Here is a 57,671-nt window from a genome sequence, read left to right on the forward strand (position 1 = left end):
AATTCTTTGTAATTTCATAGACACGTAGAATAGAAAAACCCCGTTTTTTGGCACTTTGGCCAATTTTCGGGGTTTTGTTTCTCTAAATTACGGATTAATTCACTGAATTACAAATGTTTATTTAATTCTGAATGTACCTATCTATACCCTTACGGTATCGGGAACGAGCCCGGTGTAATCGCCTTTGTTTCGGATTACATCTCTCACAATCGAAGAACTGATATACGACTTTCCGGAAGAGGTGAGTAGAAATACGGTTTCTATTTCTGAGAGTTTCCGATTGGTATGGGCAATGGCTTTTTCAAATTCAAAATCAGCCGGGTTGCGCAGTCCTCTCAGAATGAATTTTGCATCAATCTTTTTGCAGAAATCCACGGTGAGCCCCTCATAGACCATGACCTTGATATTAGGAGCATCTTTAAAGGCTTCTTCGATAAAATGCTTGCGCTTCTCTAGAGAAAACATATACTTCTTTTCTGCATTGGTGCCTATGGCAATAATCAGTTCGTCAAACAAGGTCACTCCTCGGGAAATAATGTCGTAATGACCGAGTGTAATAGGATCAAAAGATCCGGGAAAAATAGCTCGTTTCATAGTTTTCAGTTCTTAGTTTGTCAGTTGGTATCAGTGTTGTTATTGGAGATTGCCGGGTGGCAAACTCCAAATACCGAGCTTCAAACTTAGAGCCCGTTATGCCTACTGAGATCTATCCCCCAGTATTTTATCTTTTTAAAGCTTCCTCTATCGCACTGTTAAAGAGCGCGGCTATCGGAATATCGGCAGCTGCGGCCTGACGCGGCAGTATACTCTCTGCGGTAAGCCCGGGAACGGTATTGATCTCAAGTAAGTGAGGAATATCGTTTACAATAATAAATTCACTTCGGGCAAATCCTTTTAACTTTAGGATGCTGTATATCCTATGTGCCATTTCCGAAATTTTTTCCGTCATTTCATCACTGATTCGAGCCGGAGTAATCTCTTGCGATTGACCTTCGTATTTGGCGTTGTAATCAAAAAAGTCATTTTCAGTGACAATTTCAGTTATTGGAAGTACTTTGATCGATCCTTTATAAGGGATTACTCCCACCGATACTTCAGTTCCGTCCAAGAAAGATTCAATAATGATTTCGTCGTCTTCCTCAAAGGAGTGCGCGATAGCCTGCCGGAGATCTTCCTCGCGATGTACTTTGGAAATACCAAAACTCGATCCGGCTTTATTGGCCTTTACAAAACAGGGCATACCAACTTTCTCTTTAATCTCTCCCGTCTTTATCTCGTCTCCCTTGTTTAGATAATAGGAGGTAGCACAGGGAATGCCATAAGCCTTCAACACTGAGAGACAGTCTCTCTTGTTGTAGGTGAGTGCAGCTTGATAAAAATTACAGGCCGTATGCGGTATGCCTAAAAGATCGAGATAAGCCTGTATATAACCGTCTTCTCCGGGAGAACCGTGAATGGTGATAAAGGCAGCGTCAAAGCGTATTTTTTCTCCTTGTTGTGTGATGCTGAAATCGTGACGGTCCACAGGAAATTCCTCCTCGTTGTCGTCTACGTAAACCCACTTGTCTTTGGAGATTTGAATGCGGAACAGCCTGTAGGTATTGCGGTCCATATTGCGGTATACCACCTCGCCGCTTTTTAGGGAGATTGCAGCTTCGCTGGTGTATCCTCCCATTAATATTGCAATATTTTTTTTCATCAGTTACACGAAATAGTTCTTAAAATTCGTTAAACCAAATGTATAATTAATAAATCAGAAGATAAAAGAACTTTCAGCAAAAGTTTGCAGACAATTGTCGCAGCCTGTTCCGAAAGGAAACAGTTTTATATCTTTGTCATCTTAACTATAGGATATGAGTATTTTGAAATTCCTGACCAGCAAGACATTTTTAATACAGATTGGCATTGCTATAGCCTTGGTGATTGCCTTAGTGTTTCTGACTCTTGGATGGCTTAAAACAACAACCAATCACGGAGAGTTTGTAACCGTTCCAGATCTGTCGAAGAAAACCCTCAACGAGGTGAAAGAAACCTTAGATGAACTCGACCTTCGCTTTGAAGTACTGGACTCGGCCAATTTTAATCCGTCTTACCCTAGGTATTCGGTTATCGAGCAAGAGCCTGTGGGGGGGAGTGCAGTTAAGGAAAACAGAAAAATATATCTGACTATCAACCCCTCCGGTTATCGAGAGGTAAGTGTTCCAAATATCATTCAGGTAACTCGCAGGAATGCAGAGTCTATGTTGCGTGCGGTAGGGCTTGACGTAGGGCGTATTGAGTATATCGATGAGATAGGAAAGGATATGGTGTATTACATAGAATACCAAGGAAAAAAAATAGCTCCCGGAGATCAGTTTCCAAAGACAACAAAGATAGATCTAGTCTGTGGTGATGGCGGACCGGAAGAGCGAAGGAAAAAGGCTGAAGCTGAAGCGGCTGCTGAGGCTGCCGATACGGAAGGCACAAATACAATGGGGAATGACGGAGTATAGCGGAATTGACGAGCAGGAAGACGAACTATACGAACACTACAGCTTTATGGCCGGTAAGGGGCAGGAGCCGTTGAGGGTAGATAAATTCCTGATGAACTTTGTAGAAAATGCCACGCGAAACAAAATACAACAGGCGGCCAAAAACGGTAATATCAGAGTCAATGGCGTTGTGGTTAAAGCCAATTATCGGGTGAAGGCAGAAGATGAGGTAAAGGTATTGTTTGAACATCCTCCCTACGAATATTTGCTCACCCCTGAAAACATTCCGCTGAATATCGTTTATGAAGACGACCAGTTGCTGGTGGTAAACAAGGAGGCAGGAATGGTAGTACATCCCGGACACGGCAATTACAGCGGTACATTGATCAATGCCTTGGTATATCATTTCGACCACCTTCCAAAAAACAGTAATGAAAGACCTGGATTGGTGCATCGTATCGATAAAGATACCAGCGGTTTATTGGTTGTGGCCAAAACAGAACAGGCTATGACCCATTTGTCAAAACAGTTTTTTGAAAAGACCAGCGAACGCGAATACGTGGCCTTGGTATGGGGAAATATAGAAGAAGATGAAGGTACCATAGAAGGACATATAGGACGACATCCCAAGAATCGCCTGCAAATGGCTGTTTTTGAAGATGGAGAGCAGGGTAAGGAAGCCGTGACTCACTATCGAGTATTAGAGCGTCTCGGATATGTAACTCTGGTATCCTGCCGTTTGGAGACGGGCAGAACCCACCAGATACGAGTCCATATGAAACACATTGGACACCCTTTGTTTAACGACGAACGCTACGGGGGAGACAAGATTCTCAAGGGCACTACCTTTACTAAATACAAACAATTTGTAGAGAATTGTTTTAAGGTATTACCCAGGCAAGCACTACACGCTAAGACTCTCGGATTTGAGCATCCACTTAGTGGAAAGTTTCTCCGCTTCGATTCCGAAATACCGGAAGATATGGATGCTTGTATAGAGCGATGGAGAAATTATTCCAAACATTCCAGTTTGTGAAGCTTGTCGTAATATTTTAATTTTTGCCCCCCATTTTTTATCTTTATGTTCTCCAAATAATCCACTTTCCATGAAAAAGATATCATTCTTGTGTTTTTTGGGGTTAGTGTTTGCCACAGCTTGTAAGCACAAAGAGCCCGTAGATATTATAGTTACCAATGCAAAAGTGTATACTGTAGATTCCGATTTTACTACTGCCGAAGCCTTTGCTATCAAAGATGGCAAATTTGTAGATGTAGGGAGTGTAGAAAGGATTGAAAACAATTATTCTGCAAGGGAAATTATCGATGTAAATAGCAAGGTAGTGATTCCCGGACTTATCGATGCACACTGTCATTTTTACGGATTGGGCTTAAACCTTCAGCAGGTAGATCTGACTGGAACAACGAGTTTTGAAGAAGTGCTCGACAGATTGAAAGTGGGAAGTGATAAGCAGACCACATTTATCTACGGTAGAGGATGGGATCAGAACGATTGGGAAGTAAAAGAGTTTCCGGACAAGGAAGAACTCGACAAGCTCTTTCCCGACCTTCCTGTGGTACTGGAGAGGATCGATGGACACGCTTATCTCGTAAATCAGAAGGTGTTGGATATGGCAGGCATTACAGGGGCTACTCATGTAGAAAACGGCGAGATTGTATTGAGAGACAGCCTGCCAACAGGGGTTTTGATCGACAGTCCTATGCGACTTGTAGATGCCGTACTTCCAGCCCCAGAAAGGGATAAGCAGATTGCCGCGCTTACCGAGGCTCAGCAAATATGTTTTTCTTATGGCTTAACTACCGTAAATGATGCAGGTTTGTCTAGAGAGGTTATCGAATTGATCGATAGTTTGCAACAAATGGGAAAACTGGATATCAGAATCTACGCCATGGTTGGAAACGACGAAAAGGATGTTATGTACTATTTGTCGAGGGGAATACAGAAGAGCGAAAAGCTCAATGTGAGATCGATAAAAGTATATGCCGACGGTGCTCTTGGATCTCGAGGTGCGGTGCTAAAAGAACCCTATTCCGATAGGCCGGAACACTATGGCGCTATGGTAACTCCGGTTAAAGATATTGAAAAATTGGCCCAGCGCATAGCTGCCTCCGATTATCAGATGAATACCCATGCTATAGGTGACTCGGCAAATGCAGTTGTTCTAAAGGCGTATACCAAGGCCTTGAGGGGGGAAAAAGATCGTCGCTGGAAGATAGAGCACGCACAGGTGATAAGTGACGAAGATTTCTATTTTTTTGAACAGGGAATTATTCCTTCGGTTCAACCCACTCATGCTACTAGTGATATGTACTGGGTAACCGACAGACTGGGTACAGAACGCAGTAAAGGAGCTTATGCATATCACAGCTTGTTAGACAAAGCCGGAATATTTGCGCTTGGTACCGATTTTCCCGTGGAAAAGGTAAGTCCCTTTCTCACTTTTTATGCTGCAGTGAGCCGTAAAGATACGGCCGGATATCCGGAGGGCGGATTTCAGATTGAAAATGCTTTAAGTAGGGAAGAAGCGCTGAAAGGAATGACTATTTGGGCGGCGTATTCCAACTTTGAGGAAGGAGAAAAAGGGAGTATAGAGCTGGGAAAAATGGCAGATTTTGTCATTCTGGACAGGGATATTATGGAGGTTGCTGAAGAAGAACTGCCCGGAGTGGAGGTAGAGGGAACTTTTATTGGAGGTAAAAAAGTGTATTGATGTCAGAAAAGAAAAAGCCCGGGAATAACGGCGTGCGCGCTATTTCCGGGCTTTTTGAAATGTATTTGTAGCCTAATTTATTTTGGGCTTACCGGTATTTTTACTCTTGTAGTAGACCATCCGAGATAGAGATCGGCACCTTTCTCATTGGGTTCAAAGCTAATAGAGAAAGCTTCCAAATCTTCTTCACCCGAACTTACTGCTACTTTGGTACGAGCGACGTCGTTTGCTTCTTTATACTCGTATGCACCCCAGACATCGGTATCACTGTTGAGAATGATGGTCCATTCTTTGGTTCCGGGAATGGTGTACAGGCTATAAGTACCCGCAGCAACTTCGGCATCGCCAAAAACTACATCCTTAAAGAAGGTGATTTCCGTGGCCTCGTTAGCCCCTGTACGCCATACCTTGTCAAAGGGCACCAAAGTGCCAAATACAGGTCTTCCCTTTTTTTGCGGCCTGCTGTAAATTACCTTGGCGATTGGAGGAGTTTTGCGATCGGTACGGTAATAGACAATGTCAGCTGGGCTCTTGTCTAGATCACTGAATTTTTGAGCGTGACTTTCCGTTACAAGCCCCATAGTAAAGGCCAGTATTAATACTGCAAAATAGTTTTTCATAGCGAGAGTGTTTATTTAATTTGTTCTACGAATACCGTTTAAAGTTAGAAAAACTTTTTAAATCGAGTGTGATTCCCTGGTAAATTATTAGCCAATAAGTTATTCAAGTCCCTCAATAACCCAGTAACCTAGTAACTCATTAACCCAATAACCAAACAACCCAACCTACCCCCTAAGCGCTTGATCGAGATCTGCGATAATATCGGCTACATTTTCAAGTCCCGCCGAAACCCTTACCAGTCCGTCAGTAATACTTACTTCCAGCCTGTCTTCCTCGCTGAGCCTGCCGTGTGTGGTCGAGGCCGGGTGGGTCACTATGGTGCGGGTGTCTCCGAGGTTGGCAGAGAGAGAACACATTTTAATGGTATTGAGAAATTTGCGTCCGGCGTCTACGCCACCCTTGATTTCGAAAGCGACTATACTTCCTCCGGCTTTCATCTGTTTTTTGGCTACTTCGTATTGAGGATGTGATTTTAGGGAAGGGTATTTTACCCAGTTGACCTGCGGATGACTTTCGAGGAATTCGGCGATTTTCAAGGCGTTCTCACAGTGGCGGTCCACTCTTACTGCTAGGGTTTCCAAACTTTTAGACAACACCCATGCGTTAAAAGGAGACAGTGCCGGCCCGGTATTGCGGGAGAATAAATAGATTTCCCTGATGAGTTCCTTTTTTCCTACGGTGATTCCTCCTAGTACACGCCCTTGCCCATCTATCAGTTTGGTAGCGGAATGTATGACCAGGTCGGCACCAAATTTAATGGGTTGTTGAAGGTATGGAGTGGCAAAACAATTGTCGATAACAAGGATGAGATTGTGCTTTTTTGCAATACTCCCCAAAAGCTCCAAATCGAGAATATCAACGGCTGGATTGGTCGGGGTTTCTGCAAAGAGTATTTTTGTCTGCGGAGTGATCAGCGATGTAATTTTATCTGTTTCGTCTACCTTAAAGTAGGAGGTACTGATATTCCACTTGGGTAAAAATTTGGTGAAAAGGGTATGAGTAGAACCGAATACCGATCTCGCAGCCACAATGTGATCGCCGCTGTTTAACAGGGCGGCAAAGGTAGAGAATACTGCAGCCATTCCTGTAGCAAAGGCATATCCGCTTTCGGCGCCTTCCATATGGCATATTTTCTCTACAAATTCTGAAGTGTTGGGATTGGTGAAACGACTGTAAATATTTCGCTCTTTTTCTTCCGCAAAAGAAGATCTCATATCTTCGGCATCTTCAAATATAAAACTCGATGTCAGGTATAGCGGACTGCTGTGCTCCAGGAATTCTGTCCGTTGTGTTTGCGTTCGAATGGCATCGGTTTCAAAATGTTGTTTTTTCATTGTCTGATTTAATGTTGTAGTGTTATTACCCAAGTTCCTTTTTTCAGGGTAATTTTTATTCTCCTTTATCTGCAAGTCTCAGTATATCTCCAAATACACCCCGTGCCGTTACCTGGGCTCCGGCTCCGGCTCCTTGTATTACCAAGGGTTGAGAACCGTAAGATTCGGTGTAGATCTCAAAAATAGAATCCGAGCCTTTTACCTGTCCGAGGGCACTTTGTTCAGGTACAGATACCAATTTTACTTCTAGTTGTCCCTTGTCGCCACTCAGATCGCCCGAAAGCTCACCTATATAACGCAAAACGTGACCGGGTTGCTGCGCGGCTTTAATCGCTGAGTATTCGCTGTCGAGCTCTTTCAGGCGTTTTAGGAAATCTGCAGCCTCTCCTTCCCGAAGTCCGGATGCTTCCGGAATCAGGTTTTGTATGCTGATATCCTCAAACTCGTTGTGTAAGTCTAATTCACGAGCGAGAATAAGCAGCTTGCGCCCCACGTCGTTTCCGGAGAGATCTTCTCTAGGGTCGGGTTCGGTAAATCCTTTATCGATAGCCTCTTGAAGCACTTCGCTAAACGGACGGTCTTCAACGGAGAAGGTGTTGAACAGATAGCTTAGAGAACCTGAAAATACGCCTTTAATTCCGGTGATGTTTTCTCCAGATAAATGCAGTAATTTTATGGTGTCGATAAGCGGTAACCCGGCTCCTACATTGGTTTCATACAAGTATTGTTTGTGATTTTTGTCGAGGGTATTTCGGAGTTCGCGGTAAAATTTATAGCTCAGGGTATTGGCTATTTTATTTGACGATACCAGATCGAAGCCGTTGTTGACGAGGTCGATGTAGTTTTCTACAAAATCAACACTGGCCGTATTGTCTATGGCAATTAGATTCTCCAGGTGATGTTGTCGGGCATAGTCTGATACCAAACTTACTTGTGAGGGCAGTTTGCTCTCTTTTAGGGCCGTTTTCCAGTTATTGTCTATTCCGTGTTTGTTTAAGAGGACGTTTCTCGAATTGGCAACAGCAAATATATTGAGACGTATGTTTTTTCGCTCCTCTATGGTGTCGGCCGAAGAGAGTATCTGCTCTATAAGAGTACCACCTACGAGTCCGTGTCCAAAAATAGCGATGTTTACTTTTTTAGAAATACCGAATATCTCGCCGTGAATTACGTTGAGTGCCTTGTGTAATTGTGCTTTTTTGACGACAAGGCTGACGTTCTTTCCGGTTACGGTATTGTTGAATAACAGAGGGACAACTTGATTTCTTATCAAGGCGTTGTAGGGCTTGTGGAAGGTGCTGAGATCCTGTCCTACTATAGAGATTACAGAAACGCCGTCTTCGGCAGATATCTTGTTGACGTCTTTGGAATAGAAATCTTTTTCAAATTCTCTTTCCAGTTCTACGATAGCCCTGGATGCGTTTTCTGCGTCTACTACCAGTCCGATTCCTCTTTCTGAAGAACCTTGCGAAATAATACTCACGCTTATATCGCTATCTCCCAAAGCCCTAAAAATACGAGCGTCGACTCCGGCCTTTCCGAGAAGTCCTCTCCCTTCCAGATTGAGCAAGGCAACATCTTCGAGCACCGAAAGTGATTTGATACCTTCCTTGTTGGGAGTAGAGGTAATCAATGTTCCCTTGTTGTCGTTGTTGAAGGTGTTGAGTATTCGAAGTGGAATATTCTTTTCAATCAGAGGGATAATGGTCTTGGCGTGAAGGATGGTCGTGCCAAAATTGGCCATTTCATTGGCTTCGTTATACGACAATTGCTCAATGCGCTGTGCCTCCGGAACCAGTTCGGGATTGGCGGTAAAAATACCGTCTACATGGGTGTAACTCTGCAATTCTGAAGCATCTAGGAAATTGGCGATAAGCGAAGCGGTGTAATTGCTTCCATTGCGTCCCAGCGTAGTGGTCTCGTCTTTGGTATTGGAAGCGATAAAACCAGTTGCGATATGTACGGTGTCGCCATTGTGTTTTTTAAAGTGTTCCAGAACGTTTTCTTTAGACAGTTTTTCCAATGGTTGAGCATTTCCAAATGCCTCGTCGGTCTTGATGAGTTTTCGGGTATCGGTAAACACGGCTTTAATGCCTTTGTGTTGAAGTATACCAGTGATGAGCTTTGCAGAAATAACTTCCCCTTTAGAAAGGATTTGATCTTTTATTTTCGAACTGTAATCCCCCAATAGGCGTATGCCTTCAAACAGTTTTTCCAGTTTGTCGAATTGAGGGGAGAGATCTACATAAGAGAAGTCGCCTTGCTGATAGGTTTTGAAGGTCTCAAAATCGCTTTTGTAATCTTCTCCTCGAGCTGCCTTTTCCAACAGGCTCTCCAATTCGTCGGTGGCATTCCCTCGTGCCGATACAACTACACAAATCTTTTCTCCATTTCTGATTTTACCTTCTATAATATTTAGCGCATTAGTGATGCCTTCTCCGTTGGCCAGTGATTTTCCGCCAAACTTCAGTACTTTCATTCTCTTGTTGTTTTTCCCTTTCTGAAAGATGCCCCCTATGAGTTTCTCCAGTTGTTCATATTCTATTAAAAAAGCGTCGTGCCCGTGTACGGAATGTATTTCTCCATAGGTAACCCGATCGTGAGCCTGTGCCAGTTGTTTGTGGGTTTCTCTATTCTCTTCGGCTGTAAAGAAGAGATCGGAGTCTACCCCTATAATGTGAATCTTGGCGTTGATCGACTCCAAAACATTAAAGTTTTCCTTGTGATGACGGGTCACATCGATAGTCTTGAGCAGTTGGTTCATCAGCTTGTAGGCTGCCAGTTGAAAACGCTCTTGTAACTTGTTGCCGTGATGTAGCAACCAACTCTCTACGTTAAATACCTTTAGCTCTTCGTTGGTCGTTCTGTTAAACCGGGTTTTGAACGATGCAGGTGTGCGATAGCAAAGCATGGCGTGCATACGGGCGTCGTGAACCGGATTTTTGGAGTTGACTAAGAACTGCTCTTGCACCTGGCAGTTGGCGATAAGCCAGTCGGTCGATTTCCAGTCGGATGCAATAGGGATAAGGTGTTCGGTAATATTTGGGTCCAGCACGGCCATTTCCCAAGCGATACCACCCCCCAGAGAACCTCCGATAAGGGCAAAGAGCTTATCTATTTTCAGTTGCTCCAGTCCGAGAAGAAATATCCGAGCCATATCGCGGGCTACAAAGTCTTTGTAGTTGTCGATTACAAAACCGTCGTAGCCGTTGCCGGGAACATTAAAGGCCAATATGGTGTATACGGAGGTATCTATACCTTTGCCTTCTCCGATAAGATCTTTCCACCATCCGTTTTTTCCGGCTACTTCCGAATTTCCCGTAAGGGCGTGATTTACCTGAATTACCGGAGCTTCACCCAAGGGCAAACCGAATACCTGATAAGAAAGGGGAATGCTTTCGATTTGTACCCCACTATCGGTAGTAAAATTCTTGATTTCTAACTGATGTAAATTGCTGTTCAATGTAACTTTTTTATATCTCTGTACTATCTAATGTTACAAGAAAAGCGTGTGCGGAAGTCGTTGCACCTAACCGTGTGAACTGTACACGGTGTTATCTTTCCCCTTTCGAGGTAGAATGTAGCACCTTCTCCGAGGGAGGGTTGCTAAGGCTTCAGCGGGTCTATTCCCTCTGCCTTTCTTGATAACATCTGTTATTTTTATGAACTTTTCTTTCCAATCCCACTGAGGACGGATAGAATCAAGTGGCAAAGTAATATAATTATAATGAGACTGACAATGTTTTTTTAATCAATTTCCGCAATCCGGTACCAGAGTATCTTTCTGTACGCAACGCTCCTATCTATAAATGTTCCACTATGAGATGGTTTATCCTTACTGCACAGCCTAGACGTCTGGGGGGTTACAGTGATAAAGCTATTTTTTCCACGGCACTGATAGTGAAATCCAAATCCGCATAACTCAATGCATCGTTGAGAAACCAGCTTTCGAAAGCACTGGGGGGGAGGTGGATACCTTCGTTCAGCATGCCGTGAAAGAATTTTTTAAACCTTTCGTTGTTACCCGTAGCAGCACTGCTAAAATCTCTTACTTTCTCATCGGTAAAATGAACAGATATCATAGACCCCATGCGGTTGATGTGATGAGGTATATTGCGCTCGCTCAACACTCGTGCTATCCCCTTGTGGAGATACAGTGTTTTTTCTTCAAGGCTTTTAAAAATTTCCGGATAGGCGTTCAGTTCAGAAAGCAGAGCCAGTCCGGCACTCATAGCTAGTGGATTGCCACTCAGTGTTCCCGCTTGGTATACCGGGCCCAAAGGAGCCAAGTGGTTCATAATTTCGTCTCGAGCAGCAAAAGCCCCTACGGGAAGTCCGCCGCCAATCACCTTGCCGAAGGTAACGATATCTGCCTTGATACCAAAGAGTTCCTGAGCTCCTCCTTTAGCGAGGCGAAATCCGGTCATTACCTCGTCAAAGATAAGCAGGCTGCCGTTGTCGTCACAGAGCGAACGAAGGCCTTGCAGGAAACCTTCTTCGGGCAGTATACATCCCATATTCCCGGCAACAGGTTCTATAATGATGGCGGCTATTTCACCTTTGTTGGCAGCAAATAATTCTTTTACTCCTTCAAGATCGTTGTATTTGGCCAATAAGGTGTCTTGTGCAGTCCCACGAGTAACTCCCGGGCTGTTGGGCGATCCGAAAGTCACCGCTCCACTTCCGGCCTGAATCAGGAAGGCGTCGGAATGCCCGTGGTAGCATCCGGCAAACTTGACAATCTTTTCTCTGCCGGTAAATCCTCTGGCAAGTCGCACAGCGCTCATACAGGCTTCGGTTCCGCTGTTTACAAAGCGAATCTTATCGATGTTTGGCACCATAGATATAGCCAGTTGGGCGATTTCGGTTTCCGTTTCAGTGGGCATGCCGAACGAAGTTCCCTTTTTTGCTTTTTCAGTAACAGCTGTGATTACCGGCTCATGAGCATGCCCAAGAATCATAGGTCCCCAGGAAGCGATATAGTCGATAAGCCTGTTGCCATCAGCATCGTACAGATAAGCTCCTTTAGCGCTTTCTATAAACACAGGGGTTCCTCCTACCGATTTAAAGGCTCGTACTGGAGAATTGACCCCTCCGGGGATATATTTTTCGGCTTCTGCAAATAATGCACTGCTTCTTTGATATTTCATCTTGGTATTTTTTTGTCAGGTGGATTTGTTAAGGGATGTTTAGGTTTTGTCCTATGGATATATTGTTGTTTTTCAGTCGATTTTCCCTTTTGAGGGCTTCTACTGTGGTGTTGTACCTTTTTGAAATGGAATACAGGGTGTCACCTCGGCGCACCACGTATATCTGTTTTCGATTTTTTTTCGATGAGCTGCGGGATGTTTTTGTTTTCGAATTGCGGAGTACCTCGTCGTCGTAGCGGTATAGTTCGTATCGCTCTATCAGGGCTATCAGTTTTTGGGGATATCTCGGATCTGTAGCGTATCCCGCTTTGCGGAGCCCTTTGGCCCAGCCCTTGTAGTCATTCTTTCTTAGGTCGAAGAGGGAGGCGTATCGGCTTCGGGAAGTCAGAAAAAGTGAATGATCCCTGTATGAGGTGTGTGGGTCGTCGTATTTGCGAAAACACTCTCCCTTTTCGTCGTCGTCGTGATATGCCGTACCACCTTTCCAGCCGGTGTGACATTTGATGCCGAAGTGGTTGTTGGTCTTCAGAGTGAGTTCACCTCTTCCCGAACCACTTTCGAGTATACCCTGAGCGAGGGTAATGCTTGCCGGGATACCAAATTCGCGCATTTCATCCTGTGCTACAGGAGCAAAGTAGCGAATGTATTCTTCAGTGGAGTTGACCACAATTGGTTTGAATTCTGAACTTTTTTCCTGTTCTTTATCCACTGTTTTTAAGGGGTCCGAACTATGTTTAACGCTTTGCTCTTTTTTTTGCTGATTTCTTTGAGCTACCTTTTTTTTAGAACCACAGGAAGAGACCGTCAGTCCCAGAATAATAAGTAAGGATATTATTTTTCGCATATTTTTTTCTGTTGTGATGTGCACCCCTTTGCCGGAAAATATTACTTTAATCAATGTCTATAAGTGGCAATCCTTTTTGTTTGAGCTTTTGGTTCATACCGTCTATACCCTGCAATCCACCTGTGTGAATGGCCAAAATGGAAGTTCCGCTTTTAAAATAGTCTTCTTCCACCAGCGCCATTACACCGTACATCATCTTTCCGGTGTATATCGGATCGAGAGGTATACCGGTCTGTTTTTTGAACTCATTGACAAAGCGAATAAGCGATTCATTTACTTTTGCATATCCACCAAAATGATAGTCTTCTACCAGTTGCCAGTTATCACTTTGGGCAAATTTACGAATATCCTTGTTTAAAAAGCTACCTTTAAGCGCGGGAAAACCTAAGACTTTCTGTTTGTCGGTGGCGCTGTTGATTATACCCGACAGTGTACCACCCGTGCCCACGGCACAACAGATGTAGTTGTAGGTCTTATCTTCTGCAGTGAGTATCTCTTCGCATCCCTTTACCGCAAACTCATTGGTTCCTCCTTCTGGAATTGTAAAAAAATGTCCGAATTCCTGCCGGAGTTTGGCGATAAAGCCTTCGTCCTGTTTTTTTCGGAAGTCCTCTCTAGAGACAAATTTGAGGCTCATACCTTGTTCTTGTGCAAACCGGAGTGTGGGGTTTTGGTCTTTGTAATCGCCGAGCTCATCACCTCTAATTATGCCGATGGTTTTAAAACCGTATTCACGACCCGCAGCGGCAGTAGCTGCAATGTGATTGGAATAGGCCCCTCCAAAGGTGAGCAGAGTGTCTGCCCCTTCGTCGCGGGCCTCGATAAGATTGTATTTTAGTTTTCTGAATTTATTACCCGAAATATGGGGGTGAAGCAAATCTTCCCGTTTTACGGTAAGCTTAATCCCCTTTTGCTGTAATAGGCCAATGTCAATGTCCTGATTCAAAACTGTACTGTTAAAAAGGGCAAAGGTAGGGGTTTAAAATCTTTATGTTTTCTGAAGCGATTTTCGGGCATCACCTTGTATAGAATCGACTCTGCGCATCATGTCTTCAAACATGCGGTGGTGTTCTTCCATACGCTTTATAAACAGGCTGTCGCCCACAAAAGGTGCAAAGAAAGCAGAATCAGACGAAAATGACTGGAAGAAATCGTCTCCAAAACCAGCCGGCATTCCCATGCCTGGTATTTGTCCGAAACTGTTCATAATACTGTCTATGGCAGCCGAAGACATATCTCGACCGTCTGAAGAAAAGGACCAAGTATAGGTGGAGTCCATTCGGATGATGTTACCGTTCTCATCCACTTCCTTGTTTACTTTCCAACTTTCCTTAGGACGTGGAATAGAATCCTGTTCTCCCTTGTTTTGTCCTGAAATGCCGCCATTAGATTTTTCCTGACCCAGGCAGCCGAATACCGCAAAAAATACAGTGAATAAAAGAGCTAAACGTTTCATTTTGTCAATGTTTTTTTGCGGAAAAGGCAGCAAAAAGAATGCCGAGCTGATGTTAAGAAGCGTTAAAAAAGTAGTGTGCAAACTGCCAGGGTTTTCTGGTTTTCAGATAGTGTGCATCCTGTTCGCAGGTGTAGGCTTCACGTTCAAAGCTGATCTGTCGGTAAGCAATGTGAAGGTCGCGGTATTTTAGCCATTTGTACAACCATTCCAAACCGTACAAAACATAGAAGGGAAGTATGAGCAACTCCAACTGTTGCTGTAGGTGTATTTTTTCGTGATTTAGCAGTACAGAGTCGTTTTTGAGTTCGGGTGATTTTAGGACAATGACCGGCCACAGAGTGAGTCCTATATATGGCTTCGGAATCAGGTGCTTTGAAATTAATATCATAAGTCGCTTCGGATAATGCTTTCAAAAAATTATCTTTGTAAAGATAACAAGAGGCAGGAAGTTGTCAAAGAGAAAATGTTTAATTCCTGATCTTTCGGGAAGTGATTTAAATGTCGGGCTAAAATTTTGAAAAGGAAAATTATCCCCATAGAAGAAGGAGACTATTACCTTTCGGAAAAAGGGTATAAGGTATTTACGGAACAATACCATCTGAAAAGGGGGTATTGTTGTGAGAGCGGATGCAGGCATTGCCCTTACGGATACGACCGTAAAACAGCTTTGAAGCGATGAGAACAAACAGCACATTCCGATACAAAATCAGAATTTTTGGTATCCATCACAGAGTGGATATCAGATATCCGTAGTGTAGTGTTGCTCCCTAACGGCGGTTTCTTTTACTGCTGTATTTACAGATTTTTTTACGATACAGGAAACAGCAGTTGCCAATATGCGGTAGATATGTACTGCTCGACAATTGCACAAAATTTTTTGACTATGACATTTCAAGAACAGTTGTTGGAAGGCATACCTGAAAAACTGCCTTCTCCCAAATCATACGATCCGACCGTAAACCACGCCCCAAAGAGAAAAGATATACTCAACGCCAAAGAAAAGAAGCTGGCACTCCGCAATGCGCTGCGCTATTTTAAGCCCGAACACCACGCGGAATTACTAACTGAATTTTCTCGTGAACTAGAAACATACGGTCGGATTTATATGTATCGCTTTAGACCGGATTACCCTATGTATGCCCGTCCTATTGAAGAATACCCGACCTCTTGTATGCAGGCGGCAGCCATTATGTTGATGATTCAGAACAATTTGGATCCGGCTGTAGCGCAGCACCCCCACGAACTCATTACCTACGGAGGCAATGGTGCGGTATTTCAGAACTGGGTGCAGTATCGCCTAGTGATGAAGTATCTCGCCGAGATGACCGACCAACAAACCCTGGTCATGTATTCCGGACATCCATTGGGGCTGTTCCCTTCTCATAAGGAAGCACCAAGAGTGGTGGTGACCAACGGTATGATGATTCCCAATTACTCCACTCCCGACGATTGGGAGCGCTTTAATGCCTTGGGGGTTACCCAATACGGACAGATGACCGCCGGAAGTTATATGTATATAGGTCCTCAGGGCATTGTTCACGGAACCACCATAACGGTGATGAATGCTTTGAGAAAGATAGGAAAACAACCGTCGGGTTCGGGAGAGAAGGGAACAGGAGCATTGTTTGTCACTTCAGGCCTCGGAGGGATGAGCGGCGCCCAACCCAAAGCAGGTAATATAGCAGGCTGTGTTACGGTTTGTGCAGAAGTAAACCCCAAGGCGGTACACACTCGTCATTCCCAGGGATGGGTAGAAGAGGTAATCGACGAGCTCGGAGAACTGGCCACACGTGTAAGGAAGGCGGTTGCCGAAAAGGAAATTATCTCCATTGCCTATCGGGGCAATGTCGTTGATGTATGGGAGTATTTCGATAGAGAGGGGATTCACATCGACCTCGGATCGGATCAGACTTCTTTGCACAATCCCTGGGCCGGGGGGTATTACCCGGCGGGAATGGATTTTGACGAAGCCAATCGCTTGATGGCTGAAGCTCCGGAAGTGTTTAAAGAAAAGGTACAGCAAAGTTTGAGAAGACATGCAGAGGCCGTTAACCGTCACACAGCAAAGGGAACCTATTTCTTCGACTACGGCAATGCCTTTCTCCTGGAAGCGTCTAGAGCCGGTGCCGATGTGTGGGCTCCCGGTGGTCGGGAGGCAGGTCCTGAAGAGCGGGAATTCCGCTATCCTTCCTATGTGCAGGATATTATGGGACCTATGTGTTTTGACTACGGTTTCGGACCTTTCCGCTGGGTGTGTACCAGTGGTAAGGAAGAAGATCTCAACCGTACCGATGCCTTGGTCTGTGAAGTACTCGAGGCACTTAAAAAAGAATCTCCTGAGGAGATCCGACAACAGATGGACGACAATATCCGCTGGATACAGGGTGCCAGAGCAAATAAATTGGTAGTGGGTTCCCAAGCGCGGATATTGTATGCCGACGCTGAAGGACGCATTGCCATAGCCAAGGCATTTAACGATGCTATAGCCAAGGGCGAAATAGGTCCGGTGGTATTGGGTAGAGATCATCACGACGTGTCGGGTACCGATTCGCCATATCGCGAGACCTCCAATATATACGACGGTTCGCGATATACCGCCGATATGGCCATACAGAATGTTATAGGCGATAGTTTTAGAGGGGCTACCTGGGTAAGCATCCACAACGGTGGAGGTGTCGGATGGGGTGAGGTGATCAATGGGGGCTTCGGCATGGTTCTTGATGGTAGCGTAGAAGCAGATCGCAGACTTCACGCCATGTTGTTTTGGGACGTAAACAATGGTATCGCTCGGAGGAGTTGGGCGAGAAACAAAGAAGCAGTATTTGCTGCACAAAGAGCTATGAATATGGAGCCTTTGTTGAAAGTTACACTTCCCAATGAAGTCGATGACGATTTGTTGAACGGGCTGTAGTTTTAACAGAGTATTTGAAGGTAAAGCGATCTGTAATTTGTATTTTTATATAGTGGATTTTTTAGATCCGGACAACGGACAATACTATAGAGTTCAATTTAAAAAAATTCCAAATGAAAGCAATACGATTATTACCATTGATGTTCCTGGCCTTTATCGCAGGATCCTGTACCTCTGTGAGGGTTGCAGCCGATTACGACAAGCGGGTCAATTTTACTCAATACAAGACCTTCGCATTTTTTAAGCCAGGAATCGACAAGGCTGAAATATCCGATCTAGACAAAAAGCGGATACTGAGAGCTATTGAGGCCGGACTAACAGCCAAAGGGCTTACCAAATCGGATAATCCGGATATGTTGGTGAGCATCTTTACCACCGAAAAAGAGAGGGTGGATGTCTACAACAATTACGGTTGGGGATGGGGTTGGAATCCGTATTGGTGGGGCATGGCCTATCCCAATGTTTCTACATCTACAGAAGGCTCTCTCTTTATAGACTTCATAGACGCCGGTAAAAACGAATTGGTTTGGCAGGGAAAGGGAACAGGTTATCTCACTTCAAGAATGGATAAGAAAGACGAACGCATCCGCGAGTTTGTAAATAGTATACTCGAGAAATACCCTCCCGGTATAGAAGTGTCACAGCGATAGTAATAAAGAAGTGTAAATAACAAGATGTAGATTTTTTACGATTGTTTGTTATCTTGTGCTTTTGTTGATGTTTTGTTGTTTTTATACGGTTTTTGTTTGTAGGTATATGTGTTTTTAAGTTAAAATATTATATTTATCAATGATAACTGAAATAATACGGTCTGATGACTTCAAAACAAAAATCAAAAGCGTACTGGAAAGAAAACGTGAGATATCTCGCTATTCTCCTTTTAATTTGGTTCCTAGTTTCCTACGGGGCGGGAATATTGTTTAAAGATACACTCAATACTGTCAGAATAGGAGGCTTTGAACTCGGATTCTGGTTTGCTCAGCAAGGGTCGATGTATGTCTTTGTCATACTCATATTTGTATATGTCCGCCTGATGAATCGCTTGGACAAAAAGTACGGTTATGATGAGTAGTTTTGCTGTGATGAGCGTACAGGCTTGGACATATATTCTTGTCGGAGTCTCCTTTGCACTTTATATCGGTATTGCGATATGGTCGAGGGCAGGATCAACCAAAGAGTTTTACGTTGCCGGAGGAGGGGTTTCCCCTCTCGCTAATGGGATGGCTACTGCGGCCGACTGGATGTCTGCTGCTTCTTTTATCTCCATGGCTGGTATTATTTCCTTTATGGGATACGATGGGGCTGTTTACCTTATGGGGTGGACAGGAGGATATGTGTTGTTGGCTCTACTTCTGGCACCCTATCTTCGCAAATTCGGAAAATTTACAGTCCCCGATTTTATCGGAGATCGCTATTACTCGAGTACAGCTCGTATAGTAGCGGTGATATGTGCACTGATCGTTTCCTTTACCTACGTAGCCGGACAGATGCGCGGTGTGGGAGTGGTGTTTTCACGCTTTCTGGAAGTGGATATCAATACCGGAGTGATTATAGGTATGGTGATCGTTCTTTTTTACGCCGTACTCGGAGGGATGAAAGGGATTACTTATACTCAGGTAGCGCAGTACTGTGTGCTGATCTTTGCCTTTATGGTGCCCGCTATTTTTATCTCCATACAGATGACGGGTAATCCAATTCCCCAACTCGGGATGGGAGGTACACTTTCCGACGGATCTGGGGTATACCTGCTCGACAAGTTAAACGGACTTTCAAGAGAACTCGGTTTTGCCGAGTATACGGAAGGGAGTAAAAGTCTAATCGATGTATTTGCCATTACGCTGGCTCTGATGGTGGGAACGGCCGGATTACCCCATGTTATTGTGAGATTTTTTACGGTACCTCGGGTTAAAGATGCCCGAAAATCGGCGGGATTGGCACTGTTGTTTATCGTGATTCTCTACACTACTGCTCCCGCTGTTTCTGTCTTTGCACGTACTAATCTGATAGAAACCGTAAGTGGTAAGCCCTACTCGGAAATGCCGGAGTGGTTTACCAATTGGGAAACCACCGGACTGTTGGATTTTACCGATAAAAACGACGACGGACTGATACAATACGTGGCAGATGAGGAGCGAAACGAATTGCAGATAGACAACGATATTATGGTGCTTGCTAACCCTGAGATTGCTAGGCTTCCCAACTGGGTTATTGCCCTTGTCGCAGCTGGAGGACTAGCCGCAGCACTTTCTACTGCAGCGGGATTACTTCTGGTGATATCTACATCTGTATCCCACGATCTAGTAAAAAAACAACTCAAACCCGATATGTCCGAGAAGAATGAACTGTGGGTGGCCAGGGGAAGCGCTGCCTTAGCGGTAATTATCGCTGCCTACTTTGGGATAAACCCTCCGGGTTTTGTCGCCGCCGTTGTTGCTCTGGCCTTCGGATTGGCCGCAGCCTCATTTTTTCCGGCGATAATACTGGGCATCTTTTACAAGCGAATGAATAGAGAAGGAGCCGTAAGTGGTATGGTAATCGGGATATTGCTGATGTTGTTTTATATGATGAAATTTAAATTCGATCTCTTCGGGGGCGGAACGGAAGCCGATTGGTGGTTTGGTATATCACCGGAAGGATTCGGCATGGTGGCGATGATAGTCAATTTTGCAGTGGCTCTTTTAGTAAGTCGATTTACCCCGGCTCCACCTGAAGAAGTGCAGGATATCGTAGAAAATATACGTGTACCGGGAGAAATACGTTAGGCTGTTAAAGCGCTTTTGGGTTGGACGAGAGACCCTTCGACAAGATCAGGATGAACATCGACCTTTCTTAAAAAAGGTTGGAGGTGTCATTCCGATCCCAAAGGGAGAAATCTCGGGCTTAGATGTATTGTAGTTGATTAGTTCGTAGTTCTTAGTCAGTCTCCTGATCTCTTTGTCTTACGGAATGCTGTTGTAAAGGTCTGCCAGATTTGGATAAGAGATAGTATCGGAAAAAACAGGCTGACCGCAATAAGATTTAGCTCTAAAAAATAGGGAAAAAGAAGATTTTAATTTTATATTTGATATATCGTAAAGAAAGGGATATATCTAAATCTTAGACGATTTTATTACACACTAACTAAAAAATCATTAAAGAACATAAAATTATGGGGGCTTACGAAATCAAGAGTCTGGAGCAATATTTTAAAGTATACAAAAAGTCGATAAGAGAACCGAGAAAATTTTGGTCTAAGATTGCTGAAGATTTTGTGTGGTATAAGAAGTGGGATCAGGTACTAGAGCACCATCTTGAGAATGCTGAAGTAAAGTGGTTTGTAAATGGAAAACTCAATATTACAAAAAATTGTATAGATCGTCACCTCGCCAAAAGAGGGGATAAAACGGCTATAATTTTTGAACCTAACGATCCGCAGGAGGAGGCACAGCATATCACTTATAACCAATTGTATGCAAGGGTTAGTAAGATGGCTAATGTATTGCGTGATCAGGGGGTGAAAAAGGGAGATCGCGTTTGTGTCTATCTGCCTATGATACCCGAATTGGCCATTACTCTACTGGCTTGTGCGCGTATCGGAGCTGTACATTCTGCAGTATTTGCAGGATTTTCTTCAACAGCACTTTCCACTCGTATACGCGATTGTGAAGCCAAAATACTCATCACTGCCGATGGAGGATTTAGGGGAAACAAGACGATAGATCTCAAAGGAATAGTAGATGAAGCTTTGGAAGATTGTCCAGACCTCGAAAAAGTACTTGTCGTAAAGCGCACCGGTGCGGATATCGATATGAAAAAAGGCCGTGACATGTGGTTACAACCTCTGCTCGATACAGCTTTGAACGAGTCGGTTGCCGAGGTAATGGATGCCGAAGATCCTTTGTTTATACTCTATACTTCAGGCTCTACCGGGAGGCCCAAAGGTATGTTGCACACTACAGCCGGATATATGATCTTTACGGCTTATACCTTTAAAAATGTATTTCAGTACGAGGAGAAAGATGTCTACTGGTGTACTGCCGATATCGGTTGGGTCACGGGACATTCGTATATATTGTACGGACCCTTGGCAAATGGAGCTACCACGGTAATGTTTGAGGGGGTACCTTCTTATCCAGATTACGGAAGGTTTTGGGAGGTTGTAGACAAACACAAGGTAACTCAATTGTACACTGCGCCTACGGCTATTAGAGCATTGGGGAAAGAAAGTACCGATTGGGTTACAAAATACGACCTTTCTTCCCTTAAAGTTCTCGGATCTGTTGGAGAACCTATCAATGAAGAAGCATGGCACTGGTACAATAGTCATGTAGGGGATAAGAAATGTCCTATAGTCGATACTTGGTGGCAAACAGAAACAGGAGGGATTATGATTTCCCCTATAGCATTCGCTACTCCTACTAAACCGACTTATGCCACTCTTCCCTTACCGGGAGTTCAGCCCGTACTCATGGATGAAAAGCGAAATGAGATAGAAAAAAATCAAGTAGTAGGGAATCTATGTATTCGGTTTCCGTGGCCGGGTATGGCTAGAACTATCTGGGGTGATCACCGAAGGTATAAGGAGACTTATTTCTCAGCTTTTCCCGGAAAATATTTTAGTGGAGATGGAGCTTTGAGAGATGAGGTAGGCTATTATCGCATTACGGGAAGGGTAGACGATGTGGTCATTGTTTCAGGGCATAATCTAGGTACAGCACCCATAGAGGATGCTATCAACGAGCATCCGGCAGTGGCAGAATCGGCTATTGTAGGTTTCCCTCACGAGGTAAAAGGGAATGCTCTTCTAGGGTATATTATATTGAAAGAGACCGGTGAAACGAGAAACAGAGAGAATCTCACGCAAGAGATCAACCAACATATTTCTGAACATATCGGACCCATTGCAAAATTGGATAAATTACAGTTTGTGAACGACTTACCCAAGACGAGAAGTGGTAAGATTATGAGGCGTATTTTGCGAAAAATAGCTTCGGGAGATACAGACAATCTCGGCGATACATCTACCTTGCTCAATCCCGATGTGATTTCAGATATCATAGAAGGGGCGAAGTAAAGCAACAATACACCTATACATTAGAACATCACCTGCGATTTGGGACAGACAAATCGCGGGTTTTCGCAATGCCTTTGTGTTTCAGTCTTGATAGTATTTTAAGGAATATAAGGGCAGTGATATAGGCGTCTCCGGCAGCGGTATGCCGATCGTTTCTGTCTACATTCAGTGTTTCAGCCAGCTCGTCGAGGGAGTGATTTTTATCTCTGTCTATTAGGTTCGACATAATTCGGGTACGATTGTAGAGTACAGCCGTATCGAGTATGTTGTTTTTTAGTTTTGGCAGCTCGAGACGTTTGAGTGCGTTGTTGATCATAGCCGTGTCAAATCGGGCGTGGTGGGCTATCAGAACAGCATTGCCTACGTATTCCAAAAAAAGGCGAATGGCTTCTTCTTCCGAGATCAGGTTTGCCCGTTTTTCCTCGCGTAACAAACCGTGAATTTTTACGGTTTCCGGATTGAAAATATCTTGTTTTACATACACCTCAAAAATATCAGATACGGAAACGCTGTTGTCTTTTACGCTTACTGCCCCTATGCTCAAGATGCGATCAGACTTGTGATTGAGCCCAGTGGTTTCGGTGTCGATGACCACAAATCGGGTGTCGGCGATATAGGGAGCGGGCTTTTCCTCGAATAACTGTTCATAAGCCTTCCAGTAATCGGGAAAATCTTCTCTCTTCTTTTTTTTAAACAGTCCGAACATAAGCCTTTTATTAGTACATCTTATCGCAGACCAAAACCATCTTGTCGTTGTTTTTGTCTGTAGTAAAGAAAATAAAATCCGTTCCTCCCTCTTTTATCTGAGACTTTTTGCGTAGCTGTTCCACACTTTCCGGAAAATTCCGCGTAGCGATATTAGCCTTTTTATCTCTCCATAAGGTTTTTAACGTTTTCTTTTCTTTATAAGAGATGATTTCCCTGATGTGAAAAGTTCTTCCCGGGAAGTTTTTGATATGGGTATCAGAGCTGTAGAGATGAGAGTGTCGGTGCAAAGCGGAGAGTCCTGTTCTTTCCGACAGCGATCGAAACCCTCCCGATTTCATGATGGCCGCATTGGGTTCGTACAAATATGTCAGTGCGGTGGTATAACTTTCAGCAAGCTTGTACTCGTCGTCGCGCTCAAAGCTGAATTGTTGCACTCCTTTAGAGCTGTAGTTGATGGCGTGAATACGACAAGATCCTTCAAAGCCTTTTTTCAGTACCCACAGCAATTCTTTAACCTCGTTGTTTACCGCCACAATATGCAGCTCTCGGGTACCCGGAAGCTCTCTCAATCCACTGCTGATATCGAGTAGCGGTGCTGTTTTTATCAAGATATTATCACTGTGATTAAACAGTTGTGGAAGTAAGGATGGGATGTCGGGAGTACAGTCGCCCAACATAAACACCTTACCCTTGCTGTCGTGTCGCCGTGAAGGATCTGCATAAATCCAGTCGTACTGCCCCTGCCTGAGCAGATAATCCACGCCATCTCCTTCTACGGATTGTATGTTTTTAGCTCCGAGTATGTCAAAATTATGAGTAGCTATGGCTGATAGTTTTCCGTTCATTTCACAGTGGGTAACGCGTTCCACGATTTTGGAAAAATAAAAACAATCGACACCCAATCCCCCTGTGAGATCTATCAGCGTTTTACCGTTTACCAATCCAGCTTTGTACTGTGCCGTTTTTTCCGAAGATGATTGTTCGACAGAGATTTTAGGCGGATAATATATTCCTTGCAGACTGTACCAGGAAGGGAGTTTGTTTTTTGCTTTTTTGCGAGATTCCAGCTGCTGTACAATCTCCTGCATAGAGACCTCTTCAAACGGACTTTTTTTAAAAGAAAGATCGAGAAAATCGGTATCGGTGTTCTCTAAGATATAGCGCTGCACGTCCGGATGAGTAATCTTTCTGTTCAATATATAGTGATTTATGCTGTCTATGCTGTTTTTAGCTTTTCCTGAAGTATCTTGATCTCATCTCTGAGCTTCGCTGCCTGCATAAAGTCGAGTTCTTTGGCAGCTTTTTCCATTTCTTTGCGTTTTTCCCGGATAGCCTTTTCCATTTTTTCCTTAGACAGATAAGTCGTTTCGGGTTCAGCTGCCATAGAAAGTGTATCAGAGGAGGTTGAGTAGTTTGTGGCTCCTACTGCTTTGCTGAGGCTGTTGTCTATCTTTTTGTTCAGTGCCTGTGGTGTGATCTTGTTCTTTTTGTTGTACGCCATCTGTTTTTCCCTGCGGTAGTTGGTCTCGTCTATGGTGCGCTGCATGCTGTCTGTAATTTTATCGGCATACATGATGGCCTTTCCATTGAGGTTTCTCGCAGCCCTACCCACAGTTTGCGTCAGTGATCGCGTACTTCGCAAAAAGCCTTCCTTATCGGCGTCGAGTATGGCTACAAGCGATACTTCGGGCAGGTCCAGTCCTTCTCTGAGCAGGTTGACCCCGATAAGGACATCAAACAAACCTTTTCTCAGGTCCTGCATAATCTCTACCCTTTCCAAGGTGTCTACATCACTGTGAATATAACGACATCGAATGCGTATACGGCTGAGGTATTTGGTGAGTTCTTCAGCCATTCTTTTGGTCAGGGTAGTCACCAATACGCGTTCGTCTTTTTCTGCTCTAATCTGAATTTCTTCTACGAGATCGTCTATCTGGTTTTTGCTAGGTCTGATTTCTATTATTGGATCCAGTAGTCCTGTCGGTCGGATCACCTGCTCTACATAGACTCCGGCACTTTGTTGAAGTTCGTAATCTGCCGGGGTGGCACTGACGTAAATAACTTGGTTTTGCAGTGCTTCAAACTCTTCAAACTTCAACGGCCGGTTGTCCATGGCTGCCGGGAGTCTGAATCCGTATTCCACCAGGTTTTCCTTGCGCGAGCGATCCCCTCCGTACATGGCGTGTACCTGGGGGATGGTCACGTGGCTCTCATCTATAACCATGAGGTAATCGTCTGGAAAATAATCCAAGAGGCAGAAAGGACGCGTGCCCGCCTCGCGACCGTCCAAGTATCTCGAATAGTTTTCTATACCCGAACAATAGCCGAGTTCCCGTATCATTTCCAAATCAAAATTGGTGCGTTCTTCCAGTCTTTTAGCTTCGAGAGCTTTTCCGCTTTCTCTGAAAAAGTCCACTTGTTTTACCAAGTCGTCCTGTATTTGCTTTATGGCATTCTGTAGTACATCGGGAGAGGTGACAAATATATTGGCCGGATAAATATTGAGCTTTTCATGTTTTTCCAGCACTTGATTTGTAGTGGGGTCAAAAGCTTCTATCTCTTCTATTTCATCACCGAAAAAGTGAACGCGATAAGCATTGTCCGCATATCCCGGAAAAACATCGACGGTATCACCTTTGATTCTGAAATTTCCGTGGAGGAAGTCGCCGGTAGTTCTGGAGTATAAACTTTGCACCAATCGGTGTAAGAATTTGGTGCGAGAGATCACCTGATCCCGTTCGATAGCAATGACATTCTTTTTGAATTCTATAGGGTTTCCAATACCGTAAAGACAGGATACAGAAGCTACGACCAATACATCCCTTCGTCCCGAAAGCAGGGAAGAGGTGGTGCTGAGTCTCAGTTTTTCAATCTCGTCGTTTATGGAGAGGTCCTTTTCGATATAGGTTCCAGTTACAGGAATATAGGCCTCAGGCTGGTAATAGTCGTAATACGAAACGAAGTATTCCACCGCATTGTCGGGAAAAAACTGTTTGAATTCGGAATACAACTGTGCTGCAAGGGTTTTGTTATGTGCCAATACAAGAGTGGGGCGCTGTACTTCCTGGATTACATTGGCTACGGTAAAAGTCTTTCCCGAACCGGTAACACCCAGCAGGGTTTGATACCGTTCATTCTCCACTATGCCCGATGCCAGTTGTTTTATGGCTTCAGGTTGATCGCCTGTAGGTTTGAAATCTGATTTTACCTGGAATTTCATGAGAGTAAGCCTGGGTTACATTGTTTATCTCCGACATTCAAAATCCGGAGTCCGCAATTTCGGCACAAAGATACAAACAAAATAGCGTAATGAACGGTCGGTGTTCCATTTGAAAGGTCAAACTCAGTGCTCATCTTTTATACTGCTGATTGAGCCTTCGAAACCTATCAGGCTTCTCTCGGAGCTGTTCACTACCATATTGGTCTTTTTATTGGAAAATACTTCGAGTGTGATATTGTACAATTCGCTCCTTTGTCGCGCGTCGAAGCTGATGCGGTACATTTTTTTGGCATCTATGAATTCGATGTCCATTTCAGAGATTTTTTGGTCAAATTTAATACCCTCTCCATCCGGGTCATAACCCCCTCCTGTTTTTCGCTCTCCAAAATAGGGAAGTCGGGCACTTACAGAGTCTCCTCTAATTTCGAGATAGTTGGGGTTGCCAATCAGGCTTACGCGTTGTATACTGTTTTGGGGTCCCAGGATGTCTCCCATCTTCATCATAGCCATGGTAACCATAGGGTTAGCCCACTCGCTTTCTACTCTGAATTCTTTACTGCGAATAAGGCTGTCAAGGGCGGCCATATCCTGAGGTGAGACATTTTTGACTCCGCCGCAACTGCTGAGGCAGAAGACGCTGAGCACTACTAATAAACCGAAAAAGTAGAAAAGATGTTTCATGGGTACCGAAATTATAGCTATACAAGTTAAGGAATTTTTTTGAGTAGGTTCAGGTGTGTTGGCATTGAATTTCTACCGGATATATTTCCCTGTTTCTGTCAGTGTAACAACGAGGGGGTTTTGTTGTTAAAGCGGTATCCCAGTCCCAACATCAGGTAATTGGGTTTGTGAAAGTCTTTCAGGTTATAACCGATATGCAGGAATGAATTTCTGGTAGTTGTAATCTTGAGTGCAAAGGTTTGGTAAGTACCTCTAAAATCTCCTCCCTTGTGTAGCAGATTGCTCCCCAATCCGATGCCCATAGTAAAGAAAGGCATGATGTATTCGGCTCTTGCCGATATACCCATGGCGAGCTGTTGATCTGAAGGAGGCTTAAAAAACTTTTGTCTCGCCGAAGCTGAGAAATAATTTGGGGCGTATACATTTGCACTACCGTCGTATACCGCATCTAGGGAAATACCTGTACGGAACCGTCGACTCAGGTTGTACATGGGCGCAAAATACATACCCAGTACGGGGTATCGATGTGGAGAGGGGACGAGCTGTCCTGCTGTCTCTACTCCCTTTCTCCGCCAGGAGCCAAACAATACCAGGTCGTAGCTGATGTGCTTGGGGTATTCCAAAGTCAGTGGGAGTTGTTTAGGTAAGACATCCACAGTAGCGTTTCGTTTCTGAAAGTCGTGTAAAAGACCTATTTTCAATCCCGTCATATTGAGTCCCGCATTCGGGAAACTGGTGTTTCCGTTAGAAAAGTGGGTGAAATCTATGCCTGTTGCAAGATTGGTATACCGACCTAATTTCCACCGCAGATAGACTCCGGCATTCAGATAGGCATTGGTCGACGATCCGATTGCTATATTGTAGGGGTTATGCTTAAAACTATGAGGTTTCCATCCCGTTGATATTCCAAAATTCCACTCGTAATCCAGTGCAATACCTTTTCCAATTTTGGCGATTTCCGAACGTTGAAAGAGGTATATACTCCAGGGCTTTCCCAATTCTTTCGGGTTGTCAAAACCATAGTGCGATATTCCTATGCCTTGGTAGGTATTCGGATAAATTCGATTTCCCCAAGAGTGGTCTGAAAATCTGAAAGCGTATTTTAGGTGACCAGACCAGGCGGTTTGAATGGGTTTTTGTTTGAGGTTTTCCCCTCTGTAAAACGAGGCTGTTGGCAATATGTAGGCCGGCCGGAACTCTACAGCTATATGGTGTACAAAACGCCCACTAGCCTTTGAGTTTTGAGAAATAGGCGCATTGATGGCATCTTGAGACAAGGCTTTGAAAGGGACAATTGCACAAAGGCATAAAAACAATAAAAGTCTGATAGAGAATTTCACTGCACACTACTGCCTTATGTTGCGATTAGGTCTCCGCAAAGTGGAACATTTTTTTGGTATCCGCACAATCCAAATAGAACGTACGGATCACAAGTTAAGCATTTTTAGTAAATATTTCTATTTTTAAAAAATTCCTGTCAGCGCTTTGTTGTCAATGCCAATTTTACGGTAGTCAAAATCCATTTTTTCTTGTAGCAGGGTGGCGTACACGCTTCGGAAATCTGTTTTGTATTTCAGATCGCCTTTTTCCAGGTCGGCCAGATCGGGGTTGTCGCCTATTATCTTACCTCTGTTACTACCACCAATGATAAACATAGGTGCGGCGGTGCCGTGATCCGTCCCTTTTCCGTTGTCGTGAACTCTTCTTCCAAATTCAGAGAAGATCACTATGGTGATGTTTTGTAGTAATCCCGAATGTTTAAGGTCTTTGTAAAAGCCGTACACGGCATCGTTTACTACCTTGAGTTGTCGAGAGTGTATTCCCAATTGATTGTTATGGGTGTCAAAGCCTCCCAAAGAGGTGTAGTAAACTTTGGTATTGAGATGACCCTTTATCAAACGCGCTATCCATTTCAGGTTTCTTCCGAGTTCCGTTTTGGGATATTCACCTGGGGTTATCTGCTTTTTTAGGGCTTGTTGTATCTCTTCCGAACCTTCTATGACAGAATTTGCTATTTTTCGGGCAAAGTCCAATTGAGGGGTATCGGAGAGTCGCGCTTGTTGTTCTTCACCGCCTTTGTATTTAAATTGATTCGGATTTTTTACGGTGATGAAATTGGGCTCCGCAGCCAAGAGTGCGAGATTGTCGGTTTGGTCCAAATTAATTCCCGCTGTGGGATCGTGATCCTTGCACTGCAAGTCGAGATATCTACCCAACCATCCCTCGCTGAGGTATTTGTCGGCCGACGAAGCGGTTTGCCAAATTTCCCTGCTCCTGAAATGAGATCGGTTGGGATGGGGGTATCCTACGTTCTGTATCACGGTGAGATCTCCTTGCTGCTGTATTTCGGCAAATCCTTTCAAAGACGGATGAAAGGCCATACCTCGGTATTTGCCGATTACCTCGCCTTTAGAAAGTCCAATAGTCGGTCTCGCTTCGTGGTATAGAGGGTCGTCTATAGGAATATAAGTATTTAGTCCGTCATTGCCTCCGTTCAGTTGAATAAAGACTACAGATTGTTCTCCGGTAATCAGCTGTGATTGCTTACCGTAAGAAAAAAGAAAATCGGGAAGGAGGAGAGCTCCTCCGGTCAGCGTTCCGGTTACCGATAAAAAATTACGTCTGTTCATTTTTTAAGTCTTTTAAATAATGATAGATGAACTACCGGCTCAGATCAACTGATATTCCGGGGTTTGAACTATATAGCGGAAAAGTCGAAGTACGGCTTTATCGGCATTGTCTTTCTGCGGATCAAAATCGTAGGGGAGTATGCTTTCCATATCATTTTCTAAAGTATCGTCTACGCGAAACAATGTGCGGCTGGCAATATCTTCTATAATTTGTCTGCTGTTGCTTTTAGGGTTCCAGTTTAGCGCTATTTCAATCTGCTGTATTCCGTTTTGTTTGGGTGCACTCGGATTGTTGAGGTAATATTTACCCATACTCAGCGTATTGGCCATCTTGTTTCTCTGTATAAAGAGTTGTGAGGTGAGCCATGAATTGCCCCCTTCCCATCCCTTTACATTGGGCTGGTTGAAAAGATCCATACCCTGTCTGGAGAGAAATGTGGCTATGGTGGTGTTGTCTACCTCCTCGGCATGGAGCTCGTCTACGAGTTGCAACATATACACCAAAGGATCTTTTATCTTTCTTCCCGCATTGGGTTTGTCGTATTCTTCGGTAACTATTTTGGTAAAGAAAGGAGCTAATTCAAAATCCACACTTTTCAGGTAATCGCCGTAGTATTTTATCAAGCTCTTTTCGGGGTCGTCATACACAAACCACTTCAGTATTTTTTCGGTGATAAAATAAGGAGTGTTTTGCTGTTCAAAGATAATATCTATCAAGTCGTCCAGTCGGAATACCCCGGTTTTACCGAGGTAGTTAATAGGCTGGTGGTATGCTATTTTTTTTCGGTAAACTCCCATTCCATTATTTCCAAACCCCAATCCTGCAAGAGCCTTGGCTCCGTTTTTTATATCTTCCTCGCTGTAATGACCAATACCGAGCGTAAAGAGCTCCAACAGTTCCCTGCTGAGGTTCTCATTAAATTTCCCGTTTTTGTTGTTCTGGTTGTCCAGGTATTTTATCATGGCATTAGAACGCACAATCTGCTTGGTCAGTTCGCGGTAATTGCCAAAGGCGTTTTCTCTCAGAATGCGGTAATGCTCATATATCCAATAATTCTCCTGTACCTTTTTCCAGGAAGCCACAAAGTGATTGTGCCAAAAGCATGTCATTTTTTCCAGTAGAGGATGTTCGCTGTTCCGCATTCGGTTTACCCACCAGGATTTCATTTTGCGGAATGTCCTTCGGTTCTCTCTTCGGTACATTTGTCGCTCTTCCCTAGAGATCTCTCGGTACATCTTGTTGCGTTCCCTGCGCTCTGAAAGAGTCTTAGGTTCGTCGGAGAGAAAGTCGGGAAAGTCAACTTCAAAAGGAGCGCTATAAGTGTCTTGAAGAAAGCCTTCGATGCTCTTTTCTTTAATTTTTGCAGCCTGCTTGGTGCTAAACCCCAACCTCAATGCCCATAGGTGTTCTAATTGCATCATTTATAGAAGAATATGTTATTATAAATGTAAGCAAAAAATACTTTCGAAGCTACGGTAGATGCAATTTTTATTAGCTAGGCCTGTTATATTTTTTTCATACAACAGGCCTTAATGTTGTGTCCCTTATAATTTCAGACTATTGTTACTTCTATCGGTATCAGGGAGTTGGTGTTGGGGGTCGATTACCACTTTTTTTATTTTTGAAACAGACGAAATGTCGATATTGACCTCTGCGCCTGTTTGCCATATTTCTACAGGAATGGTAAAAGAGTGTACTTTACCGTTGGATTCAGTGATTTTAAGCGGAACAGGCATAGCCATCTGATCTTTGTTCTCTAAGGTGAGTACAGCTCCCTTTTTGACGTCATTATCTTTGTACGACACCTCAGTCACGGCCTGATCCAGTTGCCAGTTGTTCGCATACCATCCGTTCCAGAACCACGTCAGATCTTCTCCGCTACCGTTGTTCATTGCGCGGAAGAAATCTTCCGGTTGTGGGTGTTTGTATGCCCAGTTTTTGATGTAGTATCTAAACGCGTAATCAAATTTGTCCTGTCCTAAGATAACTTCACGCAACAATACCAGTCCGAAGGCCGATGAAGGTAGGCCATAGGGTGTACCAGTTCGCGCTTTTGTGCATCTGCCGGCGTGAGTAGGGTAGGGCCTCCTTTGGCGGCTTCGATTACGGGAATAATCTCATCTGCCGGATTGCCTTTTCCAGGGGCGTATTCTCCGTCCCGTTTCGGTGCAAATTCTCCGCCGTTAAAATCGTCGTGAGCGTAAATATCCATAAAGGTGTTAAAACCTTCATCCATAAAGGGATAACGCCTTTCATCCGATCCTACTATCATTGGGAACCAGCTGTGTCCGATTTCGTGAGCGGCCAATAGAAACATCAAGTAGGGTTCTGCTTTATAGGTGTTAAATGCGAGACCTGGAAATTCCATCCCACCTACCGAACCACCTATGCCGGTAGCTGTGGCATAAGGGTATTCATACCATTTGTTTGAAAAATTTTCAACGGCTCCCTTCAACATTTCGGTAGAGCGAGCCCAGGCTCTTCCTTGTTCGGTACCTTCAACGGGATATGCAGATTGTGCTAGGGCAGTATTTCCACTGGGAAGCTCTATTTTGGCCGCGTCCCATATAAATGCTTTCGACATTCCCCAAGCAACATCCCTGGTGTTGTCCATCTTAAAGTGCCAGGTTACCATACCGTTTTTGGCAGTAGTTACCGGCTGTTTTAATTCAGATGCTTTGCGAATCATTACGGTTTTAGCCGAATTTTCTGCCTGTTCGAGGCGTTTTAGGGTTTTGGCCGAAAGAATATCGTTTTTATTGACCAATGTACCCGATCCAACCACTAGCTCTCCGGCCGGAACCGTAATACTGTAATCGATATTGCCGTAATCGAGATACATTTCACCACCACCTATAAAAGGCAGCGTATTCCACCCGCGGTAGTCGTCGTACACACACATACGCGGATACCAATAGGAGAACTCGTACACTCTTCCGTTTTTGGTGTCCATATAGCCTGAACGTCCGCCGCCGCCTTTGGATTGTAGTATATAGCTGTAGTTTATTTTCAATTGAGCTTTTTGTCCCGACGCTATAATTTCGTCCCCTAGACGTATCTGCATACGAGTTCCGTCGATTACATAGTTAGCGGGTTGCCACGAAGCGTTTTTCAGGATTAGGACTTCTGAAATGGTGTATCCTTTAGTGGTATCTGTGGCAATGCCCGGTTGACGAAGTTGTTTGACCCTGGAGTTGCTGTTTAGAATATTCTGATCTAGTTGAAGCCACAGCTGTTGTAGTTCGTCGGGGCTGTTGTTGGTGTAATCGATCTGTACGCTGCCGTCGAGTTTTAATGTTTCAGTGTCGAATGTAGCCTGTACCTTATAATCTGCCCGATTTTGCCAGTAAGCGTTTCCCGGTTTGCCACTTGCACTGCGAATAGCATCGCCTTTGTGGTTGTAAAAATTGTCTGAAAAAAGTTTAGAAGGCTTGTATTGTGCATTAGTTGAAAAATACGAGCAGCACAATACCGCCAAGCATACATATTGAAGTAGTTTCATGGTATTTGGTATTGGATTTGTAGGCCCGAATTTATAGTTTTTTTAAATTTTTTTCCTGTTTTTTTACAATAAATCGAAAAAGAAAGACCTGAATACTTTTTGTAGCTCAATTCTTTTGACAGGTATTGATCTCCATGAGGAACAAATTCAAATTTCCCAGAATGTATTTGCAAAAAACGGTTGTCACATATTGATTTTTACTAACTTGTGGGGGAGTTTTTGTGAAAGCACTCGATAATGAAAAGAACTAAGGAAAATAGTGAACACTATATCTGGGGCGATAATTGTAGTGGATGGCATTTGTTAAAATCTAAAAGCTTGAGCGTTATCGAAGAGATGATGCCTCCAAAGACACAGGAGAAAAAACACTATCACAGCAATGCGCAACAATTTTTTAGAATATTGAAAGGAAAGGCGACTTTTGAAATTGAGGATGCAACAATAGAGGTAGAGAGCGGAGCGGGAATACATATTCCACCTAATGTAAAACACAGAATACGGAACGATCAGACGGAAAATTTGGAGTTTATAGTGATTTCAGAACCGACAACCCGTGGAGACCGATTTGACCAAGCGGAGGAATGAAGAGCAATAAATATCAAAGGATATTACAGATTTATAAAGAGATGAATTAAAAAAACAATCCAGTATGAAAAAAATTATTTTACCTATAGTAGCATTGGCTATTGTTTCCTGCCAGAACACTACAAAACAAAATAAAGAGCAACAACAGTCAGAGCAAGAGCATTCTACCGAGCCGGAGATGAAGATTATGATTCCTCAATCCAATTGCCTCGAAGCAGTATCCGGCAAAGACAGTATTTGGTTGAAGATAGAAGTGTTTCCCAATGTAGCCATAGGAAGCTTGAATTACAACTTTTTTGAAAAAGACGACTCACAAGGCACTTTGGAAGGCGAGATTGTAGATCAGACCTTTTATGCCGACTACACCTATGTGTCGGAAGGAGTACAATCGGTACGAGAAGTCGCTTTCTTATTGAAAGACAGCACCGCCACAGAAGGTTATGGCGAAATGGTAGAAAAAGACGGAAAAATGGTGTTTAAAGACCGATCAAAAATCGATTTTTCTAAAGGGTTAGAGTTTAGTCCGGTAGATTGTGTGGAGCGATAAGGAGATGTTTCGTGTCGAAATCCTTCACTTTTTCATGCCTAAATTTTAGAAAGATTAGGGAGTATTTGAAATTAGTAAATTGAAAAAAAATAACGTATGAAGTTTTATTTTTTCTTCCTTTAATTCTGGATGAATATTCTCAGACTTTTGTAAATAAGCAAAAGAACGAATATATTAGAGCTAATTTATTTATAAAAAATAAAAATTTATTGTTTTTCAATAAATAATTATTGATATTTGCTTTGTGTATTAGTAAAACATAAGCAAATGACAACAACAAATTCAACCGTACTAAGAGTGATGAATGTCCTTTTTTGGATTGTATTCATCGGGTTTTGTATCAAGACAGTTGCTATACTGATCTCATTTTTAATCAGCCTCTTTGTGAATTCGGAAGGGGCGGCAAATTTGTATATGGGGTACGATATGTCGGAGCTGTACTCCTACAGCAAGCAGTATTACATTTTTACTGTTTCCTTACTTCTTGTATTAAATGGATTAAAGACGTATATCGCCTATTGTGTGGTGAAGTTTTTCATGAAATTCAATTTGTCCAAACCGTTTAACCACGAACTCACAGATTTGTTTTTAAGCATTAGCCATATCTCATTAGGGCTATGTGTACTGGCATTGATAGCTGCGTTGTATTGCAAGTGGATTTTAAAGAAAGGCATAGCTGTTCCGATTGATTTTGACGGCGGTGAGATCTTGTTCTTTGCAGGTATTATTTACATATTGGCCCTCGTTTTTAAAAAAGGAGCAGATTTGCAAACGGAAAGTGATTTAACGGTATAGGTTATGGCAATTGTTGTGAATTTAGATGTGGTGATGGCCAAGCGTAAAATGTCTTTAAACGAACTTTCCGATAGGGTAGGGCTGACGCTGTCTAATCTTTCGATACTGAAAACAGGAAAGGCAAAAGCGATCAGATTTACTACCTTGGAGGCCATTTGCAATGCTCTGGATTGTCAGCCAGGAGATATCTTAGAGTATGTAGAGGACGAAAACTGTATTTAAAAAAATACATTAACTTTGTTATATATGTAACTCAAATATTTATTTTAATGATGAAAACTATAGCTACCCCCATTAAGCTTTTGCTCGGCATTCTTATTGTGTTGAATATAGCTCTGTTGTCTGTTGTTTCATACCTTTTGATGAATCGAAATTCTGACGGTCTCATGGCGGTGGAGCGGATAAATATCAAAGACAGCACCGGGAATAGTCGAGTAGTGATTTCGAATGAAGATCTGATGCCGCCACCTATTTTGGGAGGTAAAACCTTGAAGCGGATAGTTAATCCTGCCGGACTTGTTTTTTACGACCGTTTTGGTAACGAACGCGGTGGTATCGCTGTTACCGATAACGAAGAGACTAACTTTCACGCTCTTGCATTCGACTACGATAATGCAGATGCTATAGGTTTGGTGGCACAAGACAATAAAAACGACGATTATTTTCGCGCCGGACTGATAATCAACGACAAAAAGTCGTCTGGAAAGGTAGGAGATAATACCAGCCGGATAGACCTGATGACAGAAAATGGCAATGCTGCATTGGTGATTAAGGATCCGAATTCGATACCTCGAATCGTGCTGAAAGTGGATAGCATAGGTAACCCGTATATTCGGATTTTTGACGAAAACGGAAACCCTACATGGCAGCAGTAAACTCACTAGCTGTATTGTAACAAAACACCATCTCTTATTTCGTTGAAAACATTTCTAATTCTTCTGATTACCAACTGGAAGGTTTATTAGAATATGTAAAAGACCAAGAGAGAAATAGTACTAACCTTTAGAAATTAAGTGATTAAGAGGTAGCTCTATACGGTTCAAGAGGCAGTGATGGTGAGGTAATGGTGACAACAAAATAAAAATGGTTTAGAGTTTAGATCTGCATTTTTGACGGTTGAGGTACTTTTTTACCTGTTGAGCAATGGGTTATTTCAAACATGGCAAATCGGCAGTTTTGTGCTCACATTGAATGTTTTTTGGGGCATAACCGTAAAAGGATTTAAAGGCAGCTGAAAACTGTACCAGTCCGTTATACCCCGACAGATAAGCAATTTCTGTGATACTGTGATCTCCTTTTTCAAGGAGGTGCATGGCGTGCTTCATCTTTAAGAGGATGACATATCTTTTTACGGTTATCCCGTAACAGGCTTTAAACCCCTTTTTGAGTTTGAATTCATTGAGGTTTACCTGTTTGGAAAGTTCGGTGAGACCTGGAGCATTCCTGAAGTGGTTTTCCAGGAAACTTTTGGCTTCTTGTATTCGGGAGATGTCGTAAGGGCTGAGCCCTGCGATCTTTTGCCGGTTGTGATTCTGATACATTTCCAATTGTATGAGCAACAGAGCCTGTATCTTATTTTCGAGATACCACTTTTGTAATTCTCCTTTTTGACGACAGTGTTTTATATCGTAAATGAGTTCGTGAATAAAAGGGGTGAATGGAAGTAGTGTGGCAGACAACCTGTGGATACCATGAGTTTCAGTACTCCGGAGAAATTCCTGGTGTAAGGTACTTTCCTGAGGAAGAAGCCTGTGATAAAAATCCTTCGACATCACAATCGTGAAATAGTCTATGGGCGAACCGGCTTCTACATGATAGCTGGCCTTAAAATCTGAAGCATAAGTGAGGTTGTGTGTCAGGTTTTTGTATGTAATTACTCTTTTTAGAGGGGTTATAGTTACTGTAGAGGCTGTGTTAAATAAAAACTCCATGACGACACAATCGCCTTCCACCTCAAACTCATCGGTCACAGGCCGGGAAAATGTCATTTGAACATCCAGTAATAGAATCCCAGAGGCCCATAATTCTTTGCATTTCAGGAGGTCAATACCCTTCATGCCGATCATATTGAGATTGCTTTCCTTGAAAGGGTGTACATTATCATGTGTATTTCCTATTTCCTTTTGAATATAAAATTTTTCGAATTCGGTAAGTCTTGCCGAGATCTTCATGTTGTAAAAATCCGTTTATATTAAAAAATTATCCACTTTTCATAAATCCAATCGGAACCTGCCACTTACATTTGCATTCGATTTTATTTAAATTAAGTCTAAATTAATAAAAATAAATACACCCTGAAGGGATTATTTTCCGGATTTTTTCTGTTTCGGGGGTATCGAATACCGGATAAAAGGGTATCCGCTTGTATTTGAATAGAATAGAAAGCAATGAGATGAACCAATTACAAAACACTAACTACAATAAACGCATGACTCAAAACGATCGTAAAACTTGTTTGATACTTTTATGGGGGCTATTTCTGTGTTTTGCTCCCAAGAATATTTTTGCGCAGTCATCAGGATCCCTGTCGGGAATTGTTCAAAATGCTCTCGGAGAAAAGATTCCTAATGCTTCCATACTGTTTGGCAACAACAAGTATAATAGGTATGCGGATATGGAGGGAACTTTTTCTGTCAAGTCCATACCTGCCGGTACCTATCTTATAAGTATTACAGCAGTCGGATATGAAGAATACCTTTGGGAAGTTGTTGTAAAACCCGGGCAACATACCGAATTTACCGCCATACTTCAGCAACATATAAGTGAGCTGGACGAAGTGATCGTTTCGGGAAAATCAAAAGTACAGAAGGCAAGAGAACAGTCTTATCAGGTGAGTGTGATCGATGCAAAACAACTGCACAATACATCTTTAAACATTGCTCACGCCCTGGACAATGTACCTGGAATTCGGGTTAGGGAAAGTGGCGGACTGGGATCTGATGTAGATTTTTCTCTTAATGGATTTACAGGTCACCAGGTAAAATTCTTTATCGACGGAGTGCCTATGGAGAGTATGGGGCATGCATTTCAAATCAATAACATCCCCATAAACCTTGCCGAAAGAGTAGAGGTGTACAAGGGGGTAGTTCCCGTAGACCTCGGATCTGACGCCTTGGGTGGAGCCATTAATATTGTGACCAATTCAGGTCGCGCTAACTATCTTGACGCATCTTATTCCTACGGTTCTTTCGGCACTCATAAGACCTCGGTTAGTCTGGCGAGAAACTTCAAAAGTGGCTTTACTTTAACGCTCGATGCCTATCAGAATTACTCCAAAAATAATTACTGGGTTGAGACAGAGACTCCTGTTAACAAATACGGAAAAGTAGAGAAAGTCAGAACCAGACGGTTTCATGACCGTTACCGCAATGAGATGGTAATGGTGGGTGTGGGGGTTCGTAACCGGTCGTGGGCAGACCACCTGATTATAGGTATGGATCTCGGACAATATGCTCGGGAATTACAGAATGGCGTTACCATGGAAGATGTCTATGGCAATCGGGAGTCTAAAGGGGTAACCTTACTTCCATCTATAAAATACCTCAAAAGGGATATAGGTCTTAAAGGGCTCGATCTGAACATCAGCGGGAACATTAATCTCGGTTACGAAAGGGTGACCGATACGATAAATAAACAGTATAATTGGTTGGGAGAGGTTATTCGGGAGTCTGATTCCGACGGGGCGGAACGCAGCCGTGGAGACAATAAATACCGGAATAATAGCGGTGTAGTGACCGCAAACCTGAGTTATAGGATCAATGACAAACACGCTCTGGTGCTCAACAATAACTTCACAACTTTTAAAAGAGTCAATAAAGATCTTCTCAAGGAAACAGACCAGTTTTTTAACAGGCCCAGCTCTTTGCAGAAAAATGTACTCGGACTGTCATATCGCTATGATCCATCCGAAAAATGGAATACTTCGATATTCGGTAAATACTTTGTACAACACAGTAAATCGTTTATGAATGTGGCTATGGCCGAGAATCCCAACCATGACGATTACGATTGGAAATCAAACACCTTCAGTACCTATGGCTATGGTTTTGCCAGCTCCTATTTTATCAGGAAAAACCTGCAGTTACGACTGTCTTACGAACACGGTATACGGGTTCCAACCAGTGGAGAATTATTCGGTAATATGAATACGCTGACGGGAAATGTAGACCTGAAACCGGAAAGCAGTGAGAATGTCAATATCGGAATCATGTTTAACCCTTCTATAAAAAACACCCACTTTTTTACTTTTGATGCCGCGATATTGTACCGGTATTCAAAAGATTTTATACGTACTAGTCTTACCGAAAGTTTTGCCACTACCATACAGCAGATGGTCAACCTGAGAGATGTAGATAACAGGGGGGTGGAAGGCAGTATCCGGTATAGATATAAAAAACAGCTCAATGTAGGAGTGAATATAAGTTATCAGAATTTGATAAACCGGACCAAATATGAGGGAGGGAGTAACGATATTGTAAGTATTGTGTATAAAGACCGTATCCCCAATATGCCATATCTGTTTGGAAATGCCGATGCTTCCTACGCTGTAAACCGACCTTTCGGAACCGACGGAACACTTACCATAGGGTATCAGTTACACTATGTTCACGAGTATTATGAAGGATGGCCAAGCCTGGGAGAAGAATCTACAAAAATAACCATTCCCACACAATGGAATCACAGTGCCAGCCTTATTTACGCCTTTAAGGGAGGAAAATACAACCTGACCCTTGAAGTGTTAAACCTGACAGATGCCCTGTTGTACGATCATTTTAAATTGCAAAAACCAAGTCGGGCATTCAACCTTAAATTCAGATACTTCCTGTTTAATTCATAGTAAATTATCTAATAAACACCAATATATCATGAAATCTAACATTTTATCTTTTAGCTTGATGGCTCTGTGCCTGTTGTTTTTAAGCGCATGTAGTAGTGATGACGGACCCGGTACCGAAGGACCAGAGAACCCCGATGCTGCTACCGAACAATTTGTAATTGCCGGTGAGGCCGCCACAGCCGAACAGGCTAAGACCTATCTTTTTCTTGCCGATAAGCTCGATGAAGGGGAAATTACTGTTCAGGGTAACGGGTATGAGACCCGGGGCTCTACCATGTTTGCCCTGAATAACAAAGCCTTCTCCTTTCAGTACAACCGAGGAGATCCCGGATTTACAGAAGTATTTCAACTCAATCAGAAGGCTAAACTGGAAAAGGTGAGCTCTTTTTCCGTAAAATCGGTAAACGTTTTTCTGTCGTATAAAGATCAGGAACATCTTTTGGCATACAATATCGGGAGAGCCTTAAATACTCCCGGAAGTGCGTATTGGATCAATACCGAGACCAATACAGTTGATAAAGATGCCGAATTTGACCAGAAGATCATCTATGTAGATGGTAAATTTATCCCCAATTATTACGCGTTTGTATACAGCTTTTTTGAATTCGGAGATAAGATATATGCAGTGTACAATCCGAGGTACGGAGGAGAAGGAGAACAGGACCCTTATGATTATGAAAACCGTGCCTTTGTTTCCATATTCGATCAAGATATGAATTTTGAAAAGACCATCTCAGATAATCGTATGCCGTTTATTGGGCGCTACTATAATGTAATGGGACTTGGGCAGGACGACAATGGAGATATTTACGCATTTTCTACCGGAGATGTAGAATCAGACAATAACCACGCTGCCTTCTTGCGAATTGAGAATGAAGAATTCGATAAAGACTACTACTGGGATGTGGAAGAAGTTGCCGATGGCATGAGAATTCATGCCGGAAAGCATCTCGGAGGTGATAAATTTATCCTTGCGATGGTTGATCGGGACGAGGTGAAAGCGGAGTCAGAGGGGGCTAAACTTGCCATAGTCGAGGCTGCAACCAAGGAGTTTCACTGGGTTTCCGGAATTGATGATTGGATAGCTCCGGGAACTTATGCTTTCCCATTATTTATCAATAACGGAAAAGCATATCTTCCTTTGTCTTTAGAAGAGGCTTCCGTAACTTATCTGTACGCCATAGATCCTGATAATTACATCGCAACACAGGGATTGAAACTTACGGGGATACAAAATATTTCCGGTATCGGGATTTTGAGCAACGAAACAGCTGAGTAATTAGCGTAACTGCTATGACCTAAAACCATGAGTTCGATTGAACAGGGAGTGGAGATGATTAGATTTCTTCACTCCCTTTTTCTTAAAAAGGAAGATCGACCCTGACCCCGTTTTTCCAGTAACAGGACGTGTAAAAGGCAGGAGCTATTCCGATGGCTCCGGATACATAAACGTCGTCGCCATCTATAAAAATGCCGTAAGCTTGGGCATTGTCGTCCAGTTCGTGCAGTGTTCCGTTTTTCCAGTAGCTGGCCGTATGCCCAGAGCTGTTGGAGTTGTGTTTGTTTACCAGCCCTACTGCATACACATCAGCGTCTGATTTGGTGATCTGCCATACCTCGCCATATCGCTCATCCAGTATTACAGCTTCCTCGTTTTTCCAGTACATAGGAATACCACAAAGGCCCCCTGTGTAATATTCGTCTTCACTTTTTACATAAATACTGCTCACTCCCCAGTAAGCAACGGTTTGTTCCGGCAATATCAAAGTGTCTACAGCTGTCGAAATTCCGTCCCACACAAAGGGTGTACGGGGTTAAAAAACGGATCCTCCTGAAATACTTCCAGAAATCTCTCCTAAAGAACCCGCAAAAAGTGGTGTGTCGTCGTAGAAGCCCACCGAAGAAACTGTGCCTATACTATCGGTGTCCATTTTTATGATGGTATTGTTCTTGTAGTAGAACACCTTGCCATCTTCGGCAAGACTGCCTTGGTCAAAACTATATGTTTGAAGTTCGCCTTGTGCGTCTCTGTATATCTGTACTTTTCTGTACTTTTCGTCAATCGCCTTGCGGTAAGTAGATTGATTTTTTACAAGTGGAGTAAATGTCTCTTCATCAACGCGCTCTCCGTTAACCCAGAAAGAGGTAGTGAGGTCTCTGCCCTGCTGTCCTCTAAAACCGCTGACCAACACATCTCCGTCTTCCACTAAAATAGAATAGCCTGCGGCATAAGGCCCGTCGTTTCCTGTGGGAAAACCTAAATCGTCGTTGTTACAAGCGGTTAAAAGTATCCCAAAAATCAAGATTTTTACAAAATTCAGAAAAGGGAAACGAGAAAAAATGGCGTTGGTCATAGTAGTGTTTTTAAGGCCGTAAAGGTAGTTTGTTTTTTATGAGATACCGCATTGCCCGAAAGGTTGCTTTTTCCGATGATAACTAAAGCTCGACGAGCTCTAATCCGGTAACTTATTTAAACAACTGTTGAGTTGTTGTCAACAGTAGTAGAATTCTAACTTTCCTCTTTACATCTTACAAATCTCTTTTTTTCAGCAGAGCATAAGACCAATAGATAAACAGAGCTGTCCAGATGAGTACAATAACTATTTCATACCAGTGTACACTGTAGTCTTTGGTGATGGTCTCGCCGATTTGGCTTGCTACTGTGCGCACCGCAGAGAGCCGACTCCCGGGTTCTTTGATCAGGTTGCTCATGGAATTGAGCGGGAAGAAACGGGTTACGGAGGAGGCGGTGTCCGAATTGAATTGAGACCGTAGAATCAGGTAAAAAACACCTTCTATAATCTGCCAGATTACCAGAAAACCAAGCGCAAAAGCAGACCTTTTTATAAGCATCCCGAGAAAGAGACAGAAAGAGAAAAAACCGGTCAGTTTAATAAAATAGGCGAGGAGGTACTCCAAGTCGGAAAAAATGATCGAAGCCTCGTTGTAGTCGGAATAGATCAATCCGAGTACCATAGACACCACAAAGACAAATACCGTGGAAATAGCCGCGAAACTGAGAACAGTAAGGAATTTGGAATAGATAAACTCCCATTTGCTCAGTCCGTCTATAAGGTTCTGTTTTATGGTTTTGTTACTGTACTCATTGGCGGTCATAGACACGATGATAATGGCGAGAAACAGCTTTAACCAGGCGGCTATATAGGTGTTAAAATGCCAGATGTATGGGAAGTTGAATATCCCCTGTTCGGCAACCTGAAAATGTATTTCCCCAAAATCGAAATTGACAGTGGCTATCAGTGCGATACACAGTAGCAATACAAAATAAGCCGTAATCAGTACCTTGCTGGAACGGTTGTTCCAGAGTTTTATGTATTCTATCTGTAGTAGACGGAGCATAATAGTTCTTAGTTTATTAGTTTGTAGTTTGTAGTTGTGGTTTGTAGTTTCAATTCTCTGTGAGTGCGAGGAATTGTTCTTCTAGGCTTTCTTTGCGTTTTACAAGATGAGAGAGCACTATTCCCTGATCGAACATCAAGCGATTAAAGGTGTCGGCCTCCATGGGCTCGTTGAGAAAGGCGGTGATGAGGTTGTTCTCTTCTTTGATTTCTCGGAATGTAGGATTGTTTTGCAATACAGCAACAGCCTTTTCCTGTTCCGAGCATCTGAGCTCGAAAAAGCCGTGACTGGCTACCATCTCATCTACTTGTCCGGAATACAATTTTTTTCCTTTTTGAAGGACTACCACATGAGAGCATACCTTTTCCACTTCGTCTAGTAGATGAGAGGCCAGCAGTATGGTAGTTCCATCTGCAGCGATTTGTTTAATCAGCTGTCGTATCTGGTGTATCCCTTGTGGGTCGAGTCCGTTAGTGGGTTCGTCGAGTATGAGTATCTCAGGATCATTGAGCAGAGCAGAGGCTATGGCTAGTCGCTGTTTCATACCGAGAGAATAGGTTCTGAACTTGCTGTCTTTGCGGTCTGCCAGTCCTACTACTTCCAGTTTTTCCTGTATTTTGTGGTGGGGCACCCCTTTGATTTTACACACTAGTTCGAGATTCTTTTCGGCGGTCATATAAGGGTAAAAGTTAGGACGCTCGATAATGGCTCCTACTTTTTTAAGGGCATCGTGAGTAGATACATTTCCGCCGAACCACTGAAAATTTCCCGAGCTTTTGTTGACTACATTTAGTACAATGCCGAGGGTAGTCGATTTTCCACTGCCGTTTGGTCCCAAGATGCCGTATACATTGCCTTTTTCTATGGTAAAAGACAACTCATTTACCGCGGTGAGATAGCCAAATTTTTTGGTGAGCCTGTCAATGCTGAGAATAGTTTCCAAAATAATGGTGTTTTTATTCCTTAGTGTTGATAAAATAACCCAAAATGAGGTTAATATGTTGACGTACAAATTACGATTTTGTTACAAATGGCAAACTTGTTTTTCGTTTTTTTTGTTTTTGGAAAGCGCGATGGCTTTAAAAAATATGTAAGTTTGGAGGATAGTAATCCCATAGTCCGTTTTCGATATGTCTGAAGAGCGATTAATGTCTAAAAAGAAACCCGCTTATCCGGTAAGCGAACAGTTGAATAGCTATTTGAAAGAATACAATCGCAACATTAGAATTCCTATCTTTTACGAGGATTTGTTACGTTTTTCCGGTTCGGTGGTGGTATACGACGAGAACGATAAGGACACTTTGTGGGTACGGGTGTTTTACAGCGAATTTGACCGGGAGGAAATAGACTTGAGTTTAAAGCGTGTCTATTCTATACTGCTCTCAGATGGTAGTGACAATATTATACAGTACCTCAATATAGATTCTATAGACTATTGCACCTTTGGTAATTCTAAGCCTTTTCGCATTAAGGTGAGGAATATACTCAACGACAACTACACCTATTTCTACGTCAAGAAAACCGATGCTTCCCGTATTTACGGTTTGGAGCTGGAGCATATGCTCTCGCCTTACAATCTCAATTTTCTAGTCTATAAGAATACGCTTATCGAAGAGCATATTGCAGGTATTCCGGGCGATGTTTTTATCAGAGATTTTTTGCCGCAGTGTACCGAGCGGGAAAAGTCTCAGATCGCCAAAGAATTTGTCAAGTTTAACGAGCGCTGTATGATACGGCTGTTGGGCGATATGCGTTCTTATAACTACGTGATTGTAGCCACCCACGATTTTGATCACGTGGTCTATAAAATCAGAGCCATAGATTTCGACCAGCAGTGTTTTGAGGGTAAACTCAAGGTGTATCGCCCCCAGTTTTTTAAAGAGAACAACACTATGGTCAACCTAGTTCGCGACAAGCTGCAGCGCAGTTCGGTAGATCAGTATAAGATAGAAGAGCGCTCTATAGTGGCCAAAAGACTCATTAGCTACAACGAGCGAATGGAGGAGTTGTTAGACTGTGCCCGAGTGGATGTCCTTTCAGTTCCCGAAAATGTAGAACGCCTTAAAGTGGAGATATTGAATTTGGTGCAGGATGTAGAGTTTAAAAAAGCGACTAATATGGGAGAAATCCTGGAAGCCGCCTTGAATTTTGTAAAGCGCAACTACCAGGATTACAATATCAACAAACGTCTTTTTAATCTCAAAGATTAATTACTTCTCAATTCAGCTTTTTTCCTCTCGGTTGAAGTACACCAAGTAGTAATACATCTGACGCTCTTCATCCCAACCCTTTTCTACAAATTTCTCGGCAGACTCGGGATTGATAAAATCCATTTTAATCTGAATATTGGTGTCGAGATTGATGACGTTTTTTATCTTTTTACGCGCCTCGGTCACCGCTTTGTTGGCAATGGGAAAGGTAGATACATCTTCTATGTGATATTTAGGCCCCTTTTCTACTTTGTAGTGTTTAAATTCGGGAATGAGGTCGGGATTGTCCATCACCTCATTGAGAAAACCGCTCTCTTCAAACTGGTCGTTTTTAGCAAAGTGGTTTACCGCCCGGTTCATAAACAGTACCTCCTGTTGCTTGTCTTCTGCGGGAAGCACTACGTCTTTGGCAAAATCCTGGCAGAATTTTAGGTATTTCTTGGTGATGAAATTTTCGTCGGTCAAGGCTTCTACTCCCAGAAAATTCTCCAGCCAGTATTTGGTGTCGTAACGGTTGCTGTCTACCGAAAGTATCTTGTAACCTTCGTCTCTGTGCGAATTGAAAATAAGACAGCCTTTGTCCAATTTATTGATGTTTACGCCCTGTTGTATCAGGATGTCGAGATTGGATTCACCTTCCCTGAACTGAAGGAAGTCGTGCTTCAATTCACTTTTGAAAATGCCTATTCCATCAATCTTTTCATTGTCTACCACCATATCGCTAAAGTAAGCTACATAGACTTCTCCACTTTTTATATGGGGGTGATTGGACTGCTCGAAAAGATGTGTCGCTATTTTTTTAGACTGTTCGTGAATTCCGTTCGGATTGGTGAAGATTTCCGAAACGATTTCAAAGAGGGGATGGAATTCCACATCTACCTCATTGGCAAACTTAAAATAATTTTCTTCCTTTTCCCGAAAAGGTTTCAGGAAGTATTCTTTTAGTACAGCTGTGATTTCATCGTTGAGCAGATAAGGCTCACGGGAGAGGAAAATGTTCTCGTTTCTACTCTTATTTCCCACTCGATGCACCGAGAGGCTTTCTATTTGTGAAGGATAGAGGTTTAGCATATTTTATTTGAAATTTGCAGTAAAGATACATCAAAGGATTTTTAATTTTCCTTAAATCACTATGCCTATTGTTCATTTCGTCTTATATACAAGACAAAATCACCTTGTTTCTATCTTGTAAGCAAGATAAAATCGAGTTTAAAGGCAAATTACAAACTCCAAACCTAATTCCAATTCTCGTCGAAATCGAGGTCGTCGTAGTCGTCTATATCCAGTCCGAAATCGTTAAAATCATTGTTGGACATATCCTCTTCGGTTTCAAATTGTTTTTCTGGGGGAGCTTCCGGAAGCTGTCCGTGGGCAAAGAGTAGGTTGGGGTATGATCTACCGTCCTCTTTTTCTGCGATATCCGCCAGCTCTACAAAAAAGGTCCACATACTCAAAAAGTCGTAAACATAAATAGCTCTGGTGTTTTCCTGGTCCAGCACATCGTCGATAGAAGTTTCTGCCATAAGGCGTACATCGGCCTCCTGTTCGTCACTCATCTCAAAAAGGGCGATCTCTTCACCTTGATTCCAGGTTTCATCACTCAGGTAAAACGAAGCCATTTCACTGCCTTCAAACCCAAAAGCCTGGGTTATGGTATTGTGAAAAACCTCCATGGTTTCTTCGGCCTCAATCTCTATATCTCGGAAGACATCTTCTTCCGCATCGAGTATTATCCTGAATTTATAGATCATTTACTTGTAGTCTTTTAGTTCTTAGTTCGTAGTTGTTAGTGTGGCAAAGTTAAGAAGATTTCACAGTATGCCGGGTATCGAGCAATAGATAATACTGTACACCAAACAATATTGTGGCTGCGATAAGGTGAAGGCTTTGAGACCCAAAGGGGAAGTGCAAATATGCCATAGCTATTCCAGACAGTACCTCCAGTCCGAGCAGGATAATAATCCACCTTACCCGGGTATAGCCGAGATTGTATTTGCGGTTGATTGCAAACATCCACAAATTCACTGCCAGAACGACAATTGAAAAAGAGCGGTGTACATAAAACCACCATCCACTACTGTTCAACCATAGTTCTCTGACCGTATCTCCAACTATTTTTACCTGATCGTCTACTAATTGTCGCACTTGGGTGCCCAATACCACTTGTATTATTGTGAGTCCTAATGCTATCCAAATAAGCTGTGTCAGTCTTTTGTGATAGCGATGATTTACTTCCTTGTCTCTGGTAAGGTGTAATATGTAGATAACAAGAGCTACGATAGCGAGGGCTGCGAGCATATGTGTGGTTATTTTAACTGGTGCTAATACAGAATATACCACCGTGGCACCCAACCAGGCCTGAAAGCCCATGCCGAATACGGCAAGCCATGACAGCCAGGTTACTACAGGCTTATCCCTGCGATAGGCAAAAGAGGCTATGGCCATTAGAAAAGTAGCCATTCCTGCCAGAGCACCACAAAGGCGGTTGATGTATTCTATCCAGGTGTGCATGGGATTGAAGATAGCGTAGTCGTGTTTCGTATACGCTTCCCAATGCTCTGGGGTATAAGTGTCTGAGGTGGTGAAATCAGATTTTGCAACCATCAGGGTCTCGTCGTGAATAATGACCTGCCCTTTCTTAAATTCTCTTCCCGCTTGCCACAACAGCTGAGATTCTTCGGTGGGTGGGATGTAGTACCCGAAGCACTTAGGCCAGTCGGGGCATCCCATACCACTACCGGTCATACGCACCAAAGCACCGGCAAGGATAACGAGGTATACGAATACCAATGTAGCCTTGGTAATTGTCCTGAAGTTTTTTTTGAACCAGGTAGACATAATGTTTATAGTTTGTTAGTTCTTAGTTTTTAGTCACCAAGTCAAAGCCTGAGATTCCTCCCTCCTTCGGCGGGCAGGCCTGATTGTCGAATGACAAATCTCAATTTTTTCTCCTCACCTTCAAATCTCCTCACCTCCAAGTCTCCAAGTCTCCTCACCTCCAAGTCACTTTGTCTCCACCTCACCGGCTTTCAGTCCCAGTTCTTTTCCTTTTTTTAGCATAAAATCGTAGGCTGCATCGTAATCGTTGGGGATATCTCCTTCCAGTATGGCTTCTTTTATGGCATCTTTTATAATTCCTATTTCTCTGGAAGGGGAGAGCTTAAAGGTTTTCATGATATCTTCTCCACTTATCGGCGGCTGGAAGTTTCTGATGTGGTCTCGCTCTTCTACTTCTACGATTTTTTGTCTGACAATCTTAAAATTCTGGTGGTATTTCCTGAATTTTTTAGGGTTTTTGGTCGTGATATCCGCTTCGCAGAGTGTCATTAGGTCGTCTACGTGCTCTCCCGCATCAAAAATCAGTCTCCTCACCGCAGAGTCGGTAACTATATCTTGTGCCAGAACAATGGGGCGCGAACTCATAGCGACCATTTTCTGTACAAACTTCATCTTTTCATTCAGCGGCATTCGCAGGCGTTTAAAGAGTTTGAACACCATTTTACCTCCTACAAACTCATGCCCGTGAAAAGTCCACCCTATCTTTTTGTCAAACCTTTTGGTAGGTGCCTTACCGATATCGTGTAGCAGTGCCGCCCATCGAAGCCAGAGGTCGTCGGTATGTTCCGAAATATTGTCTACTACCTCTAGCGTATGCCAGAAGTTGTCTTTGTGTTTTTGTCCTTCCTTTTCTTCAATTCCCTGTAAGTTGGTAAGTTCAGGGAGAATGATGTGTAACAAACCGGTTTTGAACAGTAAACTCAGTCCGATAGAGGGCTTGTCACTCATCAGTATTTTGTTTAGCTCGTCTACTACACGCTCTTTGGAGACGATTTTTATCCGGTTTTTGTTTTGCGATATAGCTTGTAGTGATTCGGGAAATATCTCAAAGTGCAATTGCGAAGCAAAGCGAATAGCTCTGAGCATCCGCAGCGGATCGTCGGAATAGGTGATATCGGGGTCTAAGGGAGTGCGTATCAGTCCCTGTTTCAAATCTTCCACACCGTTAAAAGGGTCGAGAAGATCTCCGAAGTTGTCTTTTTGAAGGGAAAATGCCAAGGCGTTGATGGTAAAATCGCGTCGGTCTTGGTCGTCCTTTAGGCTGCCGTTTTCTACTATGGGCTTACGGCTGTCTGAGCGATAGCTCTCTTTGCGGGCACCTACAAATTCTACTTCGAGTTCATTCCACCGCAGCATGGCCGTACCGAAGTTTTTAAACACCTGAACCTTGGGTTTTCCGGGAAGTAGTTCTGCAACTTTTCGAGCCAGGTCTATACCGCTTCCTACAGTTACAATATCAATATCCTTAGGAGTGCCTCGTTGTAGCAGGTAGTCGCGTACATATCCACCTATAACATAACTGTCAACTCCCAGTTTGGCGGTTGCTGCCGATATAATGTCAAAAATATCTTGTTGTAATGCTTCTTTATGGTTTATCAACCTCACTTTAATTTTTTTTAATTGCCACGGATACTTTGGTCTATAATACAGATCCGGATGTTCGTAGGGATTATTACGACTCTTTAACTTCAGTGAATCTCTTGCTGCTAAGACATAAATAATCTCCCGGTTACCGAGCAAATCTCGGTATATAGACTTTCAGATTGCTGCAAATTGTAGCAATCAGGATTAAAAATTCATATTGCAAATATATTAGTGTATTCGTGGCAAACAATTCATTTCCTTATCACCTTTACGATACCGTCTTTACTAATCTTGATGATAGATGACGGTTGACCTCCCTGTTTTTCGTGCTGCAAATTTACTACATAGTCTACACCTTTTAAAATTTCGGGAGCTATTTCGCGGTAGGATTGTGGAGTAGGGGCGCCGCTTATGTTTGCCGATGTAGAAACTATAGGCTTGCCGAATTTTCGGATGAGTCGCTGACAAAACACATCTGATGCTACTCGTATGCCTATGGTGTTGTCTTCGGCGATAAGGTTTTTGGCTATGCCTATAGGGTTGTCGTATACAATAGTAGTGGGTTTGGTAGCTAAATCTATCACATCGTAGGTGACTTCAGCGATTTCAGGAATGTATTTTTCCAGCATAGGGACATCAGATACCAAACAGATAAGCGCCTTGGCATCCGATCGCTTTTTTAGAGCGTAAATCCTGGCTACGGCATCGGTATCAGTCGCATCGCAGCCTATGCCCCATACGGTGTCCGTGGGGTAGAGGAGAAGTCCTCCTTCTTGGAGAATGATCACGGCTTTATTGATTTCGTCTTGCATTTTTTATTAAAATGTACGTATGTATTTCTGACCTTTTTTTAATTTGGGAAGTGACAAGTAATCCCCTGTTGTTTTGTTAAACTTATCCGGTGTGAATTCGAGGACTCCATTGCCGGGATAAAAGGTTAATTCACCAAAAATCACCCTTCCTTCGGTAGCGTACAAATCGACCCTTACTAACGGAAAACCTTCTGATAATTTTTCTGAAATTTCAAGCATGAGATTCAGACTGCTTGGCTGCTCTACTTCAGCGCTGTTGGGGAGGTAGTGTTTGTACGGCAATTTATTCCACTCGGTGTCGTAAAACAGGCGTTGGTGTTTTCCGAACCTATCTACGTCGATGTGAATGAATTTAGGAACTCCGTTAAAGCAAAAGAACTTGTAGTCATGTAATAGTCCGAGGTCAATTTCTCTCAAATATTTTTCGACGATAATTCTCGGCTTGACATCTTTATAGGCCCATTCGTGTCCGGCTTTGTAATAAAAGTTGTGAAAGAGCCACTTTCTCATTTTTAATCTGGCTTTAAACTTGTTTAGTTTCGCCTTGTCTTTTACAATGAGATTAAAGCCACTGCCGTGAACTCCCTTTAGCACAAATTCACTGGGGAGCGAGTCAAAATTAACGTCCTTTACGGTATCGTATACCCCGTAACACTCATTCAGGTATTCTTTCCCGATTTTTTCCTCTACATACACTCTCACCGCGTATTTGTCGACAAGTTGATTGAGTATTTTTGGGCGATAAAAGACCTTTAGCCATTGAATTTTTTCATTGAGTTCTTTAGGATCGTCTAGAGATAATTTTTTACGAGTGTAATATTCGTAATAGATGCCTACAAAGTGTTTTTGAGGTAAGAATTTTAATTTTTTTAATAAGCCGAGAATTATTTTACTCATAATTACAATAGGGATAAATTTGTAAACGGGGCAATAAATTTAATTATCTCACCTCATAACAAAGATATATAAATTGTACTTCCTATTTTGTATTGTAGCATTATATATTCCTGTATGAAAAACTCGGTATATCAGTTTTTATAAGTGCTTAAAATCCTGGAGTATAGCTAAAAAAATGAATGGGGTATGAACAGTAGGCCTATAAAGATTTTGAAACTATTATCGCAGATGACGGATCAGGCAAAGCCACTGAAGATCTGATAGATTGCTATAGAAAAAAAACTATCCGGTAAAACTGCTTCATTTTAAACGTGAAAACCTTACTTCTGATAAGTGTTGCATGTCCTTGTGCGTAAAGTGTTTTTTCGGTGGTTGGGTGAAACTTTCCGGAGTTTTCGCACTTGGAGTAATCACAGTTTAGGATGTAGGAAACAGAAATAAGCTATTCGTTAGCTTTTATAAATACAATTTGCTATTGTATAGAAGTCCTTTTTTTATTGTTTTTGATGTTGTAAGAGCCATAATTTTATATATCGGGTCATTACGCCATAAGAATTGATATAGGCACTGACAAATCCCGGAAAACCATCCATAAACCCTCTTTTGAAGATGTATTCATTGAAAAACCGGAACGATGGCTTGATTAGGATATGAGCTAAATGAGCTCTTTTGCCCTTGTTATACATTTCCTGGGCCTGTAACCACGCATAGTGGTTTTTCTTTCCGATAAAATGATCAAATCCGCGATAGGTGTAATGTAAAATACGATTTTTTAGTCTTCCTTTCTTGCCTTCAACTATCAGGTTTTCGTGTACTAGTTTGTTTCCAAATCTGCAGTGGGATTTTTTAAACAGTAGGGTTTTAGTGTCGTTTTGTGCTGTGCCGTATTTCATTTTTCGTCCCATAAACATACGTACAGCACCTACTTCATACGCTTTGTAGCTGCTTTCTTTTTCGATTTTAGAAATAATTTCCTCCTGTAATTTCGGAACTATCACTTCATCGGCGTCTAGAATAAAAATCCACTCGTTTGAAGCACGGTCTATAGCATAGTTTTTCTGACGGGAAAAATTGTCAAATTTCCGTTGATAAACAGTTGCGGAATATTTTTTAACTATTTCTAGTGTGCGATCTTTACTAAAAGAGTCGATAACCAGTATTTCATCGGCAAAAGTAGCGGACTGTATAGCTCGTTCCACAAAATCTTCTTCGTTAAGGGTAGGTATGATGATGGTAAGCTTTGCCATGAATAGTGATAAAATGTGTATTTAATATTTGGGATTTAGAACAACAGCACCAAGCAGTTTTTTCTAATTTAAAGCAAAGATATATATCTGTATTCATACTTTTGTCATTCTAATAAAAGAACTAAATAGGGGATTGGAGAATGGAAACGAAGCACAACTGTGAAATCTCGGTAATTATCAGTACCTATAATGCAGAGGCATGGCTGGAAAAAGTCTTGTGGGGATACCACGCGCAGACCTTTAAAAATTTTGAGTTGGTCATAGCCGACGACGGTTCAGGACCTGCTACCAAAGCATTGCTTCAACGCATGCAGAGCGAGGTTTCTTATCCCATTGTTCATGTGTGGCAAGAAGACGATGGTTTTCAGAAATCGCGTATACTCAATAAGGCAATCACACAATGTTCAGCCAAATATATTGTGATGAGCGATGGCGATTGTATTCCTAGAAACGATTTTTTGGAAGTGCATAGCAGGCGAAAGGAAAAAGGCTATTTTCTGTCCGGAGGATATTTTATGTTGCCTATGTCTATATCAGAGACCATCTCTCGAGAAGATATTGAGAGTGGGCGTTGTTTTGATTTGAAGTGGCTTAAGGAACTAGGTCTGAAATCGTCGTTTAAAAACAATAAACTCACATCCGGAAATTTTAAGGCCGCGCTGTTGAATACGCTTACTCCTACCGGAGCTACTTGGAACGGACACAATGCCTCGGGATGGAAAGAAGATATCGAGGCAGTAAACGGATTTGACGAACGCATGCAGTACGGCGGGCAGGATCGTGAACTTGGGGAGCGTCTGATGAATTACGGAATCAAGGGAAAACAGATTCGATACAGTGCTATATGTGTTCATCTCGATCACGCTCGCGGGTATAAAACCCCGGAGTCGATTGCCAAAAACCAAGCTATCCGGCAGCATACCAGAAGTAGCAAAAGTGTGTGGACGCCTTATGGTATGCAGAAGGATAAAGCTTGATTTAGGTCCGAACATTGCAATAGAATACGAGTTTAGAAGATAAAAAATCATAGTTTTGTAAAAAACTAAGATGAGAATACTCGTTACCGGAGCTGCCGGTTTTATAGGATCACATACCGCCGAATACCTGGCCGCAGAAGGTCATGAGGTATATGGGGTAGACAATTTTTCGGATTATTACGACATCGCTTTAAAAAGGCGCAATGTGGAAGATATCCGAAAAGCTGGAGTACAGTTTTTAGAAGCCGATTTGACTGGGGAGCTGAATGAGCTTCCTGGACAATTAGATTATGTATTTCACTATGCGGCACAGCCCGGTATCTCTTCGGATGTCTCTTTAGACGACTATGTCCGAAACAATATTTTTGCCACTCAAAACCTACTAGAGGAGTTAGAGCGCAACAGCCCTGAACTCAAGCTGTTTGTCAATATGGCTACCTCTTCTATCTATGGCAGAGTAGCCACCTTGCCCGAAACAGCAGTCCCACAACCTATTTCCTTCTATGGGACTACCAAGTTAGCGGCCGAACAACTGGTGTTGGGCGCTCAGCGATTGGGTAAACTGAAGGCGTGTTCCCTGCGTTTGTATTCGGTATACGGTCCGAGAGAAAGACCTGAAAAACTGTATACCAAACTCATCAAATCTATTTACGAAGAAATACCGTTCCCTCTTTTTAAAGGAAGTGAAAAGCACTCGCGAAGTTTTACCTATGTGGGTGATATTGTAAGAGGAGTAGCCGCAGTTATAGGAAGAGAAGACCAGGTGAACGGAGAGATTATCAATATCGGGTCTGATGAAGAATACACTACAGGAGAAGGAATAGCTCTTGTAGAAGAAATTATAGGTAAAAAGGCACTGATTAGAGAAACTCCCCCCCGTTCCGGTGATCAGCAGCGGACTACAGCGTTGATCGATAAGGCGGAAAAGCTATTGGATTATCGTCCGCTTACTTCTTTTCGCGAAGGTCTCAAAAAGCAGGTGGAATGGTATAAGGATAACTTCCAAAACAGTCAAAATTAGCTTAAGCCACAATAATGAAAGATCTCTTCTCTGGGCATGCAGCTGATTATTCCCGATTTCGCCCAAGCTATCCCGAAGCACTGGTGTCGTATTTGGCATCTATGCCGAAAAGCAGAGAAATTGCCTGGGATTGCGGTACGGGAAGCGGACAATTGGCAGGAGCCTTGGCAGCATATTTTAAAAGTGTTTATGCCACCGATATCAGCGAGAAGCAAATGCAAAATGCGGTTCAAACCCCTAACATACACTATTCGGTATGCCCGGCCGAATCGACTTCTTTTGCCGACAAGCAATTCGATCTAATCACGGTAGCACAGGCTGTACATTGGTTTGATTTTGACGCTTTTTACAAGGAGGTGAAAAGGGTGTTGAAACCTGGCGGATCCCTCGCCGTTACGGGCTATGCGCTGCTCGAGGTAGACAGCGAAGTAGATGAGGTAATCCTCGAACTGTACAGCGGATTGCTGAAAGGGTATTGGGATCCCGAGCGGAGGTATATAGATGAGGAGTACAAGACCATTCCTTTTCCATTTACTGAAATAGAATCTCCTAAGTTCAGAAATGAATATCAGTGGAGCTTAGCACAGCTTACAGGATATCTGGAAACCTGGTCGGCCGTAAAACACTATACCCGAGATAAAGGGGTGAGTCCGGTAGCACTTGTAGGCGACCAACTTAAAGCAGCCTGGGGTGATGCAGATACAAAAACGGTCAACTTTCCGATATTGTTAAGGGTTGGAAGAAATGATTCGGCAGTAATCCCTTAAACCGCTGAGGCTTTGTTCGCCCAGTAAGGCCAGTTCTACATCGGAGAGGTGTTTGTAATTTGTAAGTAGTTTTGGTCGTCTCATGATATTGGTTTTTATTTCAATGTTTTTACAGTACTACTTTTTATAAGCGATTTCATTTGTGTTATGGCTACGGAGTTGAGTTGAATCAGTCTTTTATTCTGAGAAAGCCCCTGTTGTATCAACAAGGCATTTATACTTTCCATATTGCTCAGCACTACCAATTGCTCTATGGTAGCCGTATCGCGTATGTTTCCTTTTTGATGGGGATTGCTTTCACGCCATTCTTTGGCGGTAATACCAAACAAAGCCACGTTTAGCAAGTCCGCTTCATCGGCATACACCATACTGGCTTGCTGTTTGGTGATTTCTTTTGGTATTAGATTGGCTTTGATAGCGTCGGTGTGGATTTGATAGTTTATTTTGGAAATGGTTCGCTGTAAATTCCACTCCAAGTTCAAACGGTTGTTTTCCTCTTCTTTTAGGCGTTGGAATTCTTTGATAAAATACAATTTAAAACTGGCCAATATCCAAGAAGCAAATTCAAATGCAATGTCCTCGTGAGCAAAGGTACCACCATTTTTTCCCATTTTAGAGGTAATACCTTTAGCATTAACTGTGGCTATCCACTTGGAAGGCGAAAGTGTAAATGAGTTACTTCCCGCTTGGTGTAAAAAGGGGTCGATTTCGGCTCCTTTAAAATCGGGATTATTCAATTGTTCCCACAAGCCGAGAAACTCAATAGTGGCACGCGAACGCATCCAGTTTTTTACTACGTCTTTAGGCTCGGAGGCATTTTTAAATCTCGCAATATCAGTTAGCGAAATATAATCTTCTTTATTGTTTTCATATACAACAATGTCTATGCCTTTTACGTTTATTTTTTTCTTAGCAACCATATCCTAATGTTTTTAAAACGCACTAATACTGATTACATACAAGTTTTGTTTTGAATATTTGTGTGACAACAATCAATAAATATTGTTTTTTCTTCTTGTAAATATAGTATTATTACTACAAAAATAAAAATTTAGAATAGGGAAGGGCATTGAGGAAGGAAAGAAATGACGCTATAGTTGTATAATAGCAAGCAATTCCTTGCCCAGAATCCAAAATGGAATAGGGAGGGTTAAAGAACGATAACAATTAGAGCAAATCTCAATACTCCGAAGAGAAATGCAATTTTACCGAAGGGTATTTTTGCTGTGTCATTTGAATCGAAAAAGCGGAATCTGCAAGGAATACCAATTGCCCCTGTTTGTCTTTGGCCAGAAATTTTTGTTTTACTCTCTTAAATTCTGCAAACTCCTCACTTTTAGCATCATCTGGTACTACCCAGCACGCTTTGTGTATGGGGAACATCTCGTAGGTACATTTTGCGCCGTATTCGTGCTCCAAACGATATTGGATGACTTCGTATTGTAATGCTCCCACGGTACCTATCACCTTTCGTCCGTTCATTTCGAGAGTAAACAGCTGCGCAACTCCTTCGTCCATCAACTGATCTATCCCTTTGGCCAGTTGTTTGGCTTTCATAGGATCGGCATTGTTGATATATCGGAAGTGTTCGGGAGAGAAACTCGGGATACCCTTAAAGTGAAGTATTTCTCCTGAGGTAAGTGTATCACCTATCTTAAAATTTCCCGTATCGTGTAAGCCCACGATATCGCCGGCATAGGAGACATCTACAATTTCTTTTTTCTCGGCAAAAAAGGCATTCGGACTGGAAAACTTCAGCTTTTTATTGTGTCGTACATGTAGGTATGGGGTATTTCGTTCGAAGGTTCCTGACACGATCTTGACAAAGGCGAGGCGATCACGGTGTTTAGGATCCATATTGGCGTGAATCTTAAACACAAAGC

General features: G+C 42.8%; 53 protein-coding genes and 1 riboswitch (1 of these 54 running past the window's edge). Of the genes, 20 read left to right on the forward strand and 33 right to left on the reverse strand.

All coding sequences use genetic code 11. The annotated features are described in order from the left end of the window. Positions 1-141: 141 nt before the first annotated feature. Together coaD and ACYZZR_RS03650 are read right to left on the reverse strand one after the other, a co-directional pair. On the reverse strand, positions 142-594 hold the full coding sequence (gene coaD, locus ACYZZR_RS03645) for a pantetheine-phosphate adenylyltransferase (RefSeq protein ID WP_461532639.1): 453 nt from the start codon (positions 592-594) through the stop codon (positions 142-144). 127 nt (positions 595-721) lie between these two features. Next, positions 722-1,699, reverse strand: a complete 978-nt coding sequence (locus tag ACYZZR_RS03650; protein ID WP_461532640.1) for a D-alanine--D-alanine ligase — start codon at positions 1,697-1,699, stop codon at positions 722-724. Between the two features lie 154 nt (positions 1,700-1,853). On the opposite strand from ACYZZR_RS03650, the gene ACYZZR_RS03655 reads away from it, so the two are divergent. From ACYZZR_RS03655 to ACYZZR_RS03665, 3 genes are all read left to right on the forward strand, one after another. Then, positions 1,854-2,492 (forward strand): PASTA domain-containing protein, encoded by a 639-nt coding sequence (locus ACYZZR_RS03655; RefSeq protein WP_461532641.1) that lies wholly within the window; start codon positions 1,854-1,856, stop codon positions 2,490-2,492. Further along, entirely contained in the window at positions 2,479-3,507 is a 1,029-nt protein-coding gene (locus ACYZZR_RS03660) for an RluA family pseudouridine synthase (protein WP_461532642.1), read from the forward strand. Before ACYZZR_RS03655 ends, ACYZZR_RS03660 begins: the two co-directional genes overlap by 14 nt. Before the next feature lie 70 nt (positions 3,508-3,577). Further along, positions 3,578-5,200, forward strand: coding sequence for an amidohydrolase (locus tag ACYZZR_RS03665; protein ID WP_461532643.1), 1,623 nt, complete (start codon positions 3,578-3,580; stop codon positions 5,198-5,200). Positions 5,201-5,277: 77 nt separating this feature from the next. Here ACYZZR_RS03665 and ACYZZR_RS03670 read toward each other — a convergent pair whose 3' ends face one another. From ACYZZR_RS03670 to ACYZZR_RS03705, 8 genes are all read right to left on the reverse strand, one after another. Continuing rightward, positions 5,278-5,820 carry a DUF2911 domain-containing protein gene (locus ACYZZR_RS03670; RefSeq protein ID WP_461532644.1) on the reverse strand — a complete coding sequence of 181 codons (543 nt, stop codon included), beginning with the start codon at positions 5,818-5,820 and terminating at the stop codon, positions 5,278-5,280. A 165-nt stretch (positions 5,821-5,985) separates the two neighbouring features. After that, positions 5,986-7,155: a trans-sulfuration enzyme family protein gene (locus ACYZZR_RS03675; RefSeq protein WP_461532645.1), complete on the reverse strand. Its 1,170-nt coding sequence runs from the start codon at positions 7,153-7,155 to the stop codon at positions 5,986-5,988. A 55-nt stretch (positions 7,156-7,210) separates the two neighbouring features. Beyond that, the gene (thrA, locus tag ACYZZR_RS03680) at positions 7,211-10,618 is read right to left on the reverse strand and encodes a bifunctional aspartate kinase/homoserine dehydrogenase I (RefSeq protein WP_461532646.1); all 3,408 of its coding nucleotides are present in this window, start codon (positions 10,616-10,618) and stop codon (positions 7,211-7,213) included. Between the two features lie 88 nt (positions 10,619-10,706). Continuing rightward, a riboswitch (SAM riboswitch) is annotated at positions 10,707-10,806 on the reverse strand. Between the two features lie 212 nt (positions 10,807-11,018). Beyond that, positions 11,019-12,305 (reverse strand): glutamate-1-semialdehyde 2,1-aminomutase, encoded by a 1,287-nt coding sequence (gene hemL, locus ACYZZR_RS03685; RefSeq protein ID WP_461532647.1) that lies wholly within the window; start codon positions 12,303-12,305, stop codon positions 11,019-11,021. A gap of 28 nt (positions 12,306-12,333) precedes the next feature. Then, positions 12,334-13,149, reverse strand: a complete 816-nt coding sequence (locus ACYZZR_RS03690; RefSeq protein ID WP_461532648.1) for a glucosaminidase domain-containing protein — start codon at positions 13,147-13,149, stop codon at positions 12,334-12,336. 46 nt (positions 13,150-13,195) lie between these two features. After that, complete coding sequence (locus ACYZZR_RS03695; protein ID WP_461532649.1) at positions 13,196-14,095, reverse strand: 1-aminocyclopropane-1-carboxylate deaminase/D-cysteine desulfhydrase; 900 nt, start codon at positions 14,093-14,095, stop codon at positions 13,196-13,198. 42 nt (positions 14,096-14,137) lie between these two features. Beyond that, positions 14,138-14,605, reverse strand: a complete 468-nt coding sequence (locus tag ACYZZR_RS03700; RefSeq protein ID WP_461532650.1) for a hypothetical protein — start codon at positions 14,603-14,605, stop codon at positions 14,138-14,140. Positions 14,606-14,657: 52 nt separating this feature from the next. Next, complete coding sequence (locus ACYZZR_RS03705) at positions 14,658-14,993, reverse strand: hypothetical protein (protein ID WP_461532651.1); 336 nt, start codon at positions 14,991-14,993, stop codon at positions 14,658-14,660. Positions 14,994-15,119: 126 nt separating this feature from the next. On the opposite strand from ACYZZR_RS03705, the gene ACYZZR_RS03710 reads away from it, so the two are divergent. The 6 genes from ACYZZR_RS03710 to acs all read left to right on the forward strand — a co-directional run bounded on the left by ACYZZR_RS03710 (position 15,120) and on the right by acs (position 22,569). Further along, a complete protein-coding gene (locus tag ACYZZR_RS03710) occupies positions 15,120-15,284 on the forward strand; it encodes a DUF5522 domain-containing protein (protein ID WP_161554456.1) in 165 nt (54 codons plus the stop codon). A gap of 204 nt (positions 15,285-15,488) precedes the next feature. Continuing rightward, positions 15,489-17,516: a urocanate hydratase gene (locus tag ACYZZR_RS03715; RefSeq protein ID WP_461532652.1), complete on the forward strand. Its 2,028-nt coding sequence runs from the start codon at positions 15,489-15,491 to the stop codon at positions 17,514-17,516. A 113-nt stretch (positions 17,517-17,629) separates the two neighbouring features. Then, the gene (locus tag ACYZZR_RS03720; RefSeq protein ID WP_461532653.1) at positions 17,630-18,166 is read left to right on the forward strand and encodes a DUF4136 domain-containing protein; all 537 of its coding nucleotides are present in this window, start codon (positions 17,630-17,632) and stop codon (positions 18,164-18,166) included. Between the two features lie 164 nt (positions 18,167-18,330). Further along, positions 18,331-18,588: a DUF4212 domain-containing protein gene (locus ACYZZR_RS03725; protein ID WP_461532654.1), complete on the forward strand. Its 258-nt coding sequence runs from the start codon at positions 18,331-18,333 to the stop codon at positions 18,586-18,588. A 10-nt stretch (positions 18,589-18,598) separates the two neighbouring features. Beyond that, complete coding sequence (locus ACYZZR_RS03730) at positions 18,599-20,278, forward strand: sodium:solute symporter family protein (RefSeq protein WP_461532775.1); 1,680 nt, start codon at positions 18,599-18,601, stop codon at positions 20,276-20,278. A gap of 386 nt (positions 20,279-20,664) precedes the next feature. Then, on the forward strand, positions 20,665-22,569 hold the full coding sequence (gene acs, locus ACYZZR_RS03735; protein ID WP_461532655.1) for an acetate--CoA ligase: 1,905 nt from the start codon (positions 20,665-20,667) through the stop codon (positions 22,567-22,569). Between the two features lie 28 nt (positions 22,570-22,597). Here acs and ACYZZR_RS03740 read toward each other — a convergent pair whose 3' ends face one another. The 9 genes from ACYZZR_RS03740 to ACYZZR_RS03780 all read right to left on the reverse strand — a co-directional run bounded on the left by ACYZZR_RS03740 (position 22,598) and on the right by ACYZZR_RS03780 (position 33,311). Then, positions 22,598-23,275, reverse strand: coding sequence for a 3'-5' exonuclease (locus ACYZZR_RS03740; RefSeq protein ID WP_461532656.1), 678 nt, complete (start codon positions 23,273-23,275; stop codon positions 22,598-22,600). A gap of 10 nt (positions 23,276-23,285) precedes the next feature. Next, positions 23,286-24,473, reverse strand: a complete 1,188-nt coding sequence (locus ACYZZR_RS03745) for a THUMP-like domain-containing protein (RefSeq protein ID WP_461532657.1) — start codon at positions 24,471-24,473, stop codon at positions 23,286-23,288. A 20-nt stretch (positions 24,474-24,493) separates the two neighbouring features. Next, entirely contained in the window at positions 24,494-26,497 is a 2,004-nt protein-coding gene (gene uvrB, locus ACYZZR_RS03750; RefSeq protein ID WP_461532658.1) for an excinuclease ABC subunit UvrB, read from the reverse strand. A 123-nt stretch (positions 26,498-26,620) separates the two neighbouring features. After that, positions 26,621-27,178 (reverse strand): DUF4251 domain-containing protein, encoded by a 558-nt coding sequence (locus ACYZZR_RS03755; RefSeq protein ID WP_461532659.1) that lies wholly within the window; start codon positions 27,176-27,178, stop codon positions 26,621-26,623. 98 nt (positions 27,179-27,276) lie between these two features. After that, complete coding sequence (locus tag ACYZZR_RS03760) at positions 27,277-28,455, reverse strand: acyloxyacyl hydrolase (protein WP_461532660.1); 1,179 nt, start codon at positions 28,453-28,455, stop codon at positions 27,277-27,279. 186 nt (positions 28,456-28,641) lie between these two features. After that, on the reverse strand, positions 28,642-29,808 hold the full coding sequence (locus ACYZZR_RS03765; RefSeq protein ID WP_461532661.1) for a DUF1501 domain-containing protein: 1,167 nt from the start codon (positions 29,806-29,808) through the stop codon (positions 28,642-28,644). 39 nt (positions 29,809-29,847) lie between these two features. Continuing rightward, on the reverse strand, positions 29,848-31,230 hold the full coding sequence (locus tag ACYZZR_RS03770; protein WP_461532662.1) for a DUF1800 domain-containing protein: 1,383 nt from the start codon (positions 31,228-31,230) through the stop codon (positions 29,848-29,850). A 123-nt stretch (positions 31,231-31,353) separates the two neighbouring features. After that, positions 31,354-31,806 carry a hypothetical protein gene (locus ACYZZR_RS03775; protein WP_461532663.1) on the reverse strand — a complete coding sequence of 151 codons (453 nt, stop codon included), beginning with the start codon at positions 31,804-31,806 and terminating at the stop codon, positions 31,354-31,356. Then, a complete protein-coding gene (locus tag ACYZZR_RS03780) occupies positions 31,788-33,311 on the reverse strand; it encodes a gluzincin family metallopeptidase (protein ID WP_461532664.1) in 1,524 nt (507 codons plus the stop codon). The genes ACYZZR_RS03775 and ACYZZR_RS03780 overlap by 19 nt, the downstream gene beginning before the upstream one ends. A gap of 237 nt (positions 33,312-33,548) precedes the next feature. Here ACYZZR_RS03780 and ACYZZR_RS03785 point away from each other — a divergent pair, with 237 nt between their 5' ends. The 5 genes from ACYZZR_RS03785 (at position 33,549) to ACYZZR_RS03805 (ending at position 36,113) form a co-directional block, all read left to right on the forward strand. Then, positions 33,549-33,896, forward strand: coding sequence for a cupin domain-containing protein (locus ACYZZR_RS03785; protein WP_461532665.1), 348 nt, complete (start codon positions 33,549-33,551; stop codon positions 33,894-33,896). A 64-nt stretch (positions 33,897-33,960) separates the two neighbouring features. Then, a complete protein-coding gene (locus ACYZZR_RS03790; RefSeq protein ID WP_461532666.1) occupies positions 33,961-34,443 on the forward strand; it encodes a hypothetical protein in 483 nt (160 codons plus the stop codon). Between the two features lie 267 nt (positions 34,444-34,710). Next, positions 34,711-35,238: a DUF2975 domain-containing protein gene (locus ACYZZR_RS03795; protein ID WP_461532667.1), complete on the forward strand. Its 528-nt coding sequence runs from the start codon at positions 34,711-34,713 to the stop codon at positions 35,236-35,238. A gap of 3 nt (positions 35,239-35,241) precedes the next feature. After that, positions 35,242-35,460, forward strand: coding sequence for a helix-turn-helix domain-containing protein (locus ACYZZR_RS03800; RefSeq protein ID WP_461532668.1), 219 nt, complete (start codon positions 35,242-35,244; stop codon positions 35,458-35,460). Positions 35,461-35,507: 47 nt separating this feature from the next. Then, on the forward strand, positions 35,508-36,113 hold the full coding sequence (locus ACYZZR_RS03805; RefSeq protein WP_461532669.1) for a hypothetical protein: 606 nt from the start codon (positions 35,508-35,510) through the stop codon (positions 36,111-36,113). 273 nt (positions 36,114-36,386) lie between these two features. On the opposite strand, the gene ACYZZR_RS03810 is transcribed toward ACYZZR_RS03805, so the two are convergent. Then, positions 36,387-37,409 (reverse strand): helix-turn-helix domain-containing protein, encoded by a 1,023-nt coding sequence (locus ACYZZR_RS03810; protein WP_461532670.1) that lies wholly within the window; start codon positions 37,407-37,409, stop codon positions 36,387-36,389. A 197-nt stretch (positions 37,410-37,606) separates the two neighbouring features. Here ACYZZR_RS03810 and ACYZZR_RS03815 point away from each other — a divergent pair, with 197 nt between their 5' ends. Both ACYZZR_RS03815 and ACYZZR_RS03820 read left to right on the forward strand, forming a co-directional pair. Beyond that, complete coding sequence (locus ACYZZR_RS03815) at positions 37,607-40,075, forward strand: TonB-dependent receptor (RefSeq protein WP_461532671.1); 2,469 nt, start codon at positions 37,607-37,609, stop codon at positions 40,073-40,075. Positions 40,076-40,103: 28 nt separating this feature from the next. Continuing rightward, entirely contained in the window at positions 40,104-41,354 is a 1,251-nt protein-coding gene (locus tag ACYZZR_RS03820; RefSeq protein WP_461532672.1) for a DUF4374 domain-containing protein, read from the forward strand. An 82-nt stretch (positions 41,355-41,436) separates the two neighbouring features. Here the strand turns inward: ACYZZR_RS03820 and ACYZZR_RS03825 are convergent, their stop codons facing one another. The 4 genes from ACYZZR_RS03825 to ACYZZR_RS03840 all read right to left on the reverse strand — a co-directional run bounded on the left by ACYZZR_RS03825 (position 41,437) and on the right by ACYZZR_RS03840 (position 44,378). Further along, complete coding sequence (locus ACYZZR_RS03825) at positions 41,437-41,874, reverse strand: hypothetical protein (protein WP_461532673.1); 438 nt, start codon at positions 41,872-41,874, stop codon at positions 41,437-41,439. Positions 41,875-41,889: 15 nt separating this feature from the next. Continuing rightward, entirely contained in the window at positions 41,890-42,429 is a 540-nt protein-coding gene (locus ACYZZR_RS03830) for a hypothetical protein (RefSeq protein WP_461532674.1), read from the reverse strand. A 175-nt stretch (positions 42,430-42,604) separates the two neighbouring features. Next, entirely contained in the window at positions 42,605-43,435 is an 831-nt protein-coding gene (locus ACYZZR_RS03835) for an ABC transporter permease (RefSeq protein WP_461532675.1), read from the reverse strand. 49 nt (positions 43,436-43,484) lie between these two features. Beyond that, complete coding sequence (locus ACYZZR_RS03840) at positions 43,485-44,378, reverse strand: ABC transporter ATP-binding protein (protein ID WP_461532676.1); 894 nt, start codon at positions 44,376-44,378, stop codon at positions 43,485-43,487. Between the two features lie 187 nt (positions 44,379-44,565). On the opposite strand from ACYZZR_RS03840, the gene ACYZZR_RS03845 reads away from it, so the two are divergent. Further along, the gene (locus ACYZZR_RS03845) at positions 44,566-45,645 is read left to right on the forward strand and encodes a hypothetical protein (protein WP_461532677.1); all 1,080 of its coding nucleotides are present in this window, start codon (positions 44,566-44,568) and stop codon (positions 45,643-45,645) included. 12 nt (positions 45,646-45,657) lie between these two features. Here the strand turns inward: ACYZZR_RS03845 and ACYZZR_RS03850 are convergent, their stop codons facing one another. The 7 genes from ACYZZR_RS03850 to ACYZZR_RS03880 all read right to left on the reverse strand — a co-directional run bounded on the left by ACYZZR_RS03850 (position 45,658) and on the right by ACYZZR_RS03880 (position 53,023). Further along, positions 45,658-46,716, reverse strand: coding sequence for a nucleoid-associated protein (locus ACYZZR_RS03850; RefSeq protein WP_461532678.1), 1,059 nt, complete (start codon positions 46,714-46,716; stop codon positions 45,658-45,660). A gap of 164 nt (positions 46,717-46,880) precedes the next feature. After that, the gene (locus ACYZZR_RS03855; RefSeq protein ID WP_461532679.1) at positions 46,881-47,396 is read right to left on the reverse strand and encodes an IS1096 element passenger TnpR family protein; all 516 of its coding nucleotides are present in this window, start codon (positions 47,394-47,396) and stop codon (positions 46,881-46,883) included. Positions 47,397-47,445: 49 nt separating this feature from the next. Next, positions 47,446-48,483 (reverse strand): COX15/CtaA family protein, encoded by a 1,038-nt coding sequence (locus tag ACYZZR_RS03860; RefSeq protein WP_461532680.1) that lies wholly within the window; start codon positions 48,481-48,483, stop codon positions 47,446-47,448. 165 nt (positions 48,484-48,648) lie between these two features. Further along, the gene (locus tag ACYZZR_RS03865; RefSeq protein ID WP_461532776.1) at positions 48,649-50,079 is read right to left on the reverse strand and encodes a CCA tRNA nucleotidyltransferase; all 1,431 of its coding nucleotides are present in this window, start codon (positions 50,077-50,079) and stop codon (positions 48,649-48,651) included. 239 nt (positions 50,080-50,318) lie between these two features. Beyond that, complete coding sequence (locus tag ACYZZR_RS03870) at positions 50,319-50,879, reverse strand: L-threonylcarbamoyladenylate synthase (RefSeq protein WP_461532681.1); 561 nt, start codon at positions 50,877-50,879, stop codon at positions 50,319-50,321. Between the two features lie 6 nt (positions 50,880-50,885). Then, positions 50,886-51,776 (reverse strand): ATP-grasp fold amidoligase family protein, encoded by an 891-nt coding sequence (locus ACYZZR_RS03875; RefSeq protein WP_461532682.1) that lies wholly within the window; start codon positions 51,774-51,776, stop codon positions 50,886-50,888. Between the two features lie 494 nt (positions 51,777-52,270). After that, entirely contained in the window at positions 52,271-53,023 is a 753-nt protein-coding gene (locus ACYZZR_RS03880) for a glycosyltransferase family 2 protein (RefSeq protein WP_461532683.1), read from the reverse strand. A 140-nt stretch (positions 53,024-53,163) separates the two neighbouring features. Between ACYZZR_RS03880 and ACYZZR_RS03885 the strand changes: the two genes are divergently transcribed. The 3 genes from ACYZZR_RS03885 to ACYZZR_RS03895 all read left to right on the forward strand — a co-directional run bounded on the left by ACYZZR_RS03885 (position 53,164) and on the right by ACYZZR_RS03895 (position 55,788). Beyond that, positions 53,164-54,000 (forward strand): glycosyltransferase family 2 protein, encoded by an 837-nt coding sequence (locus tag ACYZZR_RS03885; protein ID WP_461532684.1) that lies wholly within the window; start codon positions 53,164-53,166, stop codon positions 53,998-54,000. 70 nt (positions 54,001-54,070) lie between these two features. Next, positions 54,071-55,021 carry an NAD-dependent epimerase/dehydratase family protein gene (locus tag ACYZZR_RS03890; RefSeq protein WP_461532685.1) on the forward strand — a complete coding sequence of 317 codons (951 nt, stop codon included), beginning with the start codon at positions 54,071-54,073 and terminating at the stop codon, positions 55,019-55,021. 14 nt (positions 55,022-55,035) lie between these two features. Further along, the gene (locus ACYZZR_RS03895) at positions 55,036-55,788 is read left to right on the forward strand and encodes a class I SAM-dependent methyltransferase (protein ID WP_461532686.1); all 753 of its coding nucleotides are present in this window, start codon (positions 55,036-55,038) and stop codon (positions 55,786-55,788) included. A gap of 95 nt (positions 55,789-55,883) precedes the next feature. Here the strand turns inward: ACYZZR_RS03895 and ACYZZR_RS03900 are convergent, their stop codons facing one another. Then, positions 55,884-56,708 carry a KilA-N domain-containing protein gene (locus ACYZZR_RS03900; protein WP_461532687.1) on the reverse strand — a complete coding sequence of 275 codons (825 nt, stop codon included), beginning with the start codon at positions 56,706-56,708 and terminating at the stop codon, positions 55,884-55,886. 259 nt (positions 56,709-56,967) lie between these two features. Beyond that, positions 56,968-57,671, reverse strand: partial view of a peptide chain release factor 3 gene (locus ACYZZR_RS03905; protein ID WP_461532688.1) — the 3' end only. It continues 883 nt past the right edge of the window; the window shows 704 of its 1,587 coding nt (coding positions 884-1,587); its start codon lies off the right edge, out of view — the gene reads right to left on this strand; the stop codon is at positions 56,968-56,970.

Origin of the sequence: Sinomicrobium sp., from assembly GCA_029266035.1 — a bacterium.
GTDB lineage: Bacteria > Bacteroidota > Bacteroidia > Flavobacteriales > Flavobacteriaceae > Sinomicrobium.

Bases quoted from the DNA above. Each gene is read 5' to 3' on its own strand.
- ACYZZR_RS03765 (WP_461532661.1), bottom strand. From the start codon at position 29,808: ATGAACAGACGTAATTTTTTATCGGTAACCGGAACGCTGACCGGAGGA.
- ACYZZR_RS03725 (WP_461532654.1), top strand. From the start codon at position 18,331: ATGACTTCAAAACAAAAATCAAAAGCGTACTGGAAAGAAAACGTGAGA.
- ACYZZR_RS03880 (WP_461532683.1), bottom strand. From the start codon at position 53,023: ATGGCAAAGCTTACCATCATCATACCTACCCTTAACGAAGAAGATTTT.
- ACYZZR_RS03885 (WP_461532684.1), top strand. From the start codon at position 53,164: ATGGAAACGAAGCACAACTGTGAAATCTCGGTAATTATCAGTACCTAT.
- ACYZZR_RS03835 (WP_461532675.1), bottom strand. From the start codon at position 43,435: ATGCTCCGTCTACTACAGATAGAATACATAAAACTCTGGAACAACCGT.
- uvrB (WP_461532658.1), bottom strand. From the start codon at position 26,497: ATGAAATTCCAGGTAAAATCAGATTTCAAACCTACAGGCGATCAACCT.
- ACYZZR_RS03730 (WP_461532775.1), top strand. From the start codon at position 18,599: ATGAGCGTACAGGCTTGGACATATATTCTTGTCGGAGTCTCCTTTGCA.
- ACYZZR_RS03800 (WP_461532668.1), top strand. From the start codon at position 35,242: ATGGCAATTGTTGTGAATTTAGATGTGGTGATGGCCAAGCGTAAAATG.
- ACYZZR_RS03780 (WP_461532664.1), bottom strand. From the start codon at position 33,311: ATGAAACTACTTCAATATGTATGCTTGGCGGTATTGTGCTGCTCGTAT.
- acs (WP_461532655.1), top strand. From the start codon at position 20,665: ATGGGGGCTTACGAAATCAAGAGTCTGGAGCAATATTTTAAAGTATAC.
- ACYZZR_RS03715 (WP_461532652.1), top strand. From the start codon at position 15,489: ATGACATTTCAAGAACAGTTGTTGGAAGGCATACCTGAAAAACTGCCT.
- ACYZZR_RS03790 (WP_461532666.1), top strand. From the start codon at position 33,961: ATGAAAAAAATTATTTTACCTATAGTAGCATTGGCTATTGTTTCCTGC.
- ACYZZR_RS03770 (WP_461532662.1), bottom strand. From the start codon at position 31,230: ATGATGCAATTAGAACACCTATGGGCATTGAGGTTGGGGTTTAGCACC.
- ACYZZR_RS03820 (WP_461532672.1), top strand. From the start codon at position 40,104: ATGAAATCTAACATTTTATCTTTTAGCTTGATGGCTCTGTGCCTGTTG.
- ACYZZR_RS03890 (WP_461532685.1), top strand. From the start codon at position 54,071: ATGAGAATACTCGTTACCGGAGCTGCCGGTTTTATAGGATCACATACC.
- ACYZZR_RS03655 (WP_461532641.1), top strand. From the start codon at position 1,854: ATGAGTATTTTGAAATTCCTGACCAGCAAGACATTTTTAATACAGATT.
- ACYZZR_RS03900 (WP_461532687.1), bottom strand. From the start codon at position 56,708: ATGGTTGCTAAGAAAAAAATAAACGTAAAAGGCATAGACATTGTTGTA.
- coaD (WP_461532639.1), bottom strand. From the start codon at position 594: ATGAAACGAGCTATTTTTCCCGGATCTTTTGATCCTATTACACTCGGT.
- ACYZZR_RS03755 (WP_461532659.1), bottom strand. From the start codon at position 27,178: ATGAAACATCTTTTCTACTTTTTCGGTTTATTAGTAGTGCTCAGCGTC.
- hemL (WP_461532647.1), bottom strand. From the start codon at position 12,305: ATGAAATATCAAAGAAGCAGTGCATTATTTGCAGAAGCCGAAAAATAT.
- ACYZZR_RS03675 (WP_461532645.1), bottom strand. From the start codon at position 7,155: ATGAAAAAACAACATTTTGAAACCGATGCCATTCGAACGCAAACACAA.
- ACYZZR_RS03795 (WP_461532667.1), top strand. From the start codon at position 34,711: ATGACAACAACAAATTCAACCGTACTAAGAGTGATGAATGTCCTTTTT.
- ACYZZR_RS03690 (WP_461532648.1), bottom strand. From the start codon at position 13,149: ATGCGAAAAATAATATCCTTACTTATTATTCTGGGACTGACGGTCTCT.
- ACYZZR_RS03810 (WP_461532670.1), bottom strand. From the start codon at position 37,409: ATGAAGATCTCGGCAAGACTTACCGAATTCGAAAAATTTTATATTCAA.
- ACYZZR_RS03875 (WP_461532682.1), bottom strand. From the start codon at position 51,776: ATGAGTAAAATAATTCTCGGCTTATTAAAAAAATTAAAATTCTTACCT.
- ACYZZR_RS03650 (WP_461532640.1), bottom strand. From the start codon at position 1,699: ATGAAAAAAAATATTGCAATATTAATGGGAGGATACACCAGCGAAGCT.
- ACYZZR_RS03895 (WP_461532686.1), top strand. From the start codon at position 55,036: ATGAAAGATCTCTTCTCTGGGCATGCAGCTGATTATTCCCGATTTCGC.
- ACYZZR_RS03870 (WP_461532681.1), bottom strand. From the start codon at position 50,879: ATGCAAGACGAAATCAATAAAGCCGTGATCATTCTCCAAGAAGGAGGA.
- ACYZZR_RS03740 (WP_461532656.1), bottom strand. From the start codon at position 23,275: ATGTTCGGACTGTTTAAAAAAAAGAAGAGAGAAGATTTTCCCGATTAC.
- ACYZZR_RS03850 (WP_461532678.1), bottom strand. From the start codon at position 46,716: ATGCTAAACCTCTATCCTTCACAAATAGAAAGCCTCTCGGTGCATCGA.
- ACYZZR_RS03660 (WP_461532642.1), top strand. From the start codon at position 2,479: ATGACGGAGTATAGCGGAATTGACGAGCAGGAAGACGAACTATACGAA.
- ACYZZR_RS03665 (WP_461532643.1), top strand. From the start codon at position 3,578: ATGAAAAAGATATCATTCTTGTGTTTTTTGGGGTTAGTGTTTGCCACA.
- ACYZZR_RS03855 (WP_461532679.1), bottom strand. From the start codon at position 47,396: ATGATCTATAAATTCAGGATAATACTCGATGCGGAAGAAGATGTCTTC.
- ACYZZR_RS03700 (WP_461532650.1), bottom strand. From the start codon at position 14,605: ATGAAACGTTTAGCTCTTTTATTCACTGTATTTTTTGCGGTATTCGGC.
- ACYZZR_RS03830 (WP_461532674.1), bottom strand. From the start codon at position 42,429: ATGACCAACGCCATTTTTTCTCGTTTCCCTTTTCTGAATTTTGTAAAA.
- ACYZZR_RS03845 (WP_461532677.1), top strand. From the start codon at position 44,566: ATGTCTGAAGAGCGATTAATGTCTAAAAAGAAACCCGCTTATCCGGTA.
- ACYZZR_RS03705 (WP_461532651.1), bottom strand. From the start codon at position 14,993: ATGATATTAATTTCAAAGCACCTGATTCCGAAGCCATATATAGGACTC.
- ACYZZR_RS03860 (WP_461532680.1), bottom strand. From the start codon at position 48,483: ATGTCTACCTGGTTCAAAAAAAACTTCAGGACAATTACCAAGGCTACA.
- ACYZZR_RS03785 (WP_461532665.1), top strand. From the start codon at position 33,549: ATGAAAAGAACTAAGGAAAATAGTGAACACTATATCTGGGGCGATAAT.
- ACYZZR_RS03805 (WP_461532669.1), top strand. From the start codon at position 35,508: ATGATGAAAACTATAGCTACCCCCATTAAGCTTTTGCTCGGCATTCTT.
- ACYZZR_RS03720 (WP_461532653.1), top strand. From the start codon at position 17,630: ATGAAAGCAATACGATTATTACCATTGATGTTCCTGGCCTTTATCGCA.
- ACYZZR_RS03670 (WP_461532644.1), bottom strand. From the start codon at position 5,820: ATGAAAAACTATTTTGCAGTATTAATACTGGCCTTTACTATGGGGCTT.